This is a genomic window from Pseudomonas sp. 28 E 9, from assembly GCF_900004785.1.
Taxonomy (GTDB): Bacteria; Pseudomonadota; Gammaproteobacteria; order Pseudomonadales; family Pseudomonadaceae; genus Aquipseudomonas; species Aquipseudomonas orientalis_A.
In genome coordinates this window covers 145,425-196,701 of record NZ_CVTK01000042.1, presented here as the reverse complement: position 1 = coordinate 196,701, position 51,277 = coordinate 145,425, and the positions used below count along the sequence as shown (strand labels likewise).

General features: G+C 62.4%; 44 protein-coding genes and 2 pseudogenes. 24 read left to right on the top strand and 22 right to left on the bottom strand.

From position 1 onward, the window contains the following. Positions 1 to 221: pseudogene (araG, locus tag BFQ00_RS11295) on the top strand (L-arabinose ABC transporter ATP-binding protein AraG); the annotation flags it as partial. A 9-nt stretch (positions 222 to 230) separates the two neighbouring features. Then, complete coding sequence (araH, locus tag BFQ00_RS11290; RefSeq protein WP_065887779.1) at positions 231 to 1,199, top strand: L-arabinose ABC transporter permease AraH; 969 nt, start codon at positions 231 to 233, stop codon at positions 1,197 to 1,199. A 115-nt stretch (positions 1,200 to 1,314) separates the two neighbouring features. Here araH and BFQ00_RS11285 read toward each other — a convergent pair whose 3' ends face one another. Then, positions 1,315 to 2,463 carry an aldose epimerase family protein gene (locus tag BFQ00_RS11285; protein ID WP_065887780.1) on the bottom strand — a complete coding sequence of 383 codons (1,149 nt, stop codon included), beginning with the start codon at positions 2,461 to 2,463 and terminating at the stop codon, positions 1,315 to 1,317. 138 nt (positions 2,464 to 2,601) lie between these two features. Here BFQ00_RS11285 and BFQ00_RS11280 point away from each other — a divergent pair, with 138 nt between their 5' ends. Next, complete coding sequence (locus tag BFQ00_RS11280; RefSeq protein WP_065892961.1) at positions 2,602 to 3,369, top strand: SDR family NAD(P)-dependent oxidoreductase; 768 nt, start codon at positions 2,602 to 2,604, stop codon at positions 3,367 to 3,369. A 167-nt stretch (positions 3,370 to 3,536) separates the two neighbouring features. On the opposite strand, the gene BFQ00_RS11275 is transcribed toward BFQ00_RS11280, so the two are convergent. Beyond that, complete coding sequence (locus BFQ00_RS11275; protein WP_065933569.1) at positions 3,537 to 4,523, bottom strand: AraC family transcriptional regulator; 987 nt, start codon at positions 4,521 to 4,523, stop codon at positions 3,537 to 3,539. Positions 4,524 to 4,588: 65 nt separating this feature from the next. Here BFQ00_RS11275 and BFQ00_RS11270 point away from each other — a divergent pair, with 65 nt between their 5' ends. Both BFQ00_RS11270 and yghU read left to right on the top strand, forming a co-directional pair. Next, on the top strand, positions 4,589 to 5,815 hold the full coding sequence (locus tag BFQ00_RS11270) for an MFS transporter (RefSeq protein WP_065933565.1): 1,227 nt from the start codon (positions 4,589 to 4,591) through the stop codon (positions 5,813 to 5,815). A gap of 44 nt (positions 5,816 to 5,859) precedes the next feature. Next, positions 5,860 to 6,687: a glutathione-dependent disulfide-bond oxidoreductase gene (gene yghU / locus BFQ00_RS11265; RefSeq protein WP_065933564.1), complete on the top strand. Its 828-nt coding sequence runs from the start codon at positions 5,860 to 5,862 to the stop codon at positions 6,685 to 6,687. 527 nt (positions 6,688 to 7,214) lie between these two features. Here yghU and BFQ00_RS30440 read toward each other — a convergent pair. The 9 genes from BFQ00_RS30440 to BFQ00_RS11225 form a co-directional block, all read right to left on the bottom strand. Continuing rightward, positions 7,215 to 7,517 carry a DUF6124 family protein gene (locus tag BFQ00_RS30440; RefSeq protein WP_371914193.1) on the bottom strand — a complete coding sequence of 101 codons (303 nt, stop codon included), beginning with the start codon at positions 7,515 to 7,517 and terminating at the stop codon, positions 7,215 to 7,217. Then, a complete protein-coding gene (locus tag BFQ00_RS11260; protein ID WP_065933563.1) occupies positions 7,495 to 7,734 on the bottom strand; it encodes a DUF6124 family protein in 240 nt (79 codons plus the stop codon). Before BFQ00_RS11260 ends, BFQ00_RS30440 begins: the two co-directional genes overlap by 23 nt. A gap of 432 nt (positions 7,735 to 8,166) precedes the next feature. Continuing rightward, positions 8,167 to 9,807 (bottom strand): BatD family protein, encoded by a 1,641-nt coding sequence (locus BFQ00_RS11255; RefSeq protein WP_065887785.1) that lies wholly within the window; start codon positions 9,805 to 9,807, stop codon positions 8,167 to 8,169. After that, positions 9,804 to 11,543, bottom strand: coding sequence for a tetratricopeptide repeat protein (locus BFQ00_RS11250; RefSeq protein WP_065933562.1), 1,740 nt, complete (start codon positions 11,541 to 11,543; stop codon positions 9,804 to 9,806). The genes BFQ00_RS11255 and BFQ00_RS11250 overlap by 4 nt, the downstream gene beginning before the upstream one ends. Beyond that, positions 11,540 to 12,628 (bottom strand): vWA domain-containing protein, encoded by a 1,089-nt coding sequence (locus BFQ00_RS11245; protein ID WP_065933561.1) that lies wholly within the window; start codon positions 12,626 to 12,628, stop codon positions 11,540 to 11,542. Before BFQ00_RS11245 ends, BFQ00_RS11250 begins: the two co-directional genes overlap by 4 nt. Next, positions 12,621 to 13,115, bottom strand: a complete 495-nt coding sequence (locus BFQ00_RS11240; protein ID WP_065891781.1) for a DUF4381 domain-containing protein — start codon at positions 13,113 to 13,115, stop codon at positions 12,621 to 12,623. Before BFQ00_RS11240 ends, BFQ00_RS11245 begins: the two co-directional genes overlap by 8 nt. Beyond that, positions 13,112 to 14,044 carry a DUF58 domain-containing protein gene (locus BFQ00_RS11235; RefSeq protein WP_065887789.1) on the bottom strand — a complete coding sequence of 311 codons (933 nt, stop codon included), beginning with the start codon at positions 14,042 to 14,044 and terminating at the stop codon, positions 13,112 to 13,114. Before BFQ00_RS11235 ends, BFQ00_RS11240 begins: the two co-directional genes overlap by 4 nt. A 5-nt stretch (positions 14,045 to 14,049) precedes the next feature. Next, complete coding sequence (locus BFQ00_RS11230; RefSeq protein WP_020301524.1) at positions 14,050 to 15,009, bottom strand: AAA family ATPase; 960 nt, start codon at positions 15,007 to 15,009, stop codon at positions 14,050 to 14,052. 713 nt (positions 15,010 to 15,722) lie between these two features. Next, complete coding sequence (locus tag BFQ00_RS11225; protein ID WP_065885199.1) at positions 15,723 to 16,076, bottom strand: hypothetical protein; 354 nt, start codon at positions 16,074 to 16,076, stop codon at positions 15,723 to 15,725. A gap of 484 nt (positions 16,077 to 16,560) precedes the next feature. Between BFQ00_RS11225 and BFQ00_RS11220 the strand changes: the two genes are divergently transcribed. Beyond that, positions 16,561 to 21,429, top strand: coding sequence for an NAD-glutamate dehydrogenase (locus BFQ00_RS11220; RefSeq protein WP_065933560.1), 4,869 nt, complete (start codon positions 16,561 to 16,563; stop codon positions 21,427 to 21,429). Between the two features lie 85 nt (positions 21,430 to 21,514). On the opposite strand, the gene BFQ00_RS11215 is transcribed toward BFQ00_RS11220, so the two are convergent. The 4 genes from BFQ00_RS11215 to BFQ00_RS11200 form a co-directional block, all read right to left on the bottom strand. Then, positions 21,515 to 22,498 (bottom strand): tetratricopeptide repeat protein, encoded by a 984-nt coding sequence (locus BFQ00_RS11215; RefSeq protein ID WP_065933559.1) that lies wholly within the window; start codon positions 22,496 to 22,498, stop codon positions 21,515 to 21,517. A 153-nt stretch (positions 22,499 to 22,651) separates the two neighbouring features. Continuing rightward, the gene (locus tag BFQ00_RS11210; protein WP_065933558.1) at positions 22,652 to 23,335 is read right to left on the bottom strand and encodes a GntR family transcriptional regulator; all 684 of its coding nucleotides are present in this window, start codon (positions 23,333 to 23,335) and stop codon (positions 22,652 to 22,654) included. 17 nt (positions 23,336 to 23,352) lie between these two features. Next, positions 23,353 to 24,054 carry a FadR/GntR family transcriptional regulator gene (locus BFQ00_RS11205; protein ID WP_065885203.1) on the bottom strand — a complete coding sequence of 234 codons (702 nt, stop codon included), beginning with the start codon at positions 24,052 to 24,054 and terminating at the stop codon, positions 23,353 to 23,355. 162 nt (positions 24,055 to 24,216) lie between these two features. Continuing rightward, positions 24,217 to 25,542, bottom strand: coding sequence for a C4-dicarboxylate transporter DctA (locus tag BFQ00_RS11200; protein WP_170827551.1), 1,326 nt, complete (start codon positions 25,540 to 25,542; stop codon positions 24,217 to 24,219). 216 nt (positions 25,543 to 25,758) lie between these two features. Here BFQ00_RS11200 and BFQ00_RS11195 point away from each other — a divergent pair, with 216 nt between their 5' ends. After that, positions 25,759 to 26,388, top strand: coding sequence for a DNA-3-methyladenine glycosylase I (locus tag BFQ00_RS11195; RefSeq protein ID WP_065885205.1), 630 nt, complete (start codon positions 25,759 to 25,761; stop codon positions 26,386 to 26,388). Positions 26,389 to 26,404: 16 nt separating this feature from the next. Here BFQ00_RS11195 and BFQ00_RS11190 read toward each other — a convergent pair whose 3' ends face one another. Further along, entirely contained in the window at positions 26,405 to 27,559 is a 1,155-nt protein-coding gene (locus tag BFQ00_RS11190) for a DUF1624 domain-containing protein (protein WP_065933557.1), read from the bottom strand. A gap of 94 nt (positions 27,560 to 27,653) precedes the next feature. Between BFQ00_RS11190 and BFQ00_RS11185 the strand changes: the two genes are divergently transcribed. Then, positions 27,654 to 28,205, top strand: coding sequence for a DUF924 family protein (locus tag BFQ00_RS11185; RefSeq protein WP_065933556.1), 552 nt, complete (start codon positions 27,654 to 27,656; stop codon positions 28,203 to 28,205). A gap of 102 nt (positions 28,206 to 28,307) precedes the next feature. Beyond that, positions 28,308 to 28,394, top strand: a pseudogene (locus BFQ00_RS30010) (glutathione S-transferase); the annotation flags it as partial. Here the strand turns inward: BFQ00_RS30010 and BFQ00_RS11180 are convergent. Beyond that, positions 28,369 to 28,641, bottom strand: a complete 273-nt coding sequence (locus tag BFQ00_RS11180) for a hypothetical protein (RefSeq protein WP_065885209.1) — start codon at positions 28,639 to 28,641, stop codon at positions 28,369 to 28,371. The pseudogene BFQ00_RS30010 and the gene BFQ00_RS11180 sit on opposite strands and share 26 nt — an antisense overlap. A 142-nt stretch (positions 28,642 to 28,783) precedes the next feature. Between BFQ00_RS11180 and BFQ00_RS29635 the strand changes: the two genes are divergently transcribed. Both BFQ00_RS29635 and BFQ00_RS11175 read left to right on the top strand, forming a co-directional pair. Continuing rightward, positions 28,784 to 28,933 (top strand): hypothetical protein, encoded by a 150-nt coding sequence (locus tag BFQ00_RS29635; RefSeq protein ID WP_170827549.1) that lies wholly within the window; start codon positions 28,784 to 28,786, stop codon positions 28,931 to 28,933. 79 nt (positions 28,934 to 29,012) lie between these two features. After that, complete coding sequence (locus BFQ00_RS11175; protein ID WP_065885210.1) at positions 29,013 to 29,354, top strand: hypothetical protein; 342 nt, start codon at positions 29,013 to 29,015, stop codon at positions 29,352 to 29,354. 135 nt (positions 29,355 to 29,489) lie between these two features. Here the strand turns inward: BFQ00_RS11175 and BFQ00_RS11170 are convergent, their stop codons facing one another. Then, positions 29,490 to 30,236, bottom strand: a complete 747-nt coding sequence (locus tag BFQ00_RS11170; protein WP_065885211.1) for a creatininase family protein — start codon at positions 30,234 to 30,236, stop codon at positions 29,490 to 29,492. 29 nt (positions 30,237 to 30,265) lie between these two features. After that, positions 30,266 to 30,994 carry a murein L,D-transpeptidase catalytic domain family protein gene (locus tag BFQ00_RS11165; RefSeq protein WP_065933555.1) on the bottom strand — a complete coding sequence of 243 codons (729 nt, stop codon included), beginning with the start codon at positions 30,992 to 30,994 and terminating at the stop codon, positions 30,266 to 30,268. A 39-nt stretch (positions 30,995 to 31,033) separates the two neighbouring features. On the opposite strand from BFQ00_RS11165, the gene BFQ00_RS11160 reads away from it, so the two are divergent. Further along, positions 31,034 to 32,635, top strand: coding sequence for a L,D-transpeptidase family protein (locus tag BFQ00_RS11160; protein WP_065933554.1), 1,602 nt, complete (start codon positions 31,034 to 31,036; stop codon positions 32,633 to 32,635). 527 nt (positions 32,636 to 33,162) lie between these two features. On the opposite strand, the gene BFQ00_RS11155 is transcribed toward BFQ00_RS11160, so the two are convergent. Then, on the bottom strand, positions 33,163 to 34,554 hold the full coding sequence (locus tag BFQ00_RS11155; RefSeq protein WP_065933553.1) for a sensor histidine kinase: 1,392 nt from the start codon (positions 34,552 to 34,554) through the stop codon (positions 33,163 to 33,165). Continuing rightward, positions 34,532 to 35,215, bottom strand: a complete 684-nt coding sequence (locus tag BFQ00_RS11150; RefSeq protein WP_010564812.1) for a response regulator transcription factor — start codon at positions 35,213 to 35,215, stop codon at positions 34,532 to 34,534. Before BFQ00_RS11150 ends, BFQ00_RS11155 begins: the two co-directional genes overlap by 23 nt. Positions 35,216 to 35,594: 379 nt before the next feature. Here BFQ00_RS11150 and BFQ00_RS11145 point away from each other — a divergent pair, with 379 nt between their 5' ends. Next, on the top strand, positions 35,595 to 36,500 hold the full coding sequence (locus BFQ00_RS11145; RefSeq protein WP_065892997.1) for a hypothetical protein: 906 nt from the start codon (positions 35,595 to 35,597) through the stop codon (positions 36,498 to 36,500). Between the two features lie 225 nt (positions 36,501 to 36,725). On the opposite strand, the gene BFQ00_RS11140 is transcribed toward BFQ00_RS11145, so the two are convergent. Continuing rightward, positions 36,726 to 37,634, bottom strand: a complete 909-nt coding sequence (locus BFQ00_RS11140) for a MurR/RpiR family transcriptional regulator (RefSeq protein WP_065885216.1) — start codon at positions 37,632 to 37,634, stop codon at positions 36,726 to 36,728. A gap of 285 nt (positions 37,635 to 37,919) precedes the next feature. On the opposite strand from BFQ00_RS11140, the gene iolC reads away from it, so the two are divergent. The 11 genes from iolC to BFQ00_RS11090 all read left to right on the top strand — a co-directional run bounded on the left by iolC (position 37,920) and on the right by BFQ00_RS11090 (position 51,036). Further along, the gene (gene iolC, locus BFQ00_RS11135) at positions 37,920 to 39,857 is read left to right on the top strand and encodes a bifunctional 5-dehydro-2-deoxygluconokinase/5-dehydro-2-deoxyphosphogluconate aldolase (protein WP_065933552.1); all 1,938 of its coding nucleotides are present in this window, start codon (positions 37,920 to 37,922) and stop codon (positions 39,855 to 39,857) included. A gap of 165 nt (positions 39,858 to 40,022) precedes the next feature. Then, positions 40,023 to 40,910, top strand: coding sequence for a myo-inosose-2 dehydratase (iolE, locus tag BFQ00_RS11130; protein WP_065885218.1), 888 nt, complete (start codon positions 40,023 to 40,025; stop codon positions 40,908 to 40,910). 2 nt (positions 40,911 to 40,912) lie between these two features. Then, on the top strand, positions 40,913 to 41,701 hold the full coding sequence (iolB, locus tag BFQ00_RS11125; RefSeq protein WP_065933551.1) for a 5-deoxy-glucuronate isomerase: 789 nt from the start codon (positions 40,913 to 40,915) through the stop codon (positions 41,699 to 41,701). A gap of 27 nt (positions 41,702 to 41,728) precedes the next feature. Beyond that, positions 41,729 to 42,544: a TIM barrel protein gene (locus BFQ00_RS11120; protein ID WP_065933550.1), complete on the top strand. Its 816-nt coding sequence runs from the start codon at positions 41,729 to 41,731 to the stop codon at positions 42,542 to 42,544. Between the two features lie 10 nt (positions 42,545 to 42,554). Beyond that, positions 42,555 to 44,486: a 3D-(3,5/4)-trihydroxycyclohexane-1,2-dione acylhydrolase (decyclizing) gene (iolD, locus tag BFQ00_RS11115; RefSeq protein ID WP_065933549.1), complete on the top strand. Its 1,932-nt coding sequence runs from the start codon at positions 42,555 to 42,557 to the stop codon at positions 44,484 to 44,486. 19 nt (positions 44,487 to 44,505) lie between these two features. Beyond that, a complete protein-coding gene (locus BFQ00_RS11110; RefSeq protein ID WP_065885222.1) occupies positions 44,506 to 45,516 on the top strand; it encodes a Gfo/Idh/MocA family protein in 1,011 nt (336 codons plus the stop codon). 535 nt (positions 45,517 to 46,051) lie between these two features. Continuing rightward, the gene (locus BFQ00_RS11105; RefSeq protein WP_065885223.1) at positions 46,052 to 47,080 is read left to right on the top strand and encodes a Gfo/Idh/MocA family protein; all 1,029 of its coding nucleotides are present in this window, start codon (positions 46,052 to 46,054) and stop codon (positions 47,078 to 47,080) included. Between the two features lie 128 nt (positions 47,081 to 47,208). After that, positions 47,209 to 47,385: a hypothetical protein gene (locus BFQ00_RS29630; RefSeq protein WP_163001556.1), complete on the top strand. Its 177-nt coding sequence runs from the start codon at positions 47,209 to 47,211 to the stop codon at positions 47,383 to 47,385. Between the two features lie 48 nt (positions 47,386 to 47,433). Then, complete coding sequence (locus BFQ00_RS11100; protein WP_065933548.1) at positions 47,434 to 48,369, top strand: sugar ABC transporter substrate-binding protein; 936 nt, start codon at positions 47,434 to 47,436, stop codon at positions 48,367 to 48,369. A 65-nt stretch (positions 48,370 to 48,434) separates the two neighbouring features. Beyond that, a complete protein-coding gene (locus BFQ00_RS11095; RefSeq protein ID WP_065933547.1) occupies positions 48,435 to 49,988 on the top strand; it encodes a sugar ABC transporter ATP-binding protein in 1,554 nt (517 codons plus the stop codon). Between the two features lie 25 nt (positions 49,989 to 50,013). Further along, positions 50,014 to 51,036: an ABC transporter permease gene (locus tag BFQ00_RS11090; RefSeq protein ID WP_024076018.1), complete on the top strand. Its 1,023-nt coding sequence runs from the start codon at positions 50,014 to 50,016 to the stop codon at positions 51,034 to 51,036. Positions 51,037 to 51,277 lie beyond the last annotated feature (241 nt).

The window sequence follows — 51,277 nt, the reverse complement described above, 5'->3', positions numbered from 1 at the left end:
TCGATATCGGCGCCAAATCGGAGATCTATCAGATCATCCACAACCTCGCGGCCCAGGGTATTGCGGTGATCGTGGTGTCCAGCGACCTGATGGAGGTGATGGGCATTTCCGACCGCATCCTGGTGCTGTGCGAAGGCGCCATGCGCGGTGAACAACTGCGCGAAAACGCGACTGAATCCAACCTGCTGCAGCTGGCCTTGCCGCGCGGCCTGGCGAACTGAGAGACGACCATGACCCTTCAAAACAACGCGTTGCCCTCGGCACGCAAACCCCTCGATCTGCGCGCACTGCTCGACAATTGGGCCATGCTGCTGGCGGCGATAGGCATCTTTGTGCTGTGTGCCTTGTTGATCGATAACTTCCTCTCGCCGCTGAATATGCGCGGGCTGGGCCTGGCGATTTCCACGGTGGGCATTGCCGCGTGCACCATGCTGTTCTGCCTGGCCTCCGGGCATTTCGACTTGTCGGTGGGCTCGGTGATTGCCTGCGCCGGCGTGGTGGCGGCGATTGTGATGCGCGACACCGACAGCGTGATGCTGGGCATCGGCGCGGCGCTGTTGATGGGCTTGATGGTGGGCCTGATCAACGGCATCGTCATCGCCAAGCTGCGGGTCAACGCGTTGATCACCACCCTGGCGACCATGCAGATCGTGCGTGGCCTGGCCTATATCTTTGCCGACGGCAAAGCGGTGGGCGTGTCCCAGGATCAGTTCTTCGTGTTCGGCAACGGCCAGTTGTTCGGCGTGCCGGTGCCGATCCTGATCACCATCGTGTGCTTTCTGTTCTTCGGCTGGTTGCTCAATTACACCACCTACGGGCGCAACACCATGGCCATCGGCGGTAACCCGGAAGCGGCGTTGCTGGCCGGCGTGAACGTGGACCGCACCAAGATCCTGATCTTCGCCGTGCACGGTTTGATCGGCGCGTTGGCCGGGGTGATCCTGGCCTCGCGCATGACCTCCGGCCAACCCATGATCGGCCAGGGCTTCGAGCTGACGGTGATTTCGGCCTGTGTGCTGGGCGGGGTGTCATTGAGTGGCGGTATCGGCATGATTCGCCATGTGATTGCCGGGGTGTTGATTCTGGCGATCATCGAGAATGCGATGAACCTGAAGAACATCGACACGTTTTATCAGTATGTGATCCGTGGCTCGATCCTGCTGCTGGCCGTGGTCATCGACCGCATGAAGCAACGCTGAATCCAAGTCATCAGGAGATCAAATGTGGGAGGGGGCTTGCCCCCGATAGCGGTGAGTCAGTTGATGCATCTGTAGCTGACCCACCGCAATCGGGGGCAAGCCCCCTCCCACAGTTTTAATCGGCAGTGAATTTAAAAATGGTGTTCTGGGTGTAGGTTTGCCCTGGGTTCAAGCGAGTCGAGGCAAAACCAGGCTGGTTAGGCGCATCCGGAAAGTGCTGGGTCTCCAGGGTGAATCCGCTCCAATGCTGATAGGCCTTGCCGCCCTTGCCCTTCATCGAACCGTCCAGGAAGTTGCTGGTATAGAACTGCACCCCAGGCTCGCTGGTGTAGAGCTGCAAACGCCGACCCGACTCGGGATCATGCACCTCGGCCGCCAGCTGCTTGACGTCACCCTTGGTATCCAGCGCCCAGTTGAAGTCGAACCCGCCCTGTTTCGGTTCGGCAAACTTGAGCTGCGGGTGGTCGTCCTTGATGTGCTGGCCGATAGGCGTGGGCTTGAGGAAGTCCATCGGCGTGCCCTTGACCGGCGCCAGTTCGCCGGTGGGGATCAGGGTGGCATTCACCGGTGTGTAATGGCTGGCGTGCAGGGTGGCGACCTGCTTGAGGATGTCGCCATTGCCCGCGCCGGCCAGGTTGAAGTAGCTGTGGTTGGTGAGGTTGAGCACGGTCGGTTTGTCGGTGGTGGCGGTGTAATCGATGTGCAGTTCGTTCTTGTCGTTCAGGCGATAGGTGACTTCGGTTTTCAGGTTGCCGGGGAAGCCCATTTCACCGTCCCTGGACAGGTAGGTGAGGGTGACCCCGACCGAATCCTTGTCCTTGAGCGGCTTGGCTTGCCACACCTGCTTGTCGAAGCCCTGGGCGCCGCCATGCAGCGAGTTGGGGCCGTCGTTGAGCGGCACCTGGTAGCGTTTGCCGTCGAGTTCAAAGGCACCGCCGGCCAGGCGATTGCCGAAGCGGCCAATGGTCGCGCCGAAAAACGCGGTGCCGGCCTGGTAGCCCTGCACGTCGTCAAAACCCAGCACCACGTCGTCGACCTTGCCGTGTTTGTCCGGCACCTTCAGCGACTGCAGCACACCGCCGTAGGTAATTACCGTGGCTTGCATGCCATGGCTGTTGCGCAGCACGTATTGTTCGACGGCGGTGCCGTCGTTGGTTTTGCCGAAGGGTTTGTGTTCGCTGCTCAAGCCGGCGGCATGTGCGCCGCCGCTGGCGATCAGCATGGACAGCGCCAGGCCGGACAGCAGGTATCGAGGGTGCTTCATGGTCGAACTTCCTTTTGTTGTTTTAGGATTGAATAGTTCTACTAATGTGCGATATTTCGTCACTTGGACAGCGAATTTATAGCCTTTAACGCCGATTTCGTAAAATAAAATAAGACTAATTGATCGAGGCATCACGTTATGAGTACTGAGCACGCCCTGTATCCCGACCTCAAGGGCAAGACCGTAATGATCTCCGGCGGGGCCTCCGGCATCGGCGAATTCATGGTGCGGGCCTTCGCGGCCCAGGGCGCCAAGGTGGCCTTCGTGGACCGCGCACAAAGCCAGGGCGAACGCCTGGCGGCGCTGTTGAACTCCAAGGGGCATACCGTCGAGTTCGAATGCTGCGATATCACCGACGAGATTGGCTACCGTGCAGCGATCGGGCGTTTCGAGCACTCCCTAGGCCCGATCACGGTACTGGTCAACAACGCCGCGAACGATGTGCGCCATACCTTGGAGGAAATCGACTCGGAGATGTTCGACCGCCTGATTGCGGTCAACCTCAAGCACGCGTTCTTTGCCGCCAAGGCCGTGGCACCGATGATGAAACACGCCGGTGGCGGCTCGATCATCAACCTCGGCTCCGTCGGCTGGATGATGGCCTCCGCCGGCTACCCGGTGTACGCCGCCAGCAAGGCCGCCGCCCACGGCATGACCCGTGGCCTGGCTCGGGAGCTGGGGCCGCACCGCATCCGCGTCAACACACTCGTGCCAGGCTGGGTGATGACGGAAAAACAACTGGCCCTGTGGGTGGACGACGCCGCCCGCGAGCTGATCGCCCGCAGCCAGTGCCTGCCGGGCAGTGTGATGCCCGAGCATATCGCCAATATGGCGCTGTTTTTGGCTTCCGACGCCTCGGCGATGTGTTCGGCGCAGAACTTTATCGTGGATGGTGGTTGGGTGTAGGCCCACGCCGCGGTCCAAATGTGGGAGGGGGCTTGCCCCCGATGGCGGTGTACCAGTCACATATAAGCCGGCTGACACACCGCTATCGGGGGCAAGTCGAATCGTCGCACCGCCCCTCCCACATTTGAACAGTGGTGCTTATGAAGGCTGCGTGCTGCTTCAGGCCTTCATAGCGAACGCCTTGCAGCGCCGGGCGGCTGTCCGGTAATGCGCTTGAAGGCACGGCTGAACGCCGCCTGGGAGGTATAGCCGAGGCGCTGCGCCACGGTGTCGATGGGCATGCGCTCCAGGGTCAGCCATTGGCTGGCCAGGCGCATACGCAGTTCCGTGGCATAGCGCAGCGGCGGTACGCCGAGGGCGGCCTGGAAGCGATCGGCGAACACCGAGCGCGAGGTATGACACTGGGTGGCAAGCTGCGCCACGCTCCAGTCGTGGCCCGGTTGCTGATGCAGGGCGAGCAGGGCGGGGGCCAGGCGCGGGTCGCGTAACGCCGCGACCAGACCCGAGGCGTTGCCACAGGCGCACTCGACCCAACCCCGTACGATCATCGCCGCCACCACATCGGCGAGGCGCGCGAGGATACCGGCATAACCCACGCGCGCCGCGGACACTTCGCGTTCCATGACCGCCAGAATCGGCATCAGTCCCGGGTAACGCTGGCCTGCGGCATCGATCAGCATCAGGGCCGGCATCAGGTTGCCGAGCCCGTGGAGGCTGCCGAGCTCGAACTCCATGCATGCACTGAACAACAGCCTGTCGGGGACGGTATCGGGTGAGGCGTTCACGGCGCAGACGGTATCCCCCAGCGGTGCGCTGTCGAAATCACTGATGTCCTGCACAGCCGCATCCGGCGCGGATAACAGCGCGTGCGCGCCGCCGTGGGAGACGAACACCGCGTTGCCGGCCGACAGGGCGAAAAGGCTGCCGTCCTCGGCACGCAGCGTGGCGTGACCGGCCGCGAGGAAGTGAAAATAGGCATGGCCCGGCTTGGCATCAAAGGCCATGCCGAACGTAGGCCCGGCCTGGATGCGCCGGTACTGCACACCCCGCAGGCGCATGCCGCGCAGCAATTCATTGATCAGGTCGGAGGAAGCGGTGAAAGCGTCCACTGATGTCATATTCGGGGTTTCAGTCAAATAATCAAGGTTCTGCATCATAGATCATCCTGGCCGGCCTACCTAGACTGAGCGCCACGTTAATGACTGTAGGAAGACTTGTTATGACTGATTGTGCAGCCCATGCGCCTGCAGGCGTTGTGGCAGAGCCGGCCTGGCTGGCGGTATTTTCCCTGGCGATGGGGGTGTTCGGCTTGCTCACGGCTGAGTATTTGCCGGCCAGCCTGTTGACGCCGATGGCCCTGGACCTGGGCGTTACAGAGGCACTGGCCGGGCAAGCGGTCACGGTGACGGCGGTAGTGGCGCTGTTCGCCGGTTTGCTGGTGCCCGGCCTGACCCGTGGTATCGACCGGCGCATCGTGCTGCTGGGCTTTTCCACGCTGATGATTGCCTCCAACCTGCTGGTGGCGCTGTCCTCCAGCCTGACGGTGCTGTTGCTGATGCGCATCCTGCTGGGCATTGCCCTCGGCGGTTTCTGGAGCATGGCGGCGGCGGTGGCAATGCGCCTGGTGCCTGCGGCGTCCTTGCCCCGGGCGCTGTCGATCATTTTCAGCGGGATCGCATTGGGTACCGTGGTCGCCGTGCCGCTGGGCAGCTACCTGGGTGGCCTGTACGGCTGGCGCAGTGCATTTATCGCGGCGGCCGCCGTCGGCGTGGTGACCCTGGCCTTCCAGGCATTCACGCTGCCGCGCCTGGCGCCCAATGGCACCGCGCGCCTGCGCACCGTGCTGCACGTGTTGCTGCGCCCCGGCATCGCCATGGGCATGTTCGGCTGCGTCTTGGTGCACACCGCGCATTTCGCGCTGTTCACTTATATCCGGCCGTTCCTGGAAAGCACCACCGGCGTCGGCACCGAAGGGCTGGCGCTGATGCTGCTGGGTTTCGGCGTGGCGAACTTCGCCGGCACGCTGTTCGCCGGTTGGTTGCTGGTGCGCCACCCACGGGCAACGCTGGTGTTGATGCCGGTGCTGGTGGGCGTTGCGGCACTGGCGTTGGTCTGGCTGCCTGCGTCACTGCCGACCCAGGCGCTGCTCCTGGCGCTGTGGGGCATGGCGTTTGGCGGCGTGCCCGTGGCGTGGTCGAACTGGGTCGCGCGTGCGGTGCCGGATCAGGCCGAAAGTGCCGGAGGCATGGTGGTGGCGTCGGTGCAGTCGGCCATCGCTGCGGGCGCTGCCGGTGGCGGGTTGATGTTCAGCGTCAGCGGCATTGGCGGGGTGTTTGTCGGGGCGGGTGTGTTGATGCTGCTCGCGGCGTTGCTCATCGCACTGCGTGTGCAGGTACCAGGGCAGGACGGTGACCTGAGTGTGACGCACCACCCGTCTTTGGTTTAGTCTGAAACCCTTCGTTGATCGCAAGCGCTCCAGGAGCATTGAACATGGCTGACTACGTACCCCCCAAGGTCTGGACCTGGGACGCCGAGAGCGGCGGCACCTTCGCCAGCATCAACCGGCCCATCGCCGGCGCCACCCATGAGCAAGCGCTGCCGGTGGGCAAGCATCCCTTGCAACTGTATTCCCTGGCCACGCCCAACGGGCAGAAGGTCACCATCCTGCTCGAAGAGTTGCTGGCCCTCGGGCACACCGGCGCCGAATACGACGCATGGCTGATCAAGATCGGCGACGGCGACCAGTTCGGCAGCGGCTTCGTGGGGGTCAACCCGAATTCGAAGATTCCGGCGTTGATGGATCACAGCGGCGCGGCGCCGATTCGCGTGTTCGAGTCGGGCGCGATCCTGCAATACCTGGCCGAAAAATTCGCGGCGTTCTTCCCCGCCGAACCTGCGGCGCGTGCCGAGTGCCTGTCGTGGCTGTTCTGGCAGATGGGCAGCGCACCGTATCTGGGCGGCGGCTTCGGGCATTTCTATGCGTATGCGCCAAGCAAGATGGAGTACCCGATCAATCGCTTTGCCATGGAGGCCAAGCGGCAGCTGGATGTGCTGGACAAGCGCCTGGCGGTGAGCGAGTACATTGCCGGGGATGAGTACACCATTGCCGATATCGCTATCTGGCCCTGGTACGGCGGGTTGGTGAAAGGGCGCTTGTATGGGGCGGCGGAGTTTCTGTCGGTGCATGAGTACAAGCATGTGTTGCGCTGGGCCGATGCGATCGATGCGCGGCCGGCGGTGCAGCGTGGGCGGCGGGTGAATCGGGTGTCGGGCGACGGTCAGTTGGCTGAGCGCCATGATGCACGTGATCTGGACTGAGTGAAATCCAATGTGGGAGGGGGGCTCCCGATGGCGGCCTCTGGGCCGACCAGGATGTTGGATCAGACCGAGTACATATCCGTTTCTTCGGTCACGGCTGCTAATGGTTCCGCTTTTACAGCGGCTCACTTTTGAAAAGCGCAAAAGTAAGCAAAACGCTCTTGCCCCACCACTCGGCACCTCGCCTGGGCTCGGTGTGCCCGAACGCCGGCTTGAATCCGTGGGCCGCCGCAATGGGCCATCCATGGCCCAGTGCGGCTAACCCGGCGTCCTGCCGGGTTGCCCACGGATTCAAGCCTGCGTTCGGCCAGCGTGGTTTAACGGGGCGCTCAAGATCAAAAGCAAAAGCGCGGCGGCCTTAGAGCCGACCGGTATCGTGTGTCGATCCGCGGTCCAAATGTGGGAGGGGGCTTGCCCCCGATGCGGTGTGTCAGCCAGCGCTGTTGTCGCTGACCCACCGCTATCGGGGGCAAGCCCCCTCCCACATTTGGATCTCCAGTGTTTTGGGGATTTTATACGCTCCAGATTTACGTGGCTGGGCAGGCCTCATCCAGCACCTTGTCCACCATTAGCTGCACGCCTTCAAGCATCCGGCAGATGCCCAGCGCTACATTGCGATGGGGTCCGCTGATTTCGAAAGCGAGGTGGGTGGCGATATATCTGAGTGGGCGCGATCCTGTGGGAGGGGGCTTGCCCCCGATGCGGTGTGTCAGCCAGCGCTGTTGTCGCTGATACACCGCTATCGGGGGCAAGCCCCCTCCCACATTTGGATCTTCAGTGTTTTGGAGGATTTTATACGCTCCAGATTTACGTGGCTGGGCAGGCCTCATCCAGCACCTTGTCCACCATTAGTTGCACGCCTTCAAGCATCCGGCAGATGCCCAGCGCTACATTGCGATGGGGTCCGCTGATTTCGAAAGCGAGGTGGGTGGCGATGTCGGTGATGGATGCCAGGTCCTGGGAGGCGTTGACCAGCAAGGTTTCCGTGCCCAGGTTGGGGCGTACGGTAAAGAGTTGTTCTGGAGGATTGGGGGTGTCTTTGATCATGGTGAAACTCCTTTAAGAATGGAGCTGCCACGATTCGCGGTCAATCGAAGAGGGTGGCAGCAATACGCGGGTTGACCGACCGGTCAAAAGGAGCAAAACCGGCATACCCGAAGGTATCCCGCGTACAGCTGCCGCGACACGATACATCAGACGTAAAAAAACGCCCAGATTGGTGTTGGCGCAGTTGCTCTTTTGAAATCGGACGGTCAAATCCGGTCGCTGAATTGGCAGCGACGGCGAGGAGGTTAGCCAGCGAAGTTCCGAGGGACAACCTGAAACGGTTGTGGGATATATCTGAGTGGGCGCGATCCTGTGGAGGGGGCTTGCCCCCGATGCGGTGTGTCAGCCAGCGCTGTTGTCGCTGATACACCGCTATCGGGGGCTAGCCCCCTCCCACATTTGGATCTTCAGTGTTTTGGGGGATTGATCGTTTTACTTGGGATAGAGCGGCGGCAGGCTGGTGGTGTCCAGGGCCGGGTCTTGTTCGCGCTCTGCCACGGGGATGGCCTTGATCGCGCGCCACAGGTCTTCGCCCAGCCAATACTGGCCGCTCTCGCTGTACAGCGCGCCATTGAGCCCGTCCAGGGCATCCGACAGCGGCACGAAGCGCGCCGCCATGTCGGCCAGGGTTTCCGGTTGTTGGCGCGCCCAGGCGTCGAGGGCCTGGCGGGTGGCCTGGGGGTCGTTGGCCTGGGTGGCGCGCTTGAGGTCCTCGAGCAGGGTGCGCGGGCTGGGGCCGGTTTGCGCGGCGCGTTGCACGGCGGGCTGGCGGCGGGCGCGCCACCACAGGCCGAAGCCCAGCAAGGTGGTGCAGGCCAGCAGCACGGTGCTCAGTTGCCACAGCCACAGGCGCTCGTCGTCCGGCGCGGTGATGACGGTCGGCATGGCGGGGGTGTCCACCACCAGGCTCGGGTTGATCGCCACTTGCAGGGTGCGGGCCGGCAGGGTGGTGCGTTCAAGGTGGTCTTCGTGGGTGTTCCACCACACCACTTCCACGGCGGGCAGTTCCAGCGCTCCGGCACGGGTGGGCACCAGGGCTTCGCGGTCTTCACGGCTGCCGACCAGGCCGCGGTCGCGGGTCTCGTTGCCCAATACCGGTTGATCCGGGTAGCGCCGCAGGCCGTTGACTTCGGTGCTGGGCAGCGCCGGCAGTTGCGCGCTGGACAGGCCTTCGACCTTGACCGTGAGGCTGCGCGTCAGCGAGTCACCGACCTGCACATGCTCCGGCGCGGGGTTCCAGGCTTCGTTCAGGCTCAGGCTGCGCGCCGGCAACCACGGCGCGTCGGCGGGGTAGAACTCGGGCTTGGGCTTGACCGTCAGCGCCAGGGGGGCCGAGCTTGCGTGGATCAGCTTGCCCGGCTTGGTGCCCTGCAGGGTGTTCTCCTGCGGCGGGCGTGACTCCACCAACGTGGCGCTGAATGTCTGCGCCGCAATTGCCAACGGCCCGCTGCGCTGGGGGTAGATCGCGTAGCGGGTTTCGATCACGCCATGGCGAATGCTGTTGATGACTTTTTCATAGGTGCGCGACTCGCCCAGTTGCTCCACGCGTGCATCGGGAATTTGCAGGGGCGTCAGGCTGCTGTCGTCATACAGCGACACCGAGTGATACACGCGCACGGTCAACAGGGCCTGGGCCTGCACATAGACGCTGGTCTGGTCGAGGCTGGCTTCGACAAACACCGGCGCCAGTTCGGCGCTGGTGTTCTGGCTGGCGGTTTCCACCACCTGCAGGGTAATCGGCTGGGTCTTGAGCTCGCCCACCTGCAGAGGCGGGATCACCACCGTGCCGTTTTCCCGGGGCAACAGGGTGATGATCCAGCGCGTGGTCGCGTGGTTATCGCCGCCCAGGGTAGTGAGTTGGTTGATCTGGCGCGTGCCGCTGACTTCGAACTGTGCATCCAGGGGCGACAGGTCGGGTTTGCCGAACTGGGTCACGTCGCTGGACTCCACCGTCAGTTCCACCGTTTCCCCGGAATTGAGGCGGCTGCGGTCCACGCTGGCGACCAGGTTCGCCGCCTGGGCGTGGCCTGCCGACAAGGCGAGCAGGAGCAGAAGGGTGGTGCGGCGGCTCATCGAGTCTTGTCCTGATGCTGTTGCTGTTCGTACCAGAATTTGCGCCGCAGCAGCTCGCCGGGGTTGTCCGGGATCTGCTGCAGCCATTGCTCCAGCGCCTGGCGGTGTTCGCCGTCAAGGCTGGCATCGGTTGGGCGCAGCGGCGGCGTGGTGGTGTGCTCATCGCCCAGTTCGCTGCCGGGCACTTCGTTGCTGCCGGTGGGCGGCGCGGTAGCCGTGTCGGTAGCGCCGTTGCCGGTCTGGCCCTGGCCCTGAGCGGATTGCTCGCCACCCTCGGCCTTTTGCCCGTCGGCGCCCGGTTGCGCAGTTTGGCCGGGTTGGGTGGTTTCGTCATCCTGGTTTTTTTCCGCTTCGTCGGGCTCGGGCTGCGCGTGTTGCTGCAGCAGGCTTTCCACCAGCGCCTTGTTTTTCAAGGCCGGTTGCAGATCGGGCTGGGCTTCCAGCGCCTGTTCGTAGGCGTCGACTGCAGCTTCCAGCGCACCGGACCGGGCCAGGGCGTTACCCCGATTGTAGTGGGCGTAGGCGGTGTCAGCTTCGGCAAAACGCTTGATGGCCTCGGCGTAGTTGCCCGCTTCGTACAGGGCCACGCCTTGCCATTGCCGGTCCTGGAAGCGTTCGGCGGCCTCGGCGGGGCGTTTTTTCTTCAGCAGGTACTGGCCCTGCTGGTCGGGGCGCAGCCACAGGTCCTGGAATTCGAAGGCGTAGCTGGGCTGCGGTGCGGCCATCAAGAGCAGCGGCAGGCAAAACAGCCAGCCGCGCCGTCCGGCGCAGGCGGCCAACAGCAGCAGCGGCAGGAGCAGCCAGTAACCTTGGTCGGCCCAGGTGTCCAGGCGCAGTCGCTGACCGTCGTCGCGCAGGGTTTGGGGCGGATCGAGTACGCCCAGTTGCCGCAGGTCTTTGTCGTCCAGGCGCGCCGCTCGGTAGCGGCCGCCCATTTCGCTGGCGAACGCCTTGAGGGTCGGGCTGTCCAGGCGCGGGATCAGAATCGCACCCTGTTCGTCCTTGAGGAATTCGCCGCTTTCCTGGGTGACCGGCGTGCCTTCACGGCTGCCGATGCCGAGGATCGTCAGGCTTGGCGTCTGGTTACCTTGCAGCAGCAGACGAATGCCCTGGCGTTCCTGCTTGGACAACGACGAGCCGATCAGCAGCAGGCGCCCCTGGCCGAGGCCGCCGTGCTTGAGCAGCGCCAGGGCCTTGTCCACCGCGAGGTCGGCGCGGTGGCCGGGCTCGGGCATGATCGAGGGGCGCAGCGCTTCAAGCAGGTTACGGCTGGTGGCCAGGTCATCGGACAGCGGCACCAGGGTGTGGGCGCTGCCGGCATACACGACGATGGCGGTTTGTGCATCCGTGCGCGCCTGCAACAGGTCGTACAGCTTGCGCCGCGCCTGCTCGAGGCGATTGGGCGGGCTGTCGGTGGCGAGCATTTCGGGGGTGAGTTCCAGCAGTACCACCAGCGGGTCGGAAGGCTTTTGGCTCTGTTGTTCAACCCGCTGCCAACTGGGGCCCAGCAGCGCCAGCACGGCCAGCAGCCAGGCGATGCCCAGCACGACCCAGGGGGATTTGCTTTCGCGACCGTTGCCGCCGCTGAGCAGTACGGCGTGGAAGGCCGGCGGCAGGATGATCTGCCAGCGTCCGGCGCGCTTTTGCCGGTGCCACAGTTGCCACAGCAACCAGCCGAGCAGCGGCAGCAGCAACAGCCACCAGGGACGCAGCCAGTGCGGCCACAAGGCGATCATCGACGTCTCCGCAGGCGCAGGCGCTTGAGGCGCTGTCGCCATTCAGGGCTTTGTGGCAGGAACAGGCCCCTGCTCGACAGTTTGTCGTACAGCCGCTGTAAGGCGTTGTTCGGCCAGCGCTCCTGCACCACCAGCAACAGGCTCAGCAGCAGCGCCAGGGCCAAAGGGCCGCTGTACAGCGCGTGAGCGGGGCGGGCGCGGGTGGGTTGCTGTTCGACGGGCTCCAGGGTGTCGAGGGTGGCCTTGATCTGTTCCAGCTCCTTGCCATCACGGGCGCGAAAATACTGGCCGCCGGTGGCCTCGGCGATGGCCTTGAGCGCCGGTTCGTCGAGGTCCAGGCTCGGGTTTACGCCCAGAATGCCCAGGGAACCGGTTTGCTCGGGGTCGGCGCCGATGCCGATCGGATAGATTTTCACGCCTTCTTCAGCGGCCAGGCGCGCGGCGGTGAGCGGGTCGATTTGCCCGGCGTTATTGGCGCCGTCGGTCACCAGGATCAGCACGCGGCTTTGCGCCGGGCGCTGACGCAAGCGTTTCAAGGCCAGGCCGATGGCGTCGCCGATCGCAGTGTTCTTGCCGGCAATGCCGATGCGCGCTTCGTCCAGCCAGGTGCGCACGGTGCGCCGGTCGAAGGTCAGCGGCGCTTGCAGGTAGGCCTGGCTGCCGAACAGGATCAGGCCTACGCGGTCGCCCTCACGCTCTTCAAGAAAGTCACCGAGCAGGTGCTTGACCAGGGCCAGGCGGCTGACGTCCTCGTCCTGCCAGTGCATGTCGGGAAAGTCCATGGAACCGGAGACATCCACGGCCACCAGCAGGTCGCGGCCACTGGCGGCAATCGGCAGCGGCTCGCCAAGCCATTCCGGGCGTGCGGCGGCGGTCAACAGCAGCAGCCACAGCACCACGTACGGTGCCTGCTGGCGCCAGCCCGGCAGATTGATCCGGGCGCGGCGCCGGGCCAGGCTTTGGAGGTCGGTGAGGTAGCTGACCTTCAAGGCCGGTTCGCCGCTGTCGGCCACCGGCAGGATAAGGCGCATCAGCCACGGCAACGGCAACAGGGTGAAAATCCACGGCCAGGCGAACTCAAACATGTTTGCGAATCCAGGTGTCGACGGCTTGCGTCAGGCCGGCGATGGCCTTGTCGTCGAGTTTGCATTCGGGCTTGTAGGCGCCTTCGACCAGCACCATCCAGCGCGTGAGGCCGGCGGCGGGGCAGCGGTTATCCAGGAACGCCAGCCATTTGCGGCCGTTGAGGGTGTGGCTTTGGCTGTAGGGGTAGTCGTTGCGGCACAGGCGCTTGAGCAGGCCATTGAGTTGTTGCAGCCAGGCACCGGCGGGCGCGCCGTCATAGGGCTTGGGCATCAGCGCCAGCTCCGCCAGGGCCGCGATGCGCAGCGGGTCCAGGGGTTGTTCGGCGCGCGCGATAGGCTGGCGGGCGGGCAGCCAGCGCCGCAGCCGCCAGGCGCCCCAGCCGAGCAACGGGATCACCAGCAACAGCAGCCACCAGCCCGGCGCGGGCGGCCAGAAGCCGATGGCCGGCGGGGCGATCAGCGGTTGCAGTTGGTCGAGGCTGCTCATTGTTTTTTGACCGGGCGTTGCGGGTTGAGGTATTCGCGCAGTTGCTCGACCATTTCACTCTGGGTGCTCAATGGCATCAATAGCACCCGTAGCTTCTGCGCGAGCAATTCCCAGCGGGCGATGCGCGCTTCGGCCTGGGCCTTGTAGGCCTGGCGCAAATCGAAATTGAGCGTGTCCAGTTCCAGTTGCGCGCCTCGTTGCGCAAAGCGCAGCAAGCCGGCGGCGGGCAGGGCGTGGTCCAGCGGGTCGGAGATGGGCAACAGCAGCAGGTCGCAGTGGCGCGACAGCAGGCTCAACTGTTGCTCGGCGCCTTCGGTGAGCGCTCGTTCATCACAGATCACAATGCCCAGGCTGCCCGGGCGCAGCACTTCGCGGCCACGGCGCAGGGCCATGCCCAGCGCGTCGGCTTCAGGAAGGCTCTCGGTGGTGAGGCTCTGGTTGACCCGCACCAGGCGGTTGAGCAGTTGCAGCAGGCTTTGCTTGCTGCGCCGGGGTTTGATTTCGTAATGCTCGCTGTCGCCGAACACCAGGCCGCCCACGCGGTCGTTATGCCCCAGCGCCGCCCAGCCGATCAGGCTGGCGGCTTGTGCGGCGAGTACCGACTTGAACATCTGCCCCGAGCCGAAAAACAGCCGGCAGCTTTGCTCGACCATGATGAAAATCGGCCGTTCGCGCTCTTCGTGGAACAGCTTGGTGTGGGGCTCCTGGGTACGCGCCGTCACGCGCCAGTCGATGGTGCGCACGTCGTCCCCGGCCTGATACACGCGCACCTGGTCGAAATCCACACCGCGCCCGCGCAGCTTGGAGTGATGCAGGCCGATCAACGGGCTGCGCTGGCCGGGGGTGGAAAACAATTGCACTTCCCGCACGCGATGGCGCATCTCGATCAATTCACTGAGCGTGACGTGGATACCCGCGCTCGCGTTCATCGACTTCAAGCGACGGCAACGACGTCAAGGATGCGTTGCACCACGCGGTCCTGGTCTACACCCGCGGCCTCGGCTTCGAACGACAGGATGATGCGGTGGCGCAACACGTCGAACAATACCGCCTGGATATCTTCGGGGCTGACGAAGTCGCGACCGGCCAGCCAGGCATGGGCACGCGCGCAGCGGTCCAGGGCGATGGAGCCGCGCGGGCTGGCGCCATAGGCAATCCACTCGGCCATTTCCGGGTCGAACTTGGCCGGGGTGCGCGTCGCCATGACCAGTTGCACCAGGTATTCCTCCACCGCATCGGCCATGTACAGGCCGAGGATTTCCTTGCGCGCGGCAAAGATCGCCTGCTGACTGACGCGGCGCTCGGGCTTGGTTTCGCCGTTGAGCGCTTCGCCACGGGCCTGTTGCAGGATGCGCCGTTCGACGGCGGCATCCGGGAAACCGATCTTGACGTGCATCAGGAACCGGTCGAGCTGGGCCTCAGGCAACGGGTAGGTGCCTTCCTGCTCGATGGGGTTTTGCGTGGCCATGACCAGAAACAGTGGCGACAGCTCGTAGGTGCTGCGCCCCACGCTGACCTGGCGCTCGGCCATGGCCTCGAGCAACGCCGACTGGACCTTGGCCGGCGCACGGTTGATTTCGTCCGCCAGCACCAGGTTGTGAAAGATCGGGCCTTGCTGGAACACGAAGCTGCCGGTTTCCGGACGATAGATTTCGGTGCCGGTGATGTCGGCGGGCAACAGGTCGGGGGTGAACTGGATACGATGGAACTGCGCTTCGATGCCTTCAGCCAGCTCTTTGATGGCCTTGGTCTTGGCCAGGCCCGGCGCGCCTTCGACCAGCATATGGCCGTCGGCGAGCAGGGCGATCAGCAGGCGATCGATGAGTTTTTCCTGGCCGAGAATCTGCGTAGAAAGAAAGGTTCGCAGCGCTAGCAGCGCTTCACGATGTTCCATCGATGACGGTTCCTGGAAAAGATGAGCCTGGGTGTCAGGAAAAAAACACCGGCCTGGGGGGCTTACTTTAATGCATCGCGGGGTGTGGCGACTAACGGCGTGACGGGTATTTTTGGCAAAACTTGTAGGAATTTTGTGTAGGGGGGGGCTTGCTGGGGTGAGCACAGTCGAGGTGGGAGGGGGCTTGCTCCGGTGACGGCCGCACAGCCAACGCGTATCTACCTGACGCTCCGAGGTCCAAATGTGGGAGGGGGCTTGCCCCCGATGGCGGCCTCAGGGCCAGCCAGTATCTTGGATCAGACCGAGTACATATCCATTATTTAGGTAACGGCTGCTAATGGTTCCGCTTTTACAGCGGCTCACTTTTGAAAAGCGCAAAAGTAAGCAAAACGCTCTTGCCCCACCACTCGGCACCTCGCCTGGGCTCGGTGTGCCCGATCGAAGGCTTGAATCCGTGGGCCCACGGATTCAAGCCTGCGTTCGGCCAGCGTGGTTTAACGGGGCGCCTAAGATCAAGATCAAAAGCCAGATCAAGAGCGGCTCGCTTCGCATCGTGGTTACGGGTGGGCGCGGCTGCGTTGTGTAGGAGCGAGCTTGCTCGCGAAAAACGTCAACGATAACGCGCGTTTCCTGAATGAACGCGGTGCCTGTGAGTTTTTCGCGAGCAAGCTCGCTCCTACAGTATCAGGGCAAGCGCCCTCCTTCGGTGCAGCTTAAATCCGGGTGAAGGTGCCGGTGCCTTTGAGGATGTTCTGCAGGGTCTGTTCGACCTCGGCCAGGTCGGATGCGGCCGTGGCATGAGTAATCTCAAGGTGGTCCTTGCCCCCCAGCGCATCGGCATCACCGGCGGCCAGTTCTACCGACAGAGTGGTGTCGCTCAGCGTTACCTTGAGCCCGGCCAGCGTCGATGGCTCATAATCCCAGGTCAACTCCACGTCGTCTTCGTCCGGGTAACGGCTGAGCATGAACATCTCGCCATTCTTGCCGTGGCAGCAGAGCATGGCCATGTTGTCTTCTTCGTCGTCGCACGGAGTGGCCATCAAGGCATCGGTTTTCAGCTGCAGCATGGAGAATCCTGTGTTGGGGAGGGGCGTTGCGCGGGGCAATTGTGCCATTGCGGCGAATTTTATGCTGCACGATGTGTCACACCCCTGGGCATGACCTTGCGAGCGGTATCAGTCATTTCTGGCACTCGCAGGCTTGAAAGCAGGTGGTTTTTTACCCGAAAAAAACCGGTTGCCCAAGTTGCAACCCCACACCTGCTTGCCGATGACCGAATATGTCGCAGCACCGCAAGCAGCGCGCTTCCCACACTCGTTAAGCTGCGCAACGGATGTGCTCCGTGCCAGGCGCCTGACCTGCCCGTCGTACCGTCACCCGGCAAGGTGCGCATCCGGTGGAGGTTGTATGTGACCTGACTGTCTTGTCCAGCTTCACCCACCTGTCACTCTGAATCGTTTATCGTGACCGACGAACAGAGCTGACGGTCTCCCCGCAGGGGGATAACACGCGACGCTTCCATCAATAACAAGCCCAAGCGGAGTACCACAGATGGCGTTCTTCACCGCAGCCAGCAAGGCCGACTTCCAGCACCAACTGCAAGCGGCACTGGCGCAGCACATCAGTGAACAGGCACTGCCACAAGTGGCGCTGTTCGCTGAGCAATTCTTCGGCATCATTTCCCTGGACGAACTGACCCAGCGTCGCCTTTCCGACCTGGCCGGTTGCACCCTGTCTGCCTGGCGCCTGCTTGAGCGCTTCGATCACACCCAACCGCAAGTGCGGGTCTACAACCCCGATTACGAACGTCATGGCTGGCAATCGACCCACACTGCGGTCGAAGTGCTGCACCATGACCTGCCATTCCTGGTCGACTCGGTGCGTACCGAGCTCAACCGCCGCGGCTACAGCATCCACACCCTGCAAACCACCGTGCTCAGTGTGCGCCGTGGCAGCAAGGGCGAACTGCTGGAAGTGCTGCCCAAGGGCACCCAGGGCGAAGGCATCCTGCAAGAATCGCTGATGTACCTGGAAATCGACCGCTGCGCCAACGCCGCCGAGCTGAACGTGCTGAGCAAAGAGCTCGAGCAGGTGCTGGGCGAAGTGCGCGTGGCCGTGGCCGATTTCGAACCGATGAAAGCCAAGGTCCAGGACCTGCTGGCCGGTATCGACGCCAGCGCTTTCGCTATCGACGGCGAAGAAAAAGCCGAGATCAAGAATTTCCTCGAGTGGCTGGTGGGCAACCACTTCACGTTCCTGGGCTATGAAGAGTTCGTGGTACGTGACGAGGCGGACGGCGGTCATATCGAATATGACGCCGACTCCTTCCTCGGTCTGACCAAGTTGCTGCGCGCCGGCCTGACCGCCGAAGACCTGCGCATCGAAGACTACGCCGTCGCCTACCTGCGCGAACCGACCGTGTTGTCGTTCGCCAAGGCTGCCCACCCGAGCCGCGTACACCGCCCGGCGTATCCGGATTATGTGTCGATCCGCGAAATCAGCGCCGACGGCAAGGTCATCAAGGAACACCGCTTCATGGGCCTGTACACCTCCTCGGTGTATGGCGAAAGCGTGCGGGTGATTCCTTACATCCGCCGCAAGGTCGCGGAAATCGAGCGCCGCTCGGGCTTCCAGGCCAAGGCGCACCTGGGCAAGGAACTGGCCCAGGTGGTTGAAGTGCTGCCTCGCGACGACCTGTTCCAGACCCCGGTCGACGAGTTGTTCAGCACCGTCATGTCGATCGTGCAGATCCAGGAACGCAACAAGATCCGCGTGTTCCTGCGCAAAGACCCGTATGGCCGTTTCTGCTACTGCCTGGCCTACGTGCCGCGCGACATCTATTCCACCGAAGTGCGCCAGAAAATCCAGCAAGTGCTGATGGATCGCCTGAAAGCCTCGGACTGCGAATTCTGGACCTTCTTCTCCGAGTCCGTGCTGGCCCGTGTGCAACTGATTCTGCGGGTTGACCCGAAGAACCGCCTGGACATCGACCCGCTGCAACTGGAAAAGGAAGTGGTGCAGGCCTGCCGCAGCTGGCAGGACGACTACGCCAGCCTGGTGGTCGAAAGCTTCGGCGAAGCCCACGGCACCAACGTGCTGGCGGACTTCCCGAAAGGTTTCCCGGCCGGCTATCGCGAGCGTTTCGCCGCGCATTCGGCCGTGGTCGACATGCAGCACCTCAACAGTCTGACCGAAGCCAACCCGCTGGTGATGAGCTTCTATCAGCCGCTGGGCCAGGTCTCCGGCCAGCGTGAGCTGCATTGCAAGCTCTACCACGCCGACACCCCGCTGGCGCTGTCCGACGTGCTGCCGATCCTGGAGAACCTGGGCCTGCGCGTGCTGGGTGAGTTCCCGTACCGCCTGCGCCATGCCAATGGCCGCGAGTTCTGGATCCATGATTTCGCGTTCATCGCCGCCGAAGGCGTGAACCTGGATATCTCGCAGCTCAACGACACCCTGCAGGATGCCTTCGTGCACATCGTGCACGGCGATGCCGAGAACGATGCGTTCAACCGCCTGGTACTCACCGCCGGCCTGCCATGGCGTGACGTGGCGCTGCTGCGCGCTTACGCCCGTTACCTCAAGCAGATCCGCCTGGGCTTCGACCTCGGCTACATCGCCAGCACCCTGAACAACCACACCGACATCGCCCGCGAGTTGACCCGGTTGTTCAAGACCCGCTTCTACCTGGCGCGCAAGCTCACCGCCGACGACCTGGAAGACAAGCAGCAACGCCTGGAACAAGCGATCCTCGCCGCCCTGGACGATGTCCAGGTGCTCAACGAAGACCGCATCCTGCGTCGCTACCTGGACCTGATCAAGGCGACCCTGCGCACCAACTTCTACCAGACCGACGCCAACGGCCAGAACAAGTCGTACTTCAGCTTCAAGTTCAACCCGCATGCGATCCCCGAGCTGCCCAAGCCGGTGCCGAAGTTCGAGATCTTCGTCTACTCGCCCCGCGTCGAAGGCGTGCACCTGCGCTTTGGCAACGTCGCCCGTGGGGGCCTGCGCTGGTCCGACCGTGAAGAAGACTTCCGTACCGAAGTGCTCGGCCTGGTAAAAGCCCAGCAGGTGAAGAACTCGGTGATCGTGCCGGTGGGCGCCAAGGGCGGCTTCCTGCCGCGTCGCCTGCCCTTGGGCGGCAGCCGTGACGAGATCGCGGCCGAGGGTATCGCCTGCTACCGCATCTTCATTTCCGGCCTGTTGGACATCACCGACAACCTGAAGGACGGCGCCCTGGTGCCGCCGGCCAACGTCGTGCGCCATGACAACGATGACCCGTACCTGGTAGTGGCGGCCGACAAGGGCACCGCGACCTTCTCCGACATCGCCAACGGCATCGCCATCGACTACGGCTTCTGGCTGGGCGATGCGTTCGCCTCCGGTGGTTCGGCCGGTTACGACCACAAGAAAATGGGCATCACCGCCAAGGGCGCGTGGGTCGGGGTGCAGCGTCACTTCCGTGAGCGCGGCATCAATGTGCAGGAAGACAGCATCACCGTGGTGGGCGTCGGCGATATGGCCGGTGACGTGTTCGGTAACGGCTTGCTGATGTCCGACAAGCTGCAACTGGTCGCGGCCTTCAACCACCTGCACATCTTCATCGACCCGAACCCGAACCCGGCCACCAGCTTCGTCGAGCGCCAGCGCCTGTTCGAGCTGCCGCGTTCGGCCTGGACCGACTACGACACCAGCATCATGTCCGAAGGCGGCGGGATCTTCTCGCGCAGCGCCAAGAGCATCGCCATCTCGGCGCAGATGAAAGAACGCTTCGACATCAAGGCCGACAAGCTGACCCCGACCGAACTGCTCAACGCCTTGCTCAAGGCGCCGGTGGACCTGTTGTGGAACGGCGGTATCGGTACCTACGTCAAGGCCAGCACCGAGAGCCACGCCGATGTGGGCGACAAGGCCAACGACGCGCTGCGCGTCAACGGCAACGAGCTGCGCTGCAAAGTGGTGGGCGAGGGCGGCAACCTGGGCATGACCCAGCTGGGCCGTGTCGAGTTCGGCCTCAATGGCGGCGGTTCCAACACCGACTTCATCGACAACGCCGGTGGCGTGGACTGCTCCGACCACGAAGTGAACATCAAGATCCTGCTCAACGAAGTGGTGCAGGCCGGTGACATGACTGACAAGCAGCGCAACCAGTTGCTGGCGAGCATGACCGACGAAGTCGGCAACCTGGTGTTGGGCAACAACTACAAGCAGACCCAGGCCCTGTCCCTGGCTGCGCGCAAGGCTTACGAGCGCGCCGCCGAGTACAAGCGCCTGATGAGCGACCTGGAAGGCCGTGGCAAGCTGGACCGCGCCATCGAGTACCTGCCGACCGAGGAGCAGCTTGTCGAGCGCGCCGCGACGGGCAAGGGCCTGACGCGTCCGGAGCTGTCGGTGTTGATCTCCTACAGCAAGATCGACCTCAAGGAAGCGCTGCTCAAGTCCCAGGTACCGGATGACGAGTACCTGACCCGCGACATGGAGACCGCGTTCCCGCCGAGCCTGGTGGCCAAGTTCTCCGAGGCCATGCGTCGCCATCGTCTGAAGCGCGAGATCGTCAGCACTCAGATCGCCAACGACCTGGTCAACCACATGGGCATCACCTTCGTGCAGCGGCTCAAAGAGTCGACCGGCATGAGCCCGGCGAACGTGGCCGGCGCCTATGTGATCGTGCGCGATATCTTCCATCTTCCGCATTGGTTCCGTCAGATCGAAGCCCTGGACCACCAGGTGTCGGCCGACGTGCAACTGGAGCTGATGGACGAGCTGATGCGCCTGGGCCGTCGCGCCACGCGCTGGTTCCTGCGCAGCCGTCGCAACGAACAGGACGCCGGGCGTGACACTGCGCACTTCGGTCCGCACCTGGCGGCGCTGGGCCTCAAGCTTGATGAACTGCTCGAAGGTCCGACCCGCGAAGGCTGGCAGAACCGCTACCAGGCCTACACCCAGGCCGGCGTACCGGAGTTGTTGGCACGCATGGTTGCAGGCACGACCCACCTGTACACCCTGCTGCCGATCATCGAAGCCGCCGACGTGACCGGGCATGACGCCGCCGAAGTGGCCAAGGCCTACTTCGCTGTCGGCAGCGCCCTGGACCTGCCGTGGTACCTGCAGCAGATCAGTGACCTGCCGGTGGCCAACAACTGGCAGGCCCAGGCCCGCGAAGCCTTCCGCGACGACGTGGACTGGCAGCAACGGGCGATCACCATTTCGGTCCTGCAAATGGCCGACGCGCCGCAGGACATGGAAGCCCGCGTGGCCCTGTGGCTTGAGCAGCACCAGGACATGGCGGATCGCTGGCGTGCGATGATGGTGGAAATCCGTGCTGCGGTCGGCACGGACTACGCCATGTACGCGGTGGCCAACCGTGAATTGCTGGACCTGGCGTTGAGTGGTCAGTCGGTGTTGCAGCCGGCGTGATCAAGCGGCAATGAAGAGGCCCCGTATCGCAGGATACGGGGCCTTTTTTATCGGTGGGGGTCACGCTTCTCCCCGGATATCGGTGTCACCAGCCTAGAATGACCAGCGGTTCGAGCACCTGGAATACCCGCGTAATGGTTCCCCGCAGTTGCGCCAGGATGATGTCGCTTTCGGCGGTGTCCTGCATTTGATGCTTGATGGCCTGATAATCGTCTTCGACCGATGGCAGGGGCAATGCGCCGTCTACCTTGGTCAGGACCAGCTTCAACAACGCACAGGCCTTGGGCAGATTACGTTCAAGTCCGTAGGTGCGGTGTACCCGATTCTTGTCCTGCGACAAGCCTGCCAGCGCATACGCGTACTCCAGCAGCCCATCGAGCTGGCCCATCATTGCCAGTTGGATGATTCTTTTTTGTTTTTCCTCAACACTGACCGCTTCGTCGGTAGTAAAGGCCAACTCGTAAACTGCCTTTGGATAACCCCTGTCCGCCGCTCGTTGAGTCAGTTCCACGATCAGTGCCTGGCGTTCCAGGCGATTGGGTACCAGTTCCGGTCGTTTGGCGTAGGCGTCTTTCAGTTCGTACATCGCTGCGATGTCGCCTTGATCAGCGGCTTTTTTCAGCCACTGTACGTCGTTGGTCAGCGTATACAGATAACGCTGTGCCGAGGGCGTATCGGCAAGGGGTGGTGTGGTTGCCAGCGTCCTGGCTCTGGCCAGGGATTCGCTGTCGCCCAAGCGCAGCAATGCTGGAATATGGTCTTGAGCGGCCGCCAGTCGCAGCCATTTGGCGGTCGCCTCGCTGACAAGGCGAAAGCCGCCGTCCAGGCGCGTTTCGCAGGTGGCCATGGCGTATTGCGATTCCACGTCGCCTGCGGCGCCGGCGATGGTCAGATGAAACCTCGCCTTGTCATAACTGCCCAGTGCGTAAAGGCCAAGCCCGATCTGCTTGGCTGTTGCATTGAGTTCAGTCAAGCCCGTGTTGACCTCGGCCGGGAGTGCTGCGGACTGCTCTTTCAACTGCTTGAGCAGGTTGAACAGTGAAGTTCGGGTTTGTGATTCGATGGACATGGTTCGTACCTGTGATAAGCACTGAAAGTGTGCGAGACACAGGTTATGCAGAGCGTGTGGGGCCAAGGTGCTAATTACTTGACGCGCTGCGGCTGGCCACCTTGCCTGTGAGAGGCGGTGCGCTCCCACAGGTTGATCGTTATCCAGGTCGGATCAGTGGTTTTTCAGGAGCTGTGTTTCCAGGTGGTCCAGGTGCTGCGTCATCAGCGCTACGGCGGTGCCCGAGTCGCGCTGCGCCAGCGCATCCACAATCGCCACATGCTCCTGCCACGCACAACAGGCGCGGGTTCGACGTTCGTACTGGGCAATGACCAGCGAGGTCAACGGCACCAGGCTATTGAGGAACTGCGCCAATGGCCCGTTCCCGGCGATAGCGGCCAGTTGTAAATGGAATTCACCGGACAACCGGATCGCCGGCCCGCGCTGGTCGCGTTCGATGCAGTCACGTTCGCGGGCGATCAACTCGCGTAACTGGCGTACCTGTGCCGCTGTCGCCCGGGCGCAGGCCAATTGCACCACGGTCATTTCGGTCATGCGTCGGGCTTCGAGAATCTGCCGGGTTTGCTGGGCGTCCGGCGCCGCCACCTGGGCCCGCTGGTTGGGGCGCAGGATGATCACTTGCTGGTGTGACAACTTGGTCAGGACGCGGCGGATCACGCTGCGGCTCACGCCAAAGCGCTCCCCCAGGCTTTCTTCGGTGAAGCGGCTGGCGGGGGCGATGCGTTGCTCGAGAATGGCGTCGAACAGCCGTGGATAGATCTCATCTGCCGAGGGCTTCTTGCCCGGCACCCGGCGCAGGCAGGGCAGGGGGTCGCGTTGCAGGGCGTGGACGTTCATGGCCTGTCTCCAATTATTCAGCTGCCCAGATGGTCATCCGGGATGTTCAGGCGAATGCCCATGCGCAAGCCTTCCTGCAGGATGTGCCGACGCATTTCCGCACTGGCCAGGGCGCTGTTCTTGTTGCGGATGGCGCGCACCACGGCTTCGTTTTCCTGCAGGCGTTCGGCCAGGTGCTCCGGGGAATTGCGCAACACCTGGGCGCTTTGCTTGAGCGCCGTGCTGGTCTGCTGCACCACGTTCTGGAAGATCGGGTTGGAGGTCAGGGCGAACAGTTCTTCGTGAAATTCGATGTAGGCGTTCATGCCCGCCTCGGCGTCGCCTGCATCCAGGGCTTCGCGCATGTCCATCAGGGTCAGGCGCAGTTGGCCGATTTCCTTGCTGCTGATGGATTGGGCGACCAGGCCGACGATGAAGGGTTCCAGGGTATAGCGCAGTTGCAGAATGTCTTCGAGGCTGGCATCGGCCACTGCGTCGCTCGACTGCGGCTCGCTGACGCTGGTTTCCAGCACCACCACGCCTTTGCCGGGCATGGAGCGCACCAGGCCGAGGGTTTCCAGCACGATCACCGCTTCGCGCAGGCTCGGGCGGCTGATGCCCATCTGCTCGGCCAGTTCGCGCTGGCCGGGCAGCATTTCACCACGGCGCCATTGCCCGCGTGCCAGGGCGGCGCGCAGCTTTTCTACGACTGAATTGACGACGGTTGAGGTGCTGATCACGTCTCATGCACTCCTTGAAATTGCGAACACGATAGTAAAACTGTTGAAGATCAAAGTGTGGGAGGGGGCTTGCCCCCGATGACAGTGTGTCAGCTCGCACATCCGGTGACTGATCTACCGCTATCGGGGGCAAGCCCCCTCCCACATGTGTCTATGCCGCTTTCAGAACTCCTGATGCGCCGGCAATACCGGTTTCTTGGTCTGGAAGGCATAGCCTTGCTGGCCGTCGAGTACCTTGTTGGCGCGCTGGATATCGATGTCTTTTTCCCAGCGGGCGATGGCCACGGTGGCGACGCAGTTGCCGATCAGGTTGGTCAAGGCACGGCCAATGCCCATGAACCAGTCCACCGCGAGTACCAGCACCAGGCCGACCACCGGAATCGCCGGGATGGCCGTGAGCGTGGCCGCCAGAATCACCAGGGCCGAGCCCGGAATGCCGTGGGCGCCTTTGGAGGTGATCAAGGAGACCAGCAGGATAGTGAGCAGGTCGGTCATCGACAGCGGGGTGCCCGTCGCATTGGCGATAAAGACGATGGCCAGGGTCAGGTAGATCGAGAAACCGTCGAGGTTGAACGAGTAGCCGGTAGGAATCACCAGGCCTACGGTGGAGCTGCCAATCCCCAGGTGCTCCAGCTTGCGCATGATCTGCGGCAGCACCGCGTCGGACGACGCCGTGCCCATCACGATCAGCAGTTCTTCGCGCAGGTACTTGAGCAGCGGCAGCATGCGCAGGCCCGACAAGCGCATCACCAGGCCGAGGATCAGCCCGACGAAGGCCAGACAGGTCAGATAGAACAGGCCCACCAGGCTGCCCAGATGTTGCAGGGAGTCCAGGCCATAGGTGCTGGTGGTGAACGCGATCGCGCCGAATACGCCGATCGGCGCCAGGCGCACAATCATGCCCATGATGCGGAAGATCACATGGCTCAGCTCGTTGATCAGCCGCGAGATGCCCGATGCCGCTTCACCCACCAGGTTCAGCGCACTGCCGAACAGCACCGAGAACAACAGCACCTGCAGCACGTTGTTGTCGGCGAAGGCACCGATCACTGAGTTGGGAATCAGGTCCATCAGGAACTGGCTGGTGCCCTTGATGTGCTGGCCCTTGTCGGCCAGTTCGTTCAGGCCGGCGGACGAAAGCTGCTCAAGATGGATGTTGGCGCCGCTGCCGATGCCGGTGCTGAAGGCCATGATCAGGCCGAGCACCAGGGCGACGGTGGTCAGCACTTCGAAATAGATCACCGACTTCAAGCCAATGCGCCCGACTTTCTTCAAGTCGCCGGCGCCGGAAATGCCGCTGACCACGACGCAGAATACAATCAGGCCGATCAGCATTTTGATCAGCTTGATAAAGCCGTCACCCAGGGGTTTGAGTTGCGAGGAGAATTCGGGAAGGGCCAGGCCGCAAATGACGCCTAGCATCAGGCCAATCACGACTTGCAGGAAAATCGAACGCGAGCACCATCTGAGCATGGGAGGGATCTCTATTCGGTGCCCTGGTGGTTCCAGGGCTTAATTGTTGTGGTCTTACCGGTAAGGCCAGTGCGCGGCCAGTCTACGCCCGGTTTTTTTCAAACTACAAGTAAATATTCGGTGGCCGCTGGGACCCGGTCTGACCAGTGAGTCGGTAAGCACGGTGCTTGAGCGGTTGACGCCGTGGAAATTTTTTTGCGTATCATCCGCGCTCGGTACACGAGGTGATGGATGGAACAATCAGGCCTGACAACGGATGAAGCCGGGCGCACCTGCTGCGCCTGGCGTAACGCCGCGCCGCAATACCTGCATTACCACGACCATGAGTGGGGCGTGCCGGTGGCGGATGACGTCCTGCTGTACGAGAAGATCTGCCTGGAAGGTTTTCAGGCCGGGATGGCGTGGATCACCATCTTGCGCAAGCGCGAGCAGTTTCGGCGGGCGTTCGACGGCTTTGATTTTCGCAAGGTGGCGCAGTATGGCGAGGCGGATATCGAACGCTTGATGGGCGACCCGGGTATCGTGCGCAACCGGGCGAAGATTGTGTCGACGATCAACAATGCCCGCCGCGCCTGCGAACTGGTGAGTGAAAGCGGTTCGCTGGCGCGCTGGGTATGGTCTTTCGAGCCCGGCCCGCAGGAGCGCCCGGCGGTGGTGGACATGGCGTACTGGAACGCCAACCCGACCTCGCCGGCTTCGGTGCGCTTGTCCAGGGCGCTCAAGAAACGCGGTTGGACCTTTGTCGGCCCGACCACGATGTATGCGCTGATGCAGGCGCTTGGGATGGTCAATGATCACCTGGAGGGCTGCATCTGCCGAGAACGTATCGAAGCACTGCGCCATCAGTTCGAACGACCCTGAGCGCTCGCCCGCGTGCTCAAAAATATTTAAGCCAGGTGATATCCCTGCGCCGCGCCTTGAGTGCGGCGAACCATCGCACCGGCACATACAGCGCCAATGGCAGCACCAACGCCACCGCCCAGACGGCGCCGACGCTGTCGAAACCGAAATAATTGCCGTGATTGAGCCCAAACAACGCGACACACGCGACATGAATCAGTTTGAGCACATACAGGTGCAGCAGATAAAAGAACATCGGCGCCGCGCCAAATACCGCCAGCATGCTGATCCAGCGCTTGTGCCCGGCACGTTCGAACGCCAGCAGCAACAGCAGGCCGATGCCCAGCGTCAGCGCCAGGAACAACAACGAAGGTGGATACTTGGTGACGTTGAAGAAGCTCATCACGCTCTGCACGCCGTTGTCATAGGCCTGCCAAGGCTTGTCGCCATATCCGTTGAGCGCCCGCAACAGCACAAACCCGAGCAGTGCGCCGACGCCTGCGAGCAGCAAATAACGCTGGCGCACGGCGGGTAGCACGGTCGTCGAAAACCACGGACCGAGGCCGTAGCCCAGGGCAATCACGCCGATCCATGGCAGTACCGGGTACGTCACACGAATGCGCAGGGTGTCGGACACCTCGATAAAACTGCGCTCATGCAGGATCGACCACGCCACCTGCGCGGCCGAGCCGGGGGTGAAATGCACCCCGTCGAGCAGGTTATGCCCGGCAATCAATACCAGCGCCAAAGTAATCAGCAGCGGGCGCGGCAACCATACCAGCGCGGCGAGGGCGATCATGCTCACCCCGATCGCCCAGATAACCTGCAGGTAAAGCAGGCCCGGTGGCCACTGGAAGGTCCAGGCGAAGTGCACCAGCGTGACCTCCAATACCACCAGAACCAGTCCACGCTTGAACAAAAATGCCGACACCGCGCGCCGACCCTGGTCTTTCTGGCCGTACAGCCAGGCTGACATACCGGTGAGCAACACGAACACGGGCGCGCAAAGATGGGCGAGGGTGCGGCTGAAAAACAGCGCGGGCTCGGTGGTGTCGATGTTCATCGGGTCGCCGACCTGGCGGTGCAGCAGGAACGTTTCGCGTGTGTGGTCGAGCAACATGAACAGGATCACCAGGCCCCGCAGGGCGTCGATGGAAAGCAGGCGTTGGCGTAGCGCAACAGCATCGGTCATGGGGCAGTTCACAAGGCTGGGAAAAAAAGAGGCGTTATCATATAACATTATTGGCGCATTGCCGCGCTGTTTAACGAGCGTATCGGAGGCATTGATGACACACAGGAACGTTCAATCGGCCGAGGCCGTGATCGACTTCTGGAAACAGGCGGGCCCAAAGCGTTGGTTTGCCAAGGACGACGAATTCGACGCGAGCTTTCGCGAGACCTTCCACACCACCCATCTGCAGGCGGCCCGGCGCGAGCTGGAGGATTGGCTGAACACGCCCCACGGTGCGCTGGCCTTGCTGATCCTGCTGGACCAGTATCCGCGCAACGCTTTTCGTGGCACGGCGCATATGTTCGCCACCGACCCGCTGGCGCGCCTGTATGCGCGATGCATGGTGGACGCAGGATTGGATCAACTGATCGAACCCGAACTGCGCGCGTTTTGTTATTTGCCGTTTGAGCATTCGGAAGATCCGCAGGATCAGCAACGCTCCATCGCACTTAATCAGCCTCTGGACGCCAACACCTATCGTTGGGCCAGGGAGCATGCGCGGATCATTCAGCGGTTTGGGCGCTTTCCCCATCGCAATGCGGTGTTGGCCAGGGAGACCACCGATGAAGAACGAGACTTCCTCGACGCCGGCGGATTCGCGGGTTAAGTGATCAAGCTGCACTATTCCCGCGAGGAATGGCCCCATAAAAACGCCGCATTGTCTTTATCACCGCGCATCTCGTAGCGTGAAGCCTCATTTCAAGGAGATCCGGCGCCACTGGTGGCTTACGCCCGGCGTCAGTGGCAAAGGCCATCGGTGCAGGAATGGCTCAACCAGCCACGCCCTGGGGTGTAGGGCTGTCGTTCATTTGCGCGACGCGCCGGTCCAGGTCTTCCCAATCGGCCATGCCCAGCACGCGCGTGGTGTTCAAACCGCGCAGGTAGCCACGCAGTTGCTGGGCACTGGCCGATTGCGCGGCGGCAACGCTGGTGTCACTCAACAGCACGTCTTCATACTCGACCAGGTAATCGGCGACGCGCTCGCGAAACTCCGGCAATACGGCTTCGCGGATGCGGTCGAAGGTTTTCTGGTGACGCTTCATGGCATGGTCCTTATAGGTTTTATGGGTTGGGCGACCTGACACTATCGGTTCAAATAATAGTCACCATCAAGGATCACAAGTTCTGTTTTTACGGCAAAAGCGCAAAATCCGCTCATCGAAATGCGGCTCAAGGAAATGCGCGATGAGGACTCTGATCCAGCTGGTTTTGATCACCCTGATGCTCGGCACCGCCGTGCTGACCAACCCGGCCGTTGCCAATGAGCTGCGTACGGGCCATTTGCTGTCACCCGCCGCTGGCGTAAACTCCGTGCAGTGTTGTACAGGTGCATGACGCGTTTGCACCGCAGAGTGCCGCGCCGGTTGATACGCGGATCGACAGGCACCTATTTTGTTATTTTTCAGGAATGTTTATGCACGCTTTTTTCGCCCCGGCCCTGGCTCTTTCTGCCCTGGCGCTGACCGGTTGCATCACGGCGCCGAATGCCCCATCGCTGACCCTGCACACCGCCAAAACCCCTGAAGGCTATGTGCAATGCGTATTGCCCAAGCTTGAAAAGCACGGCATCACCTCGACCGTGACGCAGAACTCGCGCCACGCCAAGGTGCTGTTGACCAGCAAGATCGCGGCCGATGATGTGCTGGAAGCCTATAAATCCCAGGATGGCACCAAGGTGTTCCTGTACGAGCGCAAACCGCTGGCGTCGGCGATCAAGGCGTCACGGCTCGAGCAGGCTGCGCAGGATTGCCAGTAACCCCAGGCCCAGGACAAATGCAGATCAAATGTGGGAGGGGGCTTGCCCCCGATAGCAGTGTGTCAGTAACAAATAAGCTGACTGACCCACCGCTATCGGGGGCAAGCCCGCTCCCACATTTGGATAGTGTTCGACTCAGGGTTTTGACTCATTGCTGAAGGCATTCACGGTCTTGACCAGCCCCTGCGCCGCCAGCGCCACCAGTTCACCGCCTTTCTCCACCGTCGCCAATGCCGGGTCCGAGCCCATGCGCCCGTCGGGGAAACGTGCGCGAAAGTCCAGCGCTTCGCGGATCGGGCCGGTGTTGGCGATTCGCGGCGAGTACTCGGCCGACTTGATCGAGTCCGGATAGGCCCATTGCGTCACGGCAATCTCCGACGGCGTGGCGTGGCTGCCATGGCCCACCGGGAACTGGCGCTGCGCCAGGTCGGTGACGCCTTCCAGGTCCCACCAGTTGACCAGCTTCAATGCGAACCCGGCCGGGCGGCGGGCAAAGCTGGCTTCGGCGTAGAGTTCGGAAAACGCCGCTTCGATGGTGGCGATATTGCCGCCGTGGCCGTTGAGGAACAGGATCTTGTCAAAACCATGCCCGGCCAGCGAGCGCACCCAGTCGCCGATCGCGGCGATAAAGGTCGAAGGGCGCAGCGAGATGGTGCCGGGAAAGCCCAAGTGGTGCTGGGCCATGCCGATGTTGAACGTCGGGCCGACCAGGATATCAGCCTGCTTCTGCGCCTCGACGGCGATGATCTCCGGGCACATCCAGTCGGTGCCCAGCAGGCCGGTGGGGCCGTGTTGCTCGTTGGAGCCGATGGGGATGATCACCGTGCGGCTGCGCTGCAGAAACTGCCCGATCTCGATCCAGGTGGACGTGTGTAGAAGCATGCGACGCTCTCTTTTATCTGTGGGACAGGCTATCCGCCACGGATTGTACGACTACTGGCCACCTGTTGGGGTTTGCAATTGAGATAGGTCGAAGACTTCAACCAGCGCTGGTCGGGGTACCACGAAAACATGAATTGTCCGTCCTTGAGCTTGTCCACCACTTGGCGCGCGACTTGCGGGCGCACCGCCGGGCAGCCCTGGCTGCGGCCGATACGGCCTTCGCGCTTGCTCCATAGCGGGCTGACGTAGTCGGCGGCATGAATCACAATGGCGCGGTCGCGGGCCAGGTCATTGAAGCCAGGCTCCAGGCCGTCCATGCGCAGCGAGTAGCCGTGGGTGCCGAGGTAACTTTCCTGGGTGCGGAACAGGCCCAGGCTGGACTGATGACTGCCTTCGAGATTGGAAAATTCGGTGGCGAAGTTTTCGCCGGACTTGGCGCCGTGGGCCACCAGGTCGCGCAGTACCAGGGTCTTTTTACGCAGGTCGAAAATCCACAGGCGACGGGCGGTAGACGGTTGGGAGTAGTCAATCACGGCCAGGCGATCGGAGCGTTCCTCGCCGTTATTGACCGCGCACTGCACTGCGCTCAGGGCGCTTTTCAACACGATGGGATTGAGTTCTGGAGCCGAGCGCGCCAGGCTGCTATACAAAGAAGCAGGGGAGCCATTGGCGGCGAGCGCAACAGCGCTCGGGAACACCAGGCTCGCCGTAATCAGGCCCAGGGTGGTTAACCCGAGCCGGCGCATAAAAGTCAGCATCTACAAGCGAGTCCCCGCTGTGGAGTGGAGCTAAGTCAATTGTTCAAAAAACACGCATGTTACTTGAGCATTTGCCTGCTCGTTACACCACTGGTCGCCACAGCCGAAGCGCTGCCGCTGCAACCGTTGCCGGTCACGACTCCAGCACCGGTCGACCTGGCGCCGCTGCAACAGGCCCTGGCGCAGCTGCCCAGTGTCTGCCCGCAGCTCGCGCCGCGTATCGACGCCAGTGCGCAATTGCGCCTGCAAGCCTTTTACCAGCAGCAGGGCGACGTGCCGCTGTGGTCTTCCGAAGAGCGTCGGCAGGCCTTGCACGACCAGTTGCTGATGCTCGCCGACGATGGCCTGGATCCCACCCACTATAGCCTGCCCGCTGCAGATGCCACGGCCAATGTGCTGTGCAGCGATATTGCGATCAGCCAGCAGTACCTCCAGGCCCTGCAGGATTTGCACTTCGGGCGCCTGCAGCAATCGCGCTTCGAACCGCTCTGGCATGCCCAGCCGCCGGCCGACGACCCAGGCACCGCCGTGCTGGCCTTCGCCGCCACCGGCTTGCAGGACATGGCCCAGGCGTTCGATCAGGCGCGGCCCAGCGCGGATTTGTATCGCAGCCTGCGCAACGCTTATTCCAGTGCGCGCCAGCAGCCGTTGCCGCAGTGGGAGGCGGTGGGCAGTGGGCCGCTGTTGCGTCCGGGCATGGAAGACCCACGGGTGCCGGAACTGGCGCGGCGCCTCTACCGCGGCGGTTACCTGACCTCTGAACCCAAGGGCAGCGCCCGGCAGTACGGCCCCGAGCTGGCCGCTGCGGTCAAAGCCTTCCAGCTCAGCCATTCCCTGCAGGCCGACGGTGTGATCGGCGCCGGCACCGTGGCTGAACTCAATATCAGCCCGGCGATGCGCCGCGACCAGTTGCGCATCAACCTCGAGCGGTTCCGCTGGCTGGCCCGGGACCTGGAGCCCGAAGGCGTGGTGGTCAACGTCGCGGCCGCGCAACTGAGCGTGTACCAGAGCGGCATTCCCGTGTGGCAGACCCGCCTGCAAGTGGGCCGCGCCGAGCGCCAGACACCGCTGCTCAAATCGCGCATCACGCGGCTGACCCTCAACCCGACATGGACCATCCCGCCCACCATCATGCGCGAGGACAAGCTGCCGGCCATCCGCCTCAATCCGGAATACCTGCGCCAGCAGAACCTGCAAGTGCTGGATGCTGAAGGCCACCCGCTGACGCCGGAGCAGGTCGACTGGGCGCGTCCCGGCAATATCCTGCTGCGCCAGGAGGCGGGCCCGCGCAACCCGTTGGGCAAGATCGTGATGCGTTTCCCCAACCCGTATTCGGTGTACCTGCATGACACGCCGAGCCAGCCACTGTTTACCAAGGGGCCACGGGCGTTCAGCTCGGGGTGCGTGCGGGTCGAACAACCGCTGCTGTTGCGCGACCTGCTGGTGACCCCGGCCGAACGTACGCGCACCGACGAGCTGCTGGCCACCGGCATCACCCATGAATTCAGGCTGGCCACGCCGGTACCGGTGCTGCTGGGGTATTGGACGGTGGAAGTGGATCGCCAGGGAAGTCTGGTGTACGCGCCGGACATCTACGCGCGTGATCCGGTATTGATCAAGGCCATGGGGAGTGTGCTGTAGAACTGAGTGGCCAGGTACCCATGTGGGAGGGGGCTTGCCCCGATGGCGGCCTCTGGGCTGGCCGGGATGTTGGATTGGACCGAGTACATATCCGTTTCTGCGGTAACGGCTGCTATGGGTTCCGCTTTTACAGCGGCTCACTTTTGAAAAGCGCAAAAGTAAGCAAAACGCTCTTGCCCCACCACTCGGCACCTCGCCTAGGCTCGGTGTGCCCTCTCTCCGGCTTGAATCCGTGGGCCGCCGCAATGGGCCATCCCTGGCCCAGTGCGGCTAACCCGGCGTCCTGCCGGGTTACCCACGGATTCAAGCCTGCGTTCGGCCAGCGTGGTTTAACGGGGCGCCTGAGATCAAAAGCAGATCAAGATCGAGATCAAGAGCGACTCGCTTCGCATCGTGGTTACCGTTGGCTGCTACGGTCTGGAAAGTTGTGTAGATACCTATGCCTCGATGAGGGTGTGTCAGCTACAGATAAGCTGGCTGACACACCGCTATCGGGGGCAAGCCCCCTCCCACATTTGGATCTTCACCTATTCAGGCATTAGTTGCTGTCGACATTCCAATATCAGCCGCGCGCCGCCCAGTTCGCTGGTGGCCACGTCCAGCTTGAAGCCGTGCAGGTTGATAATCGCCGCGACAATCGACAGGCCCAGGCCAAACCCGCCTTGTTGATCACTCTCATCGACCCGATAGAAGCGCTGGAACACCGACGCCCGTTCGGCGGCAGGAATCCCCGGCCCGGAGTCGAGCACTTCGACCCGTGTGCTGCCCACATCATTGACCGCGCGCAGGATCACCTTGCCGCCGGGCGGGGTGAACTTGATCGAATTGCTCAGCAGGTTGGCCAGGGCCTCGAACAGCAGGGCGCGGTCGCCGGTAATCCAGGGGAGTGAATCCGGGGTCTGCAGCAGCAGTTCCAGCTCCCCTTCCTCGGCCAGGGGCAGGTAGAAGTCATGCAGCTCGCGCAACAGCGGCAGTGGGTCCATCAGCAAGAAACCCGAACGCCGCTGGTGGTCTTCCAGTTCCGAAATCCGCAGCAGGCCGCGAAAACGCGCCATCAGTGTGTCGGTTTCGGCAATCGCGTCATCGAGCTTCACCGCATTGGCCGAGTCTTCCTCCGCTTGTTGCTTGATGCGGTAAAGCTGCGCACGCAAGCGCGTCAGTGGGGTGCGCAGATCGTGGGCGATGTTGTCGCACACGCCTTTGACCTCGTTCATCAGCTTCTCGATGCGGTCGAGCATGGCGTTGACGATGGCCGCGAGCATGTCCAGCTCATCGCGCCGGTTCGACAGCGGCAAGCGGTGCGTCAGGTCGCCGGCGACGATGGCCTCGGCGCTCGCCTGAATGCCGCGAATGCGCCGCAGTGGGCGACGGCGCAGCAAGTGCCAGCCGGCGATGCCCGGGAGGATGGTCAGCGACAGCGCCCACAGCAGGGCATGCCAGATGATCCGGGTCACGCCGAACAGTGAGCCGTTGGCGCGCACCAGCACCAGCCAGCGCCCGTCTTCGGTGTGGGTGGCCACGGCGTCGCAGCTGTCCTTGGGCAGTTTCGGGTCGTCGGAATCGACACAGTTGGCCAGGGCGTGGATCTTGCCATCGAGCGGCAAGTCGGGCGGCACGGCGCGGATCGGCCCGCTCAACGGACGAAACTGTTCGTCGAACAGGCCGTAGGCATCCACGCCTTTCATGTCGAACGTCATGCTGGTGGTCAGCGCCTCCACCAGTTCTTCACCATCGAAGCGCTGGAACAAATGCTGGCGCTGCATCAGCGAATGGCGCGACAGGTCGCTGAGGTAACCCGACACCTCGTAATACAGCACCCCCATGAGGATGCAGCTCCATGCCACGAACAGCGAACTGTACAGCGCCAGCAACCGACTGCTGGAAGAGCGCCAGCCTTTAGAGGGGTTCAGCAATGACATATCCCGAGCCTCGTACCGTGCGAATCAGCGGCGTGAGGCCCGGCGGGTCGATTTTCTTGCGCAGGCGACCGATGTGCACGTCGATCAGGTTGGTGCCGGGATCGAAGTGATAGCCCCAGACTTCCTCGAAGATCATCATCCGCGACAGGATCTGCCCGGTGTTGCGCATCAAGAATTCCAGCAGCTTGTACTCGGTGGGCAACAGGCTCAGCGGCTGATCGGCGCGGCTGGCTTCGCGGCTGATCAGGTTCAGTTCGAGGTCGGCCACGCGCAGGGCGGTTTCGAATTCCTTGACCGTGCTTTTACGTCGCAGCAGCACCTCGACGCGGGCGGCCATCTCATCGGACGCGAAGGGCTTGGTCAGGTAGTCATCGCCGCCGGCGCGCAGGCCGCGCACGCGTTCGTCCACGTCGGAGAGGGCGCTGATCATCAGGATCGGCGTCGATACGCCGATGGTGCGCAGGGTGGTGACGATGGCCAGGCCATCGAGTTCGGGCAGCATGCGGTCGAGGGTGATCAGATCGTAATCACCACTGACGGCACGGACCAGGCCTTCGCGGCCATTGTCCACCCAGTCTACGTCCAGTCCATGGCTACTCAGCTCGGCGACGATCTCGCGGGCCGTTACGGCGTCATCCTCGATGGTCAAAATGCGGGTCATAGGATTACCTGGTGAGCGTTCACACTAGAAGTGTGGGCATTTTGCCAAGAAGTTGCTGAATGTTTCCTAAATAAAACTTCATCTATCCAAATCAGTGTGGGAGGGGGCTTGCCCCCGATAGGGGTAGGGCAGTTTGTCGATTCTTACCAGACACACCGCAATCGGGGGCAAGCCCCCTCCCACATTGGGTGTTCAACCGGAGAATGCATAACGCCCGCTCTCTACAGGCCATTCTTGCAACTTGCATGATTTTAAAAAGTTCAATTTAGTTAACTTGTTGAAATATAAGCATTTTATTTTTCGTTTGGGCTGGCACGCTGCCTGCACTGTCCTTTTTGAGACTTGTAACACTATTTTTCATGCCTGGAGCAAAACAACAATGATCACATCCTCATCCACGCTGCAAGAGTCAAGCGCGCTCTCCGGGGTTTCCTGGGGGGCGATTTTTGCTGGGGCCGCGGCCGCCGCCGCACTGTCCCTGATCCTGGTGCTGCTGGGTTTCGGCCTGGGCTTTTCGGCGGTGTCGCCGTGGGCCGACAGCGGCATGAGCGCCAAGGGGCTTGGCATTTCCACGATTGTCTGGCTGGCATTCACCCAAATCGTTGCGTCGGGCCTGGGCGGCTACATTGCCGGCCGGTTGCGCGTGAAGTGGGCCAATATGCATGGCGATGAGGTGTACTTCCGTGACACCGCACACGGCTTCCTGGCCTGGGCGGTAGCGACACTGATCACGGCGATGCTGGTGGTCGGTTCGGTCAGCAGCGTGGTCAGCGGCGGCGTCAAAGCCGGTGCCAGCGTTGCATCGGGCGCCGCCAGCGGCATGTCTCAGGCCGCCGGCAGCATGGCCAAGGGCGCCCACAGCGGCGACTTCGGCTACTACGTCGACAGCCTGTTCCGCGACGACCGTCCTGCAGCCGTCGGCGATGACGCCGCCCATGCCGTGGTCGGTCGCATCTTTGCGCGCACATTGAGCAATGACGGCCAACTGGCTCCGGAAGACCGTACCTACCTGGCCCAGTTGATCAGCCAGCGCACCAACCTCAGCCAGGCCGATGCCGAGGCACGCATCGACAAGGTCTACGGCGATGCCCGTAAAGCTGTCGAAGACGCCAAGGTCAAAGCCAAGCAAGCCGCCGACACCGCTGCCAAAGTCGCGGCCTACACCTCGCTGTGGACCTTCGTCGCGCTGCTGATCGGTGCGTTCTTCGCCAGCTTCGCCGCCACCTTCGGCGGTCGCCGCCGGGATGCCGTGGTGTACGTCGAAACCGAAAACTACATTCGTTAAATCAAGGAGAACATGATGCGCTCATTACTGCTGTGGTTCCTCGGCGTGCCAATTCCGCTGATTATCCTGATTGCCATTTTCATGCACTAAACCTGAGCCTGGCTCTGGTCCAATGTGGGAGGGGGCTTGCCCCCGATAGTGGAGTGTCAGTCAGCCGATTCAGCGACTGACACCCTGCTATCGGGGGCAAGCCCCCTCCCACATTTGGTTGGCGGTGAACCAGTCTTAGTCGTCAAATCCCACTTGCTCGTGAATTTCGTCCACCTTCAACTCCAACCGATACGCCACTGCAATGAACAACGCCTGGCACAGGCACAGCGTGGCGCTCAGTGAGCGGAAGGCGAACGAGGAGCCTTCATTGACCAACAGCACAGCGTTCGCCCGCTTGGCCAGGGGCGACAGGTTGCTGTCGGTGATAATCAACGTCTTGGCCTGGTGATGCTGGGCGATACGCAGGCAGTGCTGGGTCTCCTTGCCGTAGGGCGTGAAGCTGATCGCGATCACCAGGTCATTGGCGCGCACGCTGCGCATCTGTTCGCGATAGCTGCCACCCAGCCCCGAAACCAGGTGAATGCGCTTGTTGGTGTGCTGCAGGTTGTACACCAGGTAGTCGGCCACCGCGAATGAGCGGCGTACGCCGACCACGTAGATATTGTCGGCATTCACCACCAGGTCCACGGCCTTGTCGAAGGCCGCGTCGTCCAGTTCAAGCCCCAGCCGTTCGATGCCGGATAACGTGGCGTTGACGCACTCACGCGCCAGGTCGCCGCCGCTGGCCTTCTGCGACTTGTTGGCGATCATGCTGCGGATGCGCTGCTGGTAGTTCTGCACCGGCGTGGTCTTGTGGGTATATGCCTCGCGAAACAACGCCTGCATCTCACTGAACCCGCTGAAGCCGAAACGCTGGGAAAACCGCACGATGGCCGAGGGGTGCACTTCGCATTCGCGGGCGATGTCGCTGATGCGGTCGACCATGATTCGGTCGCTCTGCTGGCTCATGTAGCTGGCGATGCGCTTGAGTTGGCGCGGCAGGCTTTCGTATTCCTCGGTAATCAGCTGCAACAGGCGTTCGGCATTGATCGCAGGGCTGGCGATTGGATCTTCCAGGGGGGTCTCGGGATCGGTGCGGGACATGGGCAATCCTTCTGGCGTGTTCGTCTGGTGCGCTGATGAGTGGCGCAAGTCTACAGGGTAGGCACAAAAAAATACCTCGGCATCAAGGCCTGCGCGGGCTGCTGAAACGATGCACGAAGGCTGTCACCGCATTATGTCGGCTTATTGGAAAAAATATTCCACTAAAAATAATTATGGAATAAATATTGATTGCCGCCGCCGGACGTTCTAGTCTGCTCCCACCAAAGAGCGTTTGCCGTCGCCACGGCGGCACAGCGCAGGCTGATAAAAATAACAGGAGCCAGCATGGGCCAGACTCGTTTTGCCAGTGGGCGTCAATTGGATCTGATTTGCCTCGGACGCCTGGGCGTCGACCTCTATGCGCAGCAAGTGGGGGCGCGGCTTGAGGACGTGTCCAGCTTTGCCAAATACCTCGGCGGTTCTTCGGCCAATATCGCCTTCGGCACGGCGCGGCTGGGGCTCAAGTCAGCGATGCTCAGCCGGGTGGGCGACGACCATATGGGCCGCTTCCTGGTGGAATCCCTGGCCCGTGAAGGCTGCGACGTCAGCGCCATCAAGGTCGACCCGGAACGCCTCACCGCCCTGGTGCTGCTCGGTCTCAAGGACCGCGAAACCTTCCCCCTGGTGTTCTACCGCGAAAACTGCGCCGACATGGCCCTGCGCGCCGAAGACGTCAGCGAAACCTTTATTGCCTCCAGCAAGGCGCTGCTGATCACCGGCACGCATTTCTCCACCGACGGCGTGTACAAGGCCAGTATCCAGGCGCTGGACTATGCGGCCAGACACAACGTCAAGCGCGTGCTCGACATCGACTACCGCCCGGTACTCTGGGGCCTGGCCGGCAAGGCCGATGGCGAGACCCGTTTCGTTGCCGACCAGAACGTCAGCCAGCATGTGCAGAAGATCCTGCCGCGTTTCGACTTGATCGTCGGCACCGAAGAAGAATTCCTGATCGCCGGCGGCAGTGAAGACCTGCTCGGCGCCTTGCGCACCGTGCGCGCACTGACGCCCGCCACCCTGGTGGTCAAGCTCGGCCCGCAAGGCTGCACGGTGATTCACGGCGCTATTCCCGAACGCCTCGAAGACGGTGCGATCTACCCCGGCGTGCGCGTGGAAGTGCTCAATGTGCTGGGCGCCGGCGATGCCTTCATGTCGGGCTTCCTCAGCGGTTGGCTCAACGACGCCACGGATGAGCGTTGCAGCCAGTTGGCCAATGCCTGCGGCGGCCTGGTGGTGTCGCGCCATGCCTGCGCGCCGGCCATGCCGACACCTGCGGAATTGGAGTACCTGTTCAATAGCCCGGTGCCGATCACCCGGCCTGACCAGGACGCGACCCTGCAACGCCTGCACCGCGTCAGCGTGCCGCGCAAAACCTGGAAGCAGCTGTTCGTGTTTGCCTTCGACCACCGCTGGCAACTGATCGACCTGGCCCAACGCGGCGGCCAGGATCTGGCGCGCATCAGTGCGATCAAGCAATTGTTTATCCAGGCCATCGAACGCGTGGAGCGCAAGCTGGGCGAGCAGGGCATCGAGGCCGATGTGGGCCTGCTGGCCGACCAGCGTTTCGGCCAGGATGCGCTCAACGCCGCCAGCGGCCGTGGCTGGTGGATCGCGCGCCCGGTGGAGGTACAGAACTCGCGGCCGTTGGCGTTCGAACACGGCCGCTCGATCGGCAGCAACCTGATCGCCTGGCCTGCGGAACAGGTCATCAAGTGCCTGGTGCAATTTCACCCCGACGACGAACCGCTGCTGCGCCTGGAACAGGAAGCGCAGCTCAAGGCGCTGTACGAGGCGTCCATTGTCAGCGGCCATGAACTGCTGCTGGAAGTCATCCCGCCCAAGGATCATCCCTCCACCTATCCCGACGTGCTCTACCGCAGCCTCAAGCGCCTGTACAACCTGGGCATCTACCCGGCGTGGTGGAAGATCGAGGCGCAATCGGCCGCGGACTGGAAAAAACTCGACGAACTGATCGAAGAGCGCGACCCGTACTGCCGGGGTGTGGTGCTGCTGGGGCTGAACGCCTCGGCGGAATTTCTCGCCGACGGCTTCAAGCAGGCCAGCCAGAGCACCACCTGCCGAGGGTTTGCCGTGGGTCGCACGATCTTCCAGGAACCGAGCAAGGCGTGGATGGCGGGGGAGATTGATGATGAGACCCTGATCCAGCGGGTGCAGGCCACCTTCGAACAGCTTATTACCGCCTGGCGCAGCGCCCGAACCTGATCACAGTTCCAAATGTGCAATGCAATCAAATGTGGGAGGGGGCTTGCCCCCGATAGCGGTAGTTCAGTTAGAGAAGTGTTGTCTGACACGCCGCTATCGGGAGCAAGCCCCCTCCCACATAAAGCAGATTTTCAGTGTTAGTTGAAAACAATAAAAGGTGCAGCCATGCCCGCAATCCGAATTGGCATCAACCCGATCTCCTGGAGCAACGACGACCTGCCGGCCCTGGGCGGTGAAACGCCGCTGAGTACCGCGCTGAGCGAAGGTAAAGAGATCGGCTACGAAGGGTTTGAACTCAACGGCAAATTCCCCAAGGACGCCAAAGGGGTCGCCGACGTGCTGCGCCCCTATGACCTGGCGCTGGTCTCCGGCTGGTATTCCAGCCGCCTGGCGCGGCGTTCGGTGGCCGAGGAAATCGAGGCCATCGCCGGCCACGTCGAGTTGCTCAAGCACAATGGCGCGACGGTGCTGGTGTATGGCGAAGTGGCCGATTCGATCCAGGGCTCACGCGTCCGTCTGATCGAACGCCCACGCTTTCACAGCGAGCAGGCGTGGCAGGCGTACGCCGACAAGCTCACCGAACTGGCACGCTTTACCCTGTCCCAGGGCGTGCGCCTGGCCTACCACCACCATATGGGCGCCTACGTCGAATCCGCCGAAGATATCGATCAATTGATGCGCCGCACCGGCCCGGAAGTCGGCCTGCTGTTCGACTCGGGCCATTGCTATATGGGCGGCGGCGAGCCCCTTGAGGTGCTGCGCAAACATATCGAGCGCATCTGCCATGTGCATTTCAAGGACGTGCGCAAACCCGTGGTGCAACTGGCGCGCAACCAGATGTGGAGCTTTCCCGACTGCATCGTCAACGGCACCTTCACCGTGCCCGGCGATGGCGATATCGATTTTGCGCCCTTGCTCGATGAGCTGTTGGCCGCTGGTTACACCGGCTGGCTGGTGGTCGAGGCCGAGCAGGACCCGGCCGTGGCGCCCAGCTATATCTACGCGAAAAAAGGCTACGACACGTTGCGAGCATTGCTCGACGAGAGGACTTAACCATGAGCTTGCTGGTCAAGAGCAACAAGCGCGGGCAGACCATGGTCGCCCTGGAAGCGGGGCGCCTGGAGTATGTGGGTTTCAGCGCTTATCGCCTGAGCCTGGGAGAGACGCTGCCAGTCAGCACCGGCGACCAGGAGCTGTGCCTGGTGCTGCTCAGCGGCCGGGTAAATATCCAGGGCGAAGGCTTCGACTGGCAGAACCTGGGGGATCGTCAATCGGTGTTCGAGGACAAATCCCCGTTTGCCGCCTACCTGCCGCCCGGCACCGACGCTCGGGTCACCGCCCTGAGTGATGTACAGATCGCGGTGTGCGCCGCACCCGGCGCGGGCGGTTACACACCGCGCCTGATCCGCCCGCAACAGTGCAAGCGCAGCGTGCGCGGCAAAGGCGCCAACACCCGCTACGTGTGCGACATCCTGCCCGACAGCGAGCCGGCGCATTCATTGCTGGTGGTGGAAGTGCGCACGCCGTCCGGGCATTCGTCGAGCTACCCGCCGCACAAGCACGACACCGATGACCTGCCGCACCAGAGCTTTCTGGAAGAGACCTATTACCACCAGGTCAATCCGCCCCAGGGCTTCGTATTCCAGCGCGTGTACACCGACGATCGCAGTATCGACCAGGCCATGGCCGTGGAAAACAGCGACCTGGTGGTGGTGCCCAAGGGTTATCACCCGGTCAGCGTGCCGTACGGCTACGAGTCGTATTACCTGAACGTCATGGCCGGCCCCAAGCGTGCCTGGCATTTCCATAACGACCCGCAGCACAGTTGGCTGCTGGACCTCTGAAACGGTTTTGCACGGAGAACAACAACAATGAAGTCGCCGCTACGCTTTGCCCTTAACCGGATGGTCGCACCCAACCTGTCCCTGCCGGATTTCATCCAGCTGGCCGCGTCGCTCAAGTGCGATGCCATCGAGATCCGCAATGATCTCAAGGACCGCCAGATCGAATACGGCACGCCCGCCAGCCGCGTGCGCGAGTTGTGCGCGGCGCAGGGCATCACGGTGCTGTCGATCAACGCGTTGTATCCCTTTGACGTGTGGAATGATCAACGCCGGGCCCAGGCAATCGAGCTTGCCACCTATGCCCGTGAATGTGGCGCCCAGGGCCTGGTGATGTGCCCGTTCAACGAGCCGGGCGACACGCGCACCGATGCCCAGCGCGCCGCCGGTTTGCGCACGGCGCTGAGCGAGCTGGCGCCGATTCTGCGCGAGTACGGCATCCTCGGCTTTGTCGAACCCCTGGGCTTCGAAGAATCGGCGCTGCGCCGCAAGCGCGTGGCGGTTGACGCGATCAAGGCCATTGGCGGGCTGGATGTGTTCCGTGTGGTGCACGACACTTTCCATCATCACCTGGCCAACGAGCATGAGTTCTTCCCCGAACTCACCGGCCTGGTGCATATCTCCGGCGTGGAAGATGCCGAAGCGCCGCTCAACGCGATCCGTGACGGCCACCGCGTACTGGTGGGCGAGGGCGACATCCTCGGCAATGCGGCGCAGATCGACACCTTGCTCAGCACCGGCTACAGCGGCTACCTGTCGTTCGAGCCGTTTGCAACCAGCGTGCATGAACTGGCGGATATCCAGCAGGCTCTGGGCGCCAGCATTGCCCACCTGAAAAAAAGTTGAGGGGCGCGACATGACCACCACCCGACTGACCATGGCCCAGGCCCTGGTGAAGTTCCTGGATAACCAATACATCGAAGTCGATGGCGTGCAGAGCAAGTTTGTCGCCGGCGTGTTCACCATTTTCGGTCACGGTAATGTGCTGGGTCTCGGCCAGGCGCTGGAGCAGGACAGCGGTGACCTGGTGGTGCACCAGGGCCGCAACGAGCAGGGCATGGCCCACGCCGCCATCGGCTTCGCCAAACAGCACCTGCGCCGCAAGATCTACGCGTGCACCGCCTCGGTGGGGCCCGGCGCGGCGAACATGCTCACCGCCGCGGCCACCGCCACGGCCAACCGCATTCCGTTGCTGCTGTTGCCCGGAGATGTCTACGCCAGTCGCCAGCCTGATCCGGTGTTGCAGCAGATCGAGCAGTTTCATGACCTGAGCATCAGTACCAACGATGCTTTCCGCTCGGTCAGCAAATACTGGGACCGCATCAACCGCCCGGAGCAATTGATGAGCGCGGCGATCCACGCCATGCGCGTGCTTACTGATCCTGCGGAAACCGGCGCGGTCACCCTGGCGCTGCCCCAGGATGTGCAGGCCGAAGCCTGGGACTACCCGGATTATTTCCTGCAAAAACGCGTGCACCGCATCGAGCGTCGCCCGCCGACGACCGCGATGCTTGACGATGCATTGGCCGCCTTCAAGGGCAAGCGCAAACCGCTGATCATCTGTGGCGGCGGGGTGAAGTACTCCGGCGCGAATGCTGCGCTGCAAGCCTTTGCCGAGCGCTTCGATATCCCCTTCGCCGAAACTCAGGCGGGCAAGAGCGCGGTGGTGTCCAGTCACCCGCTGAACGTCGGCGGTATTGGCGAGACCGGTTGCCTGGCGGCCAACCTGCTGGCGCCCGAGGCGGACCTGATCATCGGCATCGGCACCCGTTATACCGACTTCACCACCTCGTCCAAATCACTGTTCAAACAGGCCGAGGTGACGTTTCTCAACCTCAATATCAGCCCGTGCGATGCGTTGAAGCTCGACGGCGTGCAAGTGCTGGGCGATGCCAGGGTCGCCCTGCAAGCCCTGGCCGATGCCCTGGGCGACTACCGCGCCGGTTGGGGCGAGCAGGTGCGCGACGCCAGGGCGCAACTGGACGCCGAAGTGGACCGGGTGCATCAGATTGAATACCAGGGCGATGATTTCGTCCCCGAAGTCGATGACCACCTGGACCGCGCGGTCCTGCGCGAATTTATCGAACTGACCGGCTCCTGCCTGACCCAGAGTCGCGTACTCGGCGTGCTCAACCAGACCCTGGCCGACGACGCCATCATTGTCGCCGCCGCCGGCAGCCTGCCCGGCGATCTGCAGCGCGCCTGGCGCAGCAAGGGCGTGAACACCTACCACGTCGAATACGGCTATTCGTGCATGGGCTACGAGATCAACGCCGCCCTCGGCGTCAAGCTGGCCGAACCGGGCAAAGAGGTGTACGCGCTGGTCGGCGATGGCTCCTACATGATGCTGCATTCGGAACTGGCCACCTCGATCCAGGAGCGCCGCAAGATCAATGTGGTGCTGCTCGACAACATGGCTTTCGGTTGCATCAACAACCTGCAGATCGGCAACGGCATGGACAGCTTCGGCACCGAGTTCCGCTACCGCAACCCCGAGAGCGGCAAGCTCGACGGCGGCCTGGTGCCGGTGGATTTCGCCATGAGCGCGGCGGCGTATGGCTGCAAGACCTACAAGGTCAGCAGCGTGGAACAGCTTGAAGCGGCGCTGGCCGATGCGCGCAGCCAAAGCGTGTCGACCCTGATCGATATCAAGGTGCTGCCCAAGACCATGGTCCACGGCTACCTGTCGTGGTGGCGGGTGGGGGTGGCGCAGGTGTCCACCAGCGAACGCACCAACGCCGCCGCAAAAAAACTCAATGAACAACTGGCCAAGGCCCGGCAGTACTAATAACAAGAGGAGTGCATGTATGTCGTTGAAGCTTGGAGTGATCGGTACCGGTGCCATCGGCCGTGACCATATTCGTCGTTGCAGCCAGACCCTGCTCAACAGCCAGGTGGTGGCGGTCACCGATATCAACCTTGAACAGGCCGCCAGGGTGGTAGCCGATTTGAAGCTGGACGCCGAGGTGTACCCGGACGGCCACGCGTTGATCAACTCGCCGCAGGTGCAAGCCGTGCTGGTGACGTCGTGGGGGCCGAGTCACGAAGAATTTGTGCTTGCCGCCATCGCCGCCGGTAAACCGGTGTTCTGCGAGAAACCCCTGGCGGTGACCGCCGAAGGCTGCCGCCGCATCGTCGAGGCCGAAGTGGCGCACGGCAAGCGCCTGGTGCAGGTCGGTTTCATGCGCCCCTACGACGAAGGCTACCGCGCCTTGAAAGCGGTGATCGACAGCGGCCAGATCGGCGAGCCGCTGATGCTGCACTGCGCCCATCGCAACCCGACGGTGGGCGAGAACTACAAGACCGACATGGCGATTACCGACACCCTGATCCACGAACTGGATGTACTGCGTTGGCTGCTCAACGACGACTACGCCTCCGTGCAGGTGGTGTTCCCGCGCAAGACCAGCAAAGCCCTGGCCCACCTGCGCGACCCGCAGATCGTCCTGCTGGAGACCGTCAAAGGCACGCGTATCGACGTGGAAGTGTTCGTCAACTGCCAATACGGCTACGACATTCAATGCGAAGTGGTGGGGGAGAGCGGCATCGCCAAATTGCCGGAGCCTTCACAGGTACAGATGCGCAGTGGAGCGAAATTGTCGAACGCGATTCTGATGGATTGGAAGGACCGGTTTATCGGCGCCTATGACGTGGAATTGCAGGCATTCATCGACAGCGTGCGCGCCGGTCAAGTGGGCGGGCCGTCGGCCTGGGACGGCTATGCGGCGGCAGTGGCGGCGGATGCCTGTATCGAAGCGCAGGGCAGTGGACAGATTGTGCCGGTGAGCCTGCCGGATCGTCCACATTTCTATGGCTGAGCCACTGGAGAAACGCGGTTAAAAATGTGGGAGGGGGCTTGCCCCCGATAGCGGTGGATCAGTGACAAGAATGGTTACTGGCACACTGCCATCATGGCATAGGTACCTACAAACCACGATGCGAAGCGAGTCGCTCTTGATCTTGATCTGCTGTTGATCTCAGGCGCCCCGTCAAACCACGCTGGCCGAACGCAGGCTTGAATCCGTGGGTAACCCGGCAGGACGCCGGGTTAGCCGCACTGGGCCATGGATGGCCCATTGCGGCGGCCCACGGATTCAAGCCGGAGAGAGGGCACACCGAGCCTAGGCGAGGTGCCGAGTGGTGGGGCAAGAGCGTTTTGCTTACTTTTGCGCTTTTCAAAAGTGAGCCGCTGTAAAAGCGGAACCATTAGCAGCCGTGACCGCAGAAACGGATATGTACTCGTTCCAATCCAACATCCCGGCCGGCCCCGAGGTCGCCATCGGGGGCAAGTCGAATCGTCGCACCGCCCCTCCCACATTTGATTGGGTTTGCACTTCAAAGAAGGAATAAATCATGCGAATCGGACTAGTCGGCTACGGCCACGGAGGGCGCTTCTTTCATGCGCCGCTGATTGCGACGTTGCCAGGCGCGACCTTTGTCGGCGTCGTCACACGATCCCCCGAGCGCCGCCGGCAACTGGCAAACGACCACCCTGGCCTGCCAGCCTTCGACACCCTCGGCCAGATTGTCGAAGCCGGCGTCGACGCCCTCGTCATCTCCACCACCCTCAAAGGCCGTCCGGCCCTGGTGCTCGAAGCCATCGAGCATGGCGTGGCGGTGGTCAGCGACAAGCCCTTCGCCGCCAACGCCGAGCAGGCCCAGGCCTTGATCACCGCCGCTGAACGCCAGGGCACGTTGCTCAGCGTCTACCAGAACCGGCGCTGGGACTCGGATTACCTGACCCTGCGCAAACTCATCGACGCCGGTGCGCTGGGTCAGATCAGCCGTTTTGAATCCCGCGTCGAACGCTACAGCCCCCAGGCGGTGGGCAATGCCAGCGGCGGCGGCTGGTTGCGCGACCTCGGCAGCCATCTGGTGGACCAGGCCCTGCAACTGTTCGGCCCGGTGGACCGGGTATTTGCGCAACTGCACTTCACGCCCGAGCATCCCAGCCTCGATCACGGCTTTTTCGTGGCGCTGACCCATGCCAACGGCGTGATTTCGCACCTGTGGGGCAGTGCCTTGCAAAACAGCCAGGCGCCGCGATTTCGTGTCAGTGGCACGCTGGGCTGCTACACCGTTGAAGGGCTGGACGGCCAGGAAGATGCGCTGATGGCCGGCAAATCACCGAAAACCGAAGGCGAGCATTGGGGCGCGGAAGAGCATCGACGCTGGGGCTGGTTCGAACAAGGGTCGGAGCGGGAACGGGTGCCCTCGGAAAAGGGCTGCTGGCCGCAGTTCTACCGACAGTTGCAACGTGCCGTGCAGGGTCAGGGGCCGCTGCCGGTAAATGCCTGTGACGCGCTGGAAACCACCCGTATATTGGACGCTGCGCGCCTCAGCGCCGAGCGCCAGCAGGTGGTTTCGACAAAAATAGAATAAAATTCTAAAACAGGTTGATATGGAAATTATTTTCCAATAAAGTCTTTTCCAGGTTGCATAAAGTACGTCTTGGGCTCGACCCCGACGACTCAACAAAAACAAGATCAAAAACAACCAGGTACCGTCAGATGAAAATCTTCAACGCTGTACTGCGAGTTTTACGCCCTGCCCACACGCCACGCGCATTGCCTCGCGCCCGGCCGTTCTACTTCTCCTTCCTCAATGTGCTGTGCGTCGAAAACCAGGGCGCGCTGGTCTGCTGCATTCCCGGCGCACCGGTGGTCCGCGTGCCTGCCGAACGCTGATAAACGCAACGTCCATAAAACCAACAAGAAAGTGGAGACAGACCGTTCATGAAGACCCCGATCCGTTTTACCGCGCTGGCCCTGTCGATACTGCTCGCCAGCGGCGTTGCCGTGGCCGCTGACATCAAGGTGGGCGTGAGCATGTCCGCCTTCGATGACACCTTCCTGACCTACCTGCGCGAAGACATGGACAAGCAGGCCAAGTCCTATCCCAAGGGCGACGGCGTGCAACTGCAGTTCGAAGACGCCCGCGCCGATGTGGTCAAGCAACTGAGCCAGGTCGAGAACTTTATCAGCCAGAAAGTCGACGCCATCATCGTCAACCCGGTGGACACCGCCTCCACGGCGAACATCATCAAGGCCGCCACCGCCGCGAAAATCCCATTGGTGTTCGTCAACCGCCGTCCCGACCAGAAAGACTTGCCCAAGGACGTGGTCGCCGTGACCTCCGATGACGTCGAAGCGGGCAAGCTGCAGATGCAGTACATCGCCGAAAAACTCGGCGGCAAGGGCAAGATCGTGATCCTGCTGGGCGACCTGGCGAACAACTCCACCACCAACCGCACCAAGGGCGTGAAGGAAGTGCTGGCCAAGTACCCGGACATCAAGATCGAGCAGGAACAGACCGGTATCTGGCTGCGCGACAAGGGCATGACCCTGGTCAATGACTGGCTGACCCAGGGCCGCGAGTTCAACGCCGTGCTGGCCAACAACGACGAGATGGCGATCGGCGCGTCCATGGCGCTGAAGTCGGCAGGCACCAAACCCGGCACGGTGTTGATCGCCGGGGTCGATGGCACGCCGGACGGTCTCAACGCAATCACCAAGGGCGACATGGCGGCCTCGGCGTTCCAGGACGCCAAGGGCCAGGCCGTCGGCTCGGTAGAGGCGGCGCGCAAGATGGCCAGGCACGAGCCGGTGGAGCAGAACGTGGTGATCCCGTTCAAGCTCATCACCCCGGACAACGTCAAAGACTTCAAGTAGCCCTGAACTCACACCCCTAAGCCGGCAGGGCGGTCACGGCCGCCCTGCAGATGGAGTATCTCCCTATGCTCGCTCACGCCACTGTCGCGCCGCCGCCGGGTATCCAGCCGCTGGCGCAGGACGAACCCTACCTGCTGGAAATTCTCAACATCAGCAAAGGCTTTCCCGGCGTCGTGGCCCTGGACGATGTGCAGCTGCGCGTGCGCCCCGGCACGGTGCTGGCGCTGATGGGCGAGAACGGTGCGGGCAAGTCGACGCTGATGAAAATCATCGCCGGCATCTATCAGCCCGATGCCGGCGAAATCCGCCTGCGGGGCAAGCCGGTCACCTTCGAGACGCCGCTGGCGGCGCAAAAGGCCGGGATTGCGATGATCCACCAGGAACTCAACCTGATGCCGCACATGAGCATTGCCGAGAATATCTGGATCGGCCGCGAGCAGCTCAACAGCCTGCACATGGTCAACCACCGCGAAATGCACCGCTGCACCGCCGAGCTGCTGGCGCGCCTGCGCATCAACCTCGACCCCGAAGAACAGGTGGGCAACCTGAGCATCGCCGAACGGCAGATGGTCGAGATCGCCAAGGCCGTGTCCTATGACTCCGATATCCTGATCATGGATGAGCCGACGTCGGCGATTACCGAAAAGGAAGTCGCCCACCTGTTTTCGATCATTGCCGACCTCAAGTCCCAGGGCAAAGGCATCGTCTACATCACACATAAAATGAACGAAGTGTTCGCCATCGCCGATGAAGTGGCGGTGTTTCGTGACGGCCAATACATCGGCCTGCAACGCGCCGACAGCATGAACAGCGACAGCCTGATCTCGATGATGGTCGGCCGTGAGCTGAGCCAGTTGTTCCCGGTGCGCGAGACGCCGATTGGCGACTTGCTGCTGTCGGTGCGTGACCTGAGTCTGGACGGCGTATTCAAGGACGTGTCCTTTGACCTGCACGCCGGTGAAATTCTCGGCATCGCAGGATTGATGGGCTCGGGCCGCACCAACGTCGCGGAAACTATTTTCGGCATCACCCCCAGCAGCAGCGGGCAGATCACCCTGGACGGCAAGCCGGTGCGCATCAGCGACCCGCACATGGCCATCGAGAAGGGCTTCGCGCTGTTGACCGAGGACCGCAAGCTCAGCGGCCTGTTCCCGTGCCTGTCGGTGCTGGAAAACATGGAAATGGCGGTGCTGCCGCACTATTCGGGCAACGGTTTCATCCAGCAAAAGGCCTTGCGCGCCTTGTGCGAAGACATGTGCAAGAAGCTGCGGGTGAAAACCCCTTCGCTGGAACAGTGCATCGACACCCTGTCCGGCGGTAACCAGCAGAAGGCGCTGTTGGCGCGCTGGCTGATGACCAACCCGCGCCTGCTGATCCTCGATGAACCGACCCGGGGTATCGACGTGGGCGCCAAGGCCGAGATCTATCGCCTGATCGCCTTTCTCGCCAGCGAAGGCATGGCGGTGATCATGATTTCCTCGGAACTGCCCGAAGTGCTCGGCATGAGCGACCGGGTGATGGTGATGCACGAAGGCGAACTGATGGGCACCCTGGATCGCGCGGATGCCACCCAGGAAAAAGTCATGCACTTGGCCTCCGGTATGACCGTGGTCCACTGACTCCAGAATAAGAAGGTGATGGGTTATGAATGCAATAACAGATAACAAGCCGGCCACGGCACCGGTCAAGCACCGTCGACGCCTGCCCACCGAATTGAGCATCTTCCTGGTGCTGATCGGCATCGGCCTGGTGTTCGAATTGTTTGGCTGGATCGTGCGCGACCAGAGCTTTTTGATGAACTCCCAGCGCCTGGTGCTGATGATCCTGCAGGTGTCGATCATCGGCTTGCTGGCCATCGGCGTGACCCAGGTGATCATCACCACCGGTATCGACCTGTCGTCCGGCTCGGTGCTGGCCTTGTCTGCGATGATCGCCGCCAGTTTGGCGCAGACTTCCGATTTTTCCCGGGCGGTGTTTCCGTCCCTGACCGACTTGCCGGTGTGGATTCCGGTGGCGATGGGCCTGGGTGTGGGCCTGCTGGCGGGGGCAATCAACGGCAGTATTATCGCGGTCACCGGTATCCCGCCGTTCATTGCGACCCTGGGCATGATGGTCTCGGCCCGTGGCCTGGCGCGTTACTACACCGAAGGCCAGCCGGTGAGCATGCTCTCGGACTCGTACACGGCCATCGGCCATGGCGCGATGCCGGTGATCATCTTTCTGGTGGTGGCGGTGATTTTCCATATCGCCCTGCGTTACACCAAGTACGGCAAATACACCTACGCCATCGGCGGCAACATGCAGGCGGCGCGCACCTCGGGGATCAACGTCAAGCGTCACCTGATCATCGTCTACAGCATCGCGGGTTTGCTCGCAGGCCTGGCCGGCGTGGTGGCTTCGGCCCGCGCGGCAACCGGCCAGGCGGGCATGGGCATGTCCTACGAGCTGGACGCTATCGCGGCGGCAGTGATCGGCGGCACCAGCCTGGCGGGCGGGGTAGGGCGCATCACCGGCACCGTGATCGGCGCGCTGATCCTCGGCGTCATGGCCAGCGGCTTTACCTTCGTCGGGGTGGATGCGTATATCCAGGACATCATCAAGGGCCTGATCATCGTGGTGGCGGTAGTGATCGACCAGTACCGCAACAAGCGCAAGCTCAAGCGCTGAGCCTACCTCGAGGACAACATCGTTCAAATGTGGGAGGGGGCTTGCCCCGATAACCATAGGTATCTACACAACTCTGTGGCGCCCAACCGTAACCACGATGCGAAGCGAGTCGCTCTTGATCCTGATCTTGATCTGCTTTTGATCTCAAGCGCCCCGTTAAACCACGCTGGCCGAACGCAGGCTTGAATCCGTGGGCAACCCGGCAGGACGCCGGGTTAGCCGCACTGGGCCATGGATGGCC

Excerpts from the sequence above, each read along its gene's own strand:
- BFQ00_RS11190 (WP_065933557.1), bottom strand. The coding sequence starts at position 27,559 with ATGACCGATGCTGTTGCGCTACGCCAACGCCTGCTTTCCATCGACGCC.
- BFQ00_RS11120 (WP_065933550.1), top strand. The coding sequence starts at position 41,729 with ATGAAGTCGCCGCTACGCTTTGCCCTTAACCGGATGGTCGCACCCAAC.
- iolC (WP_065933552.1), top strand. The coding sequence starts at position 37,920 with ATGGGCCAGACTCGTTTTGCCAGTGGGCGTCAATTGGATCTGATTTGC.
- BFQ00_RS11275 (WP_065933569.1), bottom strand. The coding sequence starts at position 4,523 with ATGCAGAACCTTGATTATTTGACTGAAACCCCGAATATGACATCAGTG.
- BFQ00_RS11175 (WP_065885210.1), top strand. The coding sequence starts at position 29,013 with ATGCACGCTTTTTTCGCCCCGGCCCTGGCTCTTTCTGCCCTGGCGCTG.
- BFQ00_RS11155 (WP_065933553.1), bottom strand. The coding sequence starts at position 34,554 with ATGTCATTGCTGAACCCCTCTAAAGGCTGGCGCTCTTCCAGCAGTCGG.
- iolD (WP_065933549.1), top strand. The coding sequence starts at position 42,555 with ATGACCACCACCCGACTGACCATGGCCCAGGCCCTGGTGAAGTTCCTG.
- BFQ00_RS11185 (WP_065933556.1), top strand. The coding sequence starts at position 27,654 with ATGACACACAGGAACGTTCAATCGGCCGAGGCCGTGATCGACTTCTGG.
- BFQ00_RS11110 (WP_065885222.1), top strand. The coding sequence starts at position 44,506 with ATGTCGTTGAAGCTTGGAGTGATCGGTACCGGTGCCATCGGCCGTGAC.
- iolB (WP_065933551.1), top strand. The coding sequence starts at position 40,913 with ATGAGCTTGCTGGTCAAGAGCAACAAGCGCGGGCAGACCATGGTCGCC.
- BFQ00_RS11225 (WP_065885199.1), bottom strand. The coding sequence starts at position 16,076 with ATGCTGCAGCTGAAAACCGATGCCTTGATGGCCACTCCGTGCGACGAC.
- BFQ00_RS11195 (WP_065885205.1), top strand. The coding sequence starts at position 25,759 with ATGGAACAATCAGGCCTGACAACGGATGAAGCCGGGCGCACCTGCTGC.
- BFQ00_RS11250 (WP_065933562.1), bottom strand. The coding sequence starts at position 11,543 with ATGATCGCCTTGTGGCCGCACTGGCTGCGTCCCTGGTGGCTGTTGCTG.
- BFQ00_RS11230 (WP_020301524.1), bottom strand. The coding sequence starts at position 15,009 with ATGGAACATCGTGAAGCGCTGCTAGCGCTGCGAACCTTTCTTTCTACG.
- BFQ00_RS11170 (WP_065885211.1), bottom strand. The coding sequence starts at position 30,236 with ATGCTTCTACACACGTCCACCTGGATCGAGATCGGGCAGTTTCTGCAG.
- iolE (WP_065885218.1), top strand. The coding sequence starts at position 40,023 with ATGCCCGCAATCCGAATTGGCATCAACCCGATCTCCTGGAGCAACGAC.
- BFQ00_RS11090 (WP_024076018.1), top strand. The coding sequence starts at position 50,014 with ATGAATGCAATAACAGATAACAAGCCGGCCACGGCACCGGTCAAGCAC.
- BFQ00_RS11100 (WP_065933548.1), top strand. The coding sequence starts at position 47,434 with ATGAAGACCCCGATCCGTTTTACCGCGCTGGCCCTGTCGATACTGCTC.
- BFQ00_RS11105 (WP_065885223.1), top strand. The coding sequence starts at position 46,052 with ATGCGAATCGGACTAGTCGGCTACGGCCACGGAGGGCGCTTCTTTCAT.
- BFQ00_RS11220 (WP_065933560.1), top strand. The coding sequence starts at position 16,561 with ATGGCGTTCTTCACCGCAGCCAGCAAGGCCGACTTCCAGCACCAACTG.
- BFQ00_RS11270 (WP_065933565.1), top strand. The coding sequence starts at position 4,589 with ATGACTGATTGTGCAGCCCATGCGCCTGCAGGCGTTGTGGCAGAGCCG.
- BFQ00_RS30440 (WP_371914193.1), bottom strand. The coding sequence starts at position 7,517 with ATGAGGCCTGCCCAGCCACGTAAATCTGGAGCGTATAAAATCCTCCAA.
- araH (WP_065887779.1), top strand. The coding sequence starts at position 231 with ATGACCCTTCAAAACAACGCGTTGCCCTCGGCACGCAAACCCCTCGAT.
- BFQ00_RS11180 (WP_065885209.1), bottom strand. The coding sequence starts at position 28,641 with ATGAAGCGTCACCAGAAAACCTTCGACCGCATCCGCGAAGCCGTATTG.
- BFQ00_RS29630 (WP_163001556.1), top strand. The coding sequence starts at position 47,209 with ATGAAAATCTTCAACGCTGTACTGCGAGTTTTACGCCCTGCCCACACG.
- BFQ00_RS11145 (WP_065892997.1), top strand. The coding sequence starts at position 35,595 with ATGATCACATCCTCATCCACGCTGCAAGAGTCAAGCGCGCTCTCCGGG.
- BFQ00_RS11285 (WP_065887780.1), bottom strand. The coding sequence starts at position 2,463 with ATGAAGCACCCTCGATACCTGCTGTCCGGCCTGGCGCTGTCCATGCTG.
- BFQ00_RS11240 (WP_065891781.1), bottom strand. The coding sequence starts at position 13,115 with ATGAGCAGCCTCGACCAACTGCAACCGCTGATCGCCCCGCCGGCCATC.
- BFQ00_RS29635 (WP_170827549.1), top strand. The coding sequence starts at position 28,784 with ATGAGGACTCTGATCCAGCTGGTTTTGATCACCCTGATGCTCGGCACC.
- BFQ00_RS11140 (WP_065885216.1), bottom strand. The coding sequence starts at position 37,634 with ATGTCCCGCACCGATCCCGAGACCCCCCTGGAAGATCCAATCGCCAGC.
- yghU (WP_065933564.1), top strand. The coding sequence starts at position 5,860 with ATGGCTGACTACGTACCCCCCAAGGTCTGGACCTGGGACGCCGAGAGC.
- BFQ00_RS11165 (WP_065933555.1), bottom strand. The coding sequence starts at position 30,994 with ATGCTGACTTTTATGCGCCGGCTCGGGTTAACCACCCTGGGCCTGATT.
- BFQ00_RS11210 (WP_065933558.1), bottom strand. The coding sequence starts at position 23,335 with ATGAACGTCCACGCCCTGCAACGCGACCCCCTGCCCTGCCTGCGCCGG.
- BFQ00_RS11095 (WP_065933547.1), top strand. The coding sequence starts at position 48,435 with ATGCTCGCTCACGCCACTGTCGCGCCGCCGCCGGGTATCCAGCCGCTG.
- BFQ00_RS11215 (WP_065933559.1), bottom strand. The coding sequence starts at position 22,498 with ATGTCCATCGAATCACAAACCCGAACTTCACTGTTCAACCTGCTCAAG.
- BFQ00_RS11235 (WP_065887789.1), bottom strand. The coding sequence starts at position 14,044 with ATGAACGCGAGCGCGGGTATCCACGTCACGCTCAGTGAATTGATCGAG.
- BFQ00_RS11260 (WP_065933563.1), bottom strand. The coding sequence starts at position 7,734 with ATGATCAAAGACACCCCCAATCCTCCAGAACAACTCTTTACCGTACGC.
- BFQ00_RS11245 (WP_065933561.1), bottom strand. The coding sequence starts at position 12,628 with ATGTTTGAGTTCGCCTGGCCGTGGATTTTCACCCTGTTGCCGTTGCCG.
- BFQ00_RS11150 (WP_010564812.1), bottom strand. The coding sequence starts at position 35,215 with ATGACCCGCATTTTGACCATCGAGGATGACGCCGTAACGGCCCGCGAG.
- BFQ00_RS11255 (WP_065887785.1), bottom strand. The coding sequence starts at position 9,807 with ATGAGCCGCCGCACCACCCTTCTGCTCCTGCTCGCCTTGTCGGCAGGC.
- BFQ00_RS11280 (WP_065892961.1), top strand. The coding sequence starts at position 2,602 with ATGAGTACTGAGCACGCCCTGTATCCCGACCTCAAGGGCAAGACCGTA.